We start from the raw sequence: 56,724 nt of genomic DNA, 5'->3' as shown, positions 1-56,724 counted from the left end.
GCATTTCCTTTCCTCCCATATCTTGTTGTCTCGACAACTCCAAGATACAGGATAGAGGTGTTCAGGTGGTCAATTTTTTTATGAGCGTTATACCACTAGGTGGTCAAGAATTAGATTAGCATTCACATATGGACGTTAAATCAGGTACAGGAATGCTCTTATAATTTTTTTTTTTACTTTGAGCAAATGTCATTCCTAGTTTTGCTGTACTCCCTGTCACCTCGTCACATGTGGAGAGTGTAGCGTTGTTGGAAAGAAGTGAGACAGGTATCTAAGTGCGTTATAAATAAGGATGTTTTTCTATGGGACAGTTTGTTTTTAGAAGTTATACAGAAGTTGCTATCAGCAACAGCAAGCCCAGCCCAATTAAAAGAACCCGAGCAATTGTCCTATCAATAACTCGGGTTTATAAGCTTCTTTGCAATTTTTTGCTGGCCCCATTCATTACACTAGAACAAAAGGGAATTGTACAAAAGATCCATACCATTCCCTTTTGCCTTATTTCAATTGGTTGATATCTACCTGTTTTGCTTTCATCAATTCAGCAACAATCTCTTGCTGCTGCGGAATCTCTTCTAAAAACGTTACCTCGTAGCCCATATCGTTCTCTACCCAAAAATAACTGATCTGGTCAGCCTCATCTGCCGAGCTATATCGCCCATCTTGTTTATATTTTTCTGTTTTGAATACTTCTTTCCCCGCTATTTGCAAAGGAGTCGTTTTCACGTTGTTATAATCGGGTCTGAGGATCTCGTAACTATATGTACCCGTCTTCTTCATTTCTTGATAGATGCTGGTGTCTTTCATTTGATCAAAATAGAAGCTTTCTTTCCATTTTCCTGGCTTATTGGTTCTTTCATATGTTACTAAGAACGATTTAGATATACGTTCCGTATCCCTGTAGTAAAACTCGGCTTTGGCCGATTTAAATGTCCCGAGCAGTTCCATGGGAAGCTTTGGAGCAAATCCGAGTGTATCTTGAACGGCGCGCAAGTCTTCTGTGTCATAGACGGATGATTTGCCATGTGCTTTGGCAACATCGTTTTTGTATCGTTTCAACATGTCCTTGTCGGGGAATTTCATAGAGGAAATCACGTCTATCGCTTCTTGAGAATTATCCCAATCCCCGAGCTTATAACGAAGGCCTTGTTCCTCCCAGTAATAGTTAGTCAGCGAGTCTGATACCCGGGTTAGCTTTAAGATGTTCCTTCCCATTAGATTCAGGGTTTCTTTCTGGATTCCTGAAGACTGTTGATTATCCCACAATGCATCGCCAAAATCAGCTTCAGCAGGAGTAATCACTAGATTATATAAACTGTGGCTATTTCCTATATATCTATTGAATTTGATATCCGCCTTGGATAACTTTTTATCTTCTAGATATAGAGTAACAGAATCAAAACGTAACTCTGAAAAATTAGGTACTTTAAACGGAATAGGAGATACCTTTATCGCTTTTTCCAAATCCCCATAAGTACGATAGGAGGAATCGAAGAGAATGTGTTCGTCTCCTGTCTGGACAACGTTTGCGGAACTGCTTGTCGGACCAGGTGTGGCGGCGTTGGTTAACGTCGCGACCCCTAGACTTGCCACACAGACAATCGCCAGTGTCGAAAATCTATATGATCCCTTTCTAAATGCTTTAATCATAGTAATTCTCCTCGTCACTTCATTTTTGTTCGTCGTTCCCCAAAAATACAGCAGCTGGGGCTGATCCGATTTGGTCGAAAACCGCTTCAGGAAATTAATCATTGTCAAGCCATAAGGAGTTGCTTCATGTTCTCCGAGAATCTCCAGGACGTAGGCATCACACGCGATCTCCCTGGACGCTTTCATTCTTTTCATACATATCCACACGATCGGGTTCATCCAGTGTATTATCAAGACAAAACTGCTGAGCGTATTCCACCACATGTCTTTTCTTTTATAATGGGCGAGTTCATGTGACAAAATATGCAGCAGCTGAGAAGCGGGCAATTCTTTCGCGACCGCTTCCGGTATAAAGATCCACGGATGAATCAATCCAGAAATAAACGGGCTCTTTGCATAGTCGCCTGTGTAAAGCGAGATTGGTTTTTTTATACCGAATTTCCTTTGACCCTCATCCATGACAGACAAAATCCGCGGGTCTGTTACCGGAGTAAGCGTTCTGCGTCGCTTTCTCATCCGAAATAGGTAGGAAAACAAGTAGGTAATGAACGCTACCACTCCGGCCAACCAGATCGCCGATACGATTTGTACACCGAGCGCATATCGAGCTTGCGAGGAATGGAGTGTTTGTTTTTCGTCCCACAGCACAGTTGTTTCAGGTTGCGCATGATTTTTTTCAGGCGTCATGCTATGATCATTTTGTGGTATTTTATTCTCTTGGCTGTTTCGAGAGATATCATGTGAGGGGCTGTATCCTTCAACATGAATCATCGAAACAGCATTTTTTATATGTGTGGCAACATTAAATATGCTTGCGGGGCTGCTTGGGAAATCAGGCAAAAGCAGCCTGACTAACACAATCAGCCACAGCGCATGCTGAAGGCGGGCACTCAGATGACGGTGAAACAATCTTTGAATAACCATCACAAGCAGGGCAACTGCACTCGCCGCTAGCGTAGAATAGAAAAATCATAAAAAAACGTTACACAGGATCTCCATGTTTTTCCCTCACCGATGGACTCTGGCAATTTGCAGCCTCTGTCGTTATCGTTTTTCTCCCTTTTTTTCTTCCAGTACCTTCTGTAGTTGCTCAATTTCCTTTTCGGACCAATCGCCATCTTCCAAGAAGTTAGTTACCATTAGCTTTGCCGCGCCGCCAAATACCCTGTTTACAAAGGATTTGCTTTCCGCTTTGACACAATCTTCTTCGGAAACGGCCGGGAAGTACAGATAGCTTCTACCCGCCCTCTCGAATCTGATTGCTTTCTTTTTCACAAGCCTGTTCAGAAAGGTGCGCACCGTCTGATCGCTCCACTCGATTTCAGGCGGTAGCTGAGCTGCGATTTCTTCAGCGGTTTTCGGATATTGCTTCCAAATGACCTTCATTATTTCCCACTCGGATTCGGATATTCTCGGAATAGTGGACATATTCTTCACCTCCTATTGCTATAAAATTTAAATTTACAAATGTAAATTTAATGTGCAACTTGGATTTTACAAATGTAATATTAATTTGTCAAGGATGTCAGCGTCCGTTATTTTCGCCGATCATACTGAAATTGAACACTCCAAACAAAATGTTCAGAATACTAGCGGGTAAAAAGCTCAAATAGATCTGGGGCTATTTTGCACAGTAAAAGCGGGGAGTGAAGTGTATGTTTTGGAAACTGAACAAAAAGGAACTGGAACTTGAGCCTGTACCCGATCTCTCGACGAACATCTATACCGTATCTGAAGAAGACTTATCGCCAGGCTTCGAAGAGGTTTATGTTCCTTTACTTACGATTACGCTTGATGGAGAAGATGTACTTGTCTTTGCCAGGTTTATTGACGGAACAACAATGCTCTCACTTGAGGAGGCATCCGATGAAGTAATCCAGTATGTGGAGAAGAAATATGCTCAGGAGCGATTAGCCTACCGTCGTATATTTTGTGATAGTCTATCATCAGAAGAAGAGCAAGCACTGGATCGCATCGAGCAGCAGCTGCAGCGGTGGATTCTTAAGAAGGATTGACTGGGGCAGGAGGAGCCGAATGAAGAAAAAAAGGAGAAACTGGCAGCCAGAGGCATGGATGGTGGATCAAGTATTTCAGCGTGATCCGTTCTCTAAACGCTTGCTAGAGGCCAGTAAAGCAAGCATGGTGTTTGCGATTTTCCTTTATGCTGTGCTGCTGGTGATTGAACTGCTGGGTTTTATAGGATCGTGGAATTTCAACGCTTTTTTGGAGATTCAGTTTGCTACATTATTGATTTGCCTTGGTGTTTTTAGTTTGAGTGTTATTCTCGGTTTTCGGCGTTGTAAAAAGCGTGCCCTGGAACCAGAACAAATGCGTTTTGAGGGTGGGGTACTGAGATTTCGACTCGGGGGAAAAGACGTAGAGCTGACGAAAAGCAGTATTTTGGGAGTGAACCAGCACTATTTCCGAAACCGCCACGGGAATATCCTTAGGTGGTTAGCAGTATACGATGTTCAAACTTCTGAGGGAGTCTACCGAATTGATTTGACATGCTACGAGAGAGACAACGGTGCAGGAAATTGGCTGGTGCACTGTAATGGGATACGTAATATGGAAAAGGTTCGCGAGTGGGAGGCAGCTAAGCAAGCGTTTCTTGCCTCGGATCGGGTGGCTTTCGGTACGAAGCTGGAGCGCATTATTTTTGAGCAGCAGCCACCCGCGATCATGCTGGGAAAAAAACAGCTCGATTTATCGGCAGTCAGCCGTATTGTTGTTGACCCAACAGTTAGCGGGCAAGGTTCATCCAATATGTATATTTCATTTATGCAGCATAACGATAAAGGAAAGTCAATCGCATCCTTGTCCTGTCGCGTAGTTGCAGACGAATGGGACTCGTTTCTACAGCATTTGTTTGCGATTGCGAAACGCGTCAATATACCGGTGGAGTTGAGGACAGAGGAACGGCGGGATGTGTCTCAAGCTCCATCCTGGTGGTGATTTGGAGAGATCCTCTCTTGGATAAACAGCCCCTATCCTAGATAAAAAGGTGGGGGCTGTTTGACGCTTGCCAACTAACGGTTATTTCCCTACTTTACAAGCCCCTTCAAGTAGTCGAGGAGCAGCGGATAGAAATTCGGCTTGAAGTGAACGCCGTTGTCTGCGTAATGGATATTGTTAGCGGCGAAGAGAGGTGACAAGTCAACGTAATCGGCTTTGACCTCATCGGCCAACTGTTCAAGCGATTGGTTGAAGTCCGTAATGTTCGTATACAGCGGCTCTTGCTTCAGGGCTTTCTCGGCGACTGGCGGGATGGACAGGATGTGGAGCTTGGCCTTCGGGAGCTTGCTCCGGATGCTGCCGATCAGCTGGCGATAGCGCTCGACGAATTCCTGCTTGTCCGACAACCGAATGTCATTGCTGCCCAGCAGAATGAATACATGCTCCGGGGCCTGGCTGGCGAGTTTCTCGACGTTCATGAGGGCGAGAGCCAGCGTCGCGCCGCTCGGGGCGATGACATTCGCCGAATCCAGTTTATTCAGATAGGACAACGCCCCCAGGATGGAGTCCCCCAGGAAAACACTGTGTCTGAAAGCTGCTTTGTAGGCTTCGTTCGGATCGGTGAGCACCGGACCGCGCGGCTGATGGGCCAAATCCGTCGACTCCTTCAAATAGCCGAGCAGGATTGGGTAGAATGAGTTCGTGAAATGAGAGCCGTCTTCATCGTATTGAATCTTGTGCTGCTGGAAAATAGGGGCAAGGTCGATGTAGTCTACTCCCTTCTCCTTCGCCATCTTCTGCAGGGCTGTGTTGAAGGCTTCAATCTGTGGGTTCATGAACGCACCGACCGGCGATGCGGCATCTACCGGCGTAATCGACAGCACGTAGACGCGCACCGACGGCAGCAGTTCCCTTATACGATCGACCAACTGGGTATATTGCTGTACGAACGTCTTTTCTTTGTCCGGCTGTTCACCGAGATCGTTCTGCCCCATTGACAGGAACACATGTGACGGCTTGCGGCTCGCGATCTCTTCGACGTTGTCCAGCGTAGATTGGACCGTTGCGCCCAATCCCCCCATAACATTCGCTTCAGGCAGCAGGTCATCGTTAGTCAGCCCTCCGATAATGGAGTCGCCAACGAACAAGCTGCTGCCGAACAATTCCTGATCGCTGCCTGCAGGCGCCTGCGTCGTAGCGAGCTGAGTCTGACTGTTGTCGTTGGCCGCACCACAGGCTACGAGGGTCGATAGTATCGCCCCTGACAGAAAAATGCTTACCCATCGTTGTACCATTTTCATACCAATTAACCCCTTCTTACAAGATACCCGTAGCATAGAATAGCAAAATCAATTTCGAGTGCAGACGAGATCAATATCGGTTGAAAATGTAACAAGTAGGGTCTCTACGCAGGTTGGGTACTTTTTGGTGCCTATGCTACTAAAAAGTACGTACTTCCTATTTTGGTATGAATTCGACATAATAGCACTCAGATACATCATATAAGCTATCGGATCTACCGCGATCCTAATGCCAAGTAACTTGAGAAAAGCAAAACCTAGTTCTGTTAGCCAAGTGAAAATTATCACAAATGCGTTTGTTGCTTGTATCTGCCATTACTACACTTGGCTATGGTGGTACATTTGTAACCTTTACTTTCCAGGGTGGGGCCAATCCTAAGGAATAGTTATTAACCCTTAATGAGCAACGGCAGACGAAGCGAATTCCAGGCATCGTGTCTGCTGTTAGTTTCTAACTGATATCAAATTTAGGAGAGAGTGCTGATGCGTATTTTTGAGCGTCATTATGGATACCAACGCATGTTTAAAGAAGGAAAGATGACCTTGGGATTACATCTTCCTTTGGAGGCTTTCGAAAGGAATCAACCAACGATGGAGAGGCAGGTTGAATTAGTACAAGCTGCTGAGAACCATGGCTTTACGGGGATCTGGCTGCGGGATGTGCTTCTGCAAGACCCTGCCTTCGGAGATCCAGCAACAGGCCAGATTTATGACATGATGATTTACTTGACCTACTTGGCTACGCAAACGAAAAAAATTGCGTTTGGTACCTCCAGCATCGTCCTTCCGCTGCGGCATCCATTGCGAGTGGCAAAAGAAGCGGCGACGATCGAAAATTTGTTTCCACAGCGCTTGATGATGGGTATTTCCTCAGGTGACAGACGAGCAGATTTTAGTGGGTTGGGTGTCCCGCATGAGAAAAGCGCGGAGCTATTCAAGGAAGGGTATGAATTCCTGCAAAAGGTGATTGAAGAGCATTTTCCGAAAATCCATTTCCCAATCGGGACCATCGACGGTGCAAATCTAGTGCCGAAGCCAACTGCTCCAATTCCGACGTTTATCACGGGATTTAGTAAGCAAACAATGGATTGGTTCGCACAAAACGGAGATGGATGGATTTATTATCCACAAGATCCATACAGTCAGGCACAAGCCATCCAACAATGGCGTGACCTCGTCCAGCAATATCAGCCAGGGGTGTTCAAACCGTTTATTCAACCCCTTCATTTGGATCTAGCAGAAAATCCAAATGAATCAGCCACGCCTATTCGCCTAGGGTATCGAGTAGGTAGAAATATTCTTTTGGAGCTCTTGGCATTGTATCAAGATGTGGGTGTCAATCATTTGTTTTTTGCACTATTCCCAAGTAAGCGTCCCATTGACGATGTAATACAGGAGCTTGGGCAGGAAGTTCTAAGATATTTTCCGGCACACATCGATGGCGAAGAATGATTACGATTATAGCTAATGATGAGGGGTAGCAGAAGAGTATGGGCATGCAAATAGGTAGGGAAGCCTAGAATGGTTAAAACAGGAAGTACCCCTGAATGTGGTGAATGAATAGATAGATTTTCTCTGCAGGTAGAAGGAGGTTGTGCCATGAATGGAATTGGGATTCGTCGATATGGAGGTATAGAGGAATTAACAGAAATTCGCATCCCTACAAAGAAGCTGGGGCCAGATGATTTGCTCGTGTCGATAAAAGCGAGTGGGGTAAACCCGGTGGATTGGAAGGTGAGGGAAGGACTGCTTCAAGCAGATTTCCCCTTTGAATTGCCTCTTGTTCTAGGCTGGGATGCAGCAGGAAAAGTATCAGCTGTCGGAGAGAGTGTAAAACACTTTCAGATCGGGGATGATGTCTTCTTTCGACCAGAACTCGTGAGAGAAGGGACGTATGCGGATGAAATCGTGGTGCACGCAAACCTCGTTGCTCCCATGCCAGATGGATTGACCTATGCAGAAGCAGCGTCACTCCCGTTGGTTGGACTCACGGTGTGGCAGGCGTTGGTTGAAGTGGGACAGGTACAAACAGGGGAAAAGGTTCTGATTTTAGGGGGGAGCGGTGGAATCGGGTCCATGGCCATTCAGGTCGCGAAAGCGTTAGGTGCCCATGTAACCACAACGACAAGCTCCAAAAATATGGATTATGTCAGAGAGTTAGGGGCTGATGAGGTTCTGGCCTACGATAAAGGGACAATTCATACGACAACAAAGTTTTCTTTCATGCTGGACACGCTTGGAGGCGAGTCTTACGGGGAAGCATTGAAATTAATGGAACGGAAAGGAAAAGTGGCAACGATTATCAGCGAGCGTGATGCAAAGAGGCCTGCTTACGTTGACACTTTGGAAAAAGAAATGGGCTTGTCCGTAATGTATGTGTTTACACGTCCAGACGGAAAAAACATGAACCATATTCGAAACCTGGTGGAAGCGAGAAAAGTAAGGCCATTTTTAACAGAAATGTACCCATTAACTGTCGAGGGTGTCCGAAAAGCTCATTCATCCAGTCAAACAGGAAGAGTTCGAGGGAAGATTGTGCTAGTCAATAACTGATTTTTTTAATGACAGTGAAAGTAGATTAACAGATTGCATCATATGGCTTTATTTTCATACTCGAAGGGAGAAAATAACATGACACATAGTGATAGCAACCATGTAAAGGAATTATTGCCGGAACAACGCGAAGCACTACTCCAGACATTAAAAGCTCGTTTTGAGAAAAACATGAATCGCCATCAAGGACTTGAATGGGCAAGCATACAAGAAAGGCTCGAAGCTCATACCGAAAACCTGTGGTCGCTCCATGAAATGGAGAGAACTGGCGGTGAGCCAGATGTTGTTGATTATGACAATCAGACAGACGAATACATTTTTTACGATTGTTCAGCGGAAAGTCCTAAAGGGCGCAGAAGTGTTTGTTACGACCGTGAAGCGCTGGAGTCAAGGAAGGAGCATAAGCCACAAAATAATGCGATTGAAATGGCAGCGGCTATGGGCATTGAGCTTTTAACAGAGGAACAATACCGGGAGCTACAAAAACTTGGACATTTCGATTTGAAGTCTTCGAGCTGGGTGAAAACGCCCGATAGTATTCGAAAACTTGGCGGGGCCATCTTTTGCGATCGTCGATACGACACTGTCTTCATGTACCACAACGGAGCTGAATCCTACTATGCCGCAAGAGGGTTCCGCGGCTCGCTAAGGGTCTAAATTTTATGTGGGGAGTAGTGGGACTGCCATATCGGTAGTTTTCTATTTTTCTCAACCCACATATATAAAGTGATGCTCACAGTCCTCTCTTTAAAAAAGAGAGGCTTTTTTGTGTACCTAGGATCAATGGCGTCGCCTCTCCCTCTTGTGGGTAAAGATTTGCAGGTTAATTCCTTTTGATGAGGAAAGCTTTATTTCTAAGGAGAGCCACATCGCTCCTTTTCTAGTGAGCGTTTTTTGTTCAACAAAATAATTTAAAAAACGAAAAGAGGATGCAGCTAATGGCTTGTAAAAATAAGTGTCAAGAACAATCTCTAAGTTAAAGGGGCTCAGAGCCAATGGAACAAGGAAAATGCATGTTAAACGATGAAGCCATTTCAGAGTTTCTGAAATCGTTTTTTGATAACGAGAATTTATGGGAAAAGCTGAGGGCAGAAGCACGTACTCAAGCCGTTACATGGCGCTGGGCGACCGAATCGATGGCCTTTGAAATGCCCTTCGCCCGTGAGCTGTATGGCGGCTCCAATCCACGATGGATTGCCGATGACCGTGCCAACCCGAAATCGCACGTCCGACATGGCTTGGATGCAGAAGGCCGCATCGTGATTGAGTGCGGTCCCGGCACACAGGAAACGGTCTGGCTGCACGAGGTGGATTGGCGTACAGGTGTGCAGTGGTACATTCACAACGATGACGTGAGCATCGGATCGGTAACACAATATTGCTATCAGGATGGGCGACTGGCAGCCAATCACTTGCACATGGGCTACCGTGGATCGGATACGCTCATGGAGTACGAGGATGGCCGATTGCTACGCAGTTTCAGCCGTCACTGGCAGGAAGAGGATGAGCCGTGGTACAGCCAATACGTCTTCAGCTACAATGCACAGGACCAGTTGGAACGGATTGTTTTGCAACACACCGACGATCAGGGTCAACCGACGGGTCAGGAACGGCTCATCTATTTGCGCCTGCCCAAGGGGGAATCGCTTACAACCGTCGAGGCCAGGGTGAAATCGCTGTTGCTACAGGCCATTGAAACCTCACTAGTTAATATTCCACAGGATGAGAAGCTCTACTGCCTGCTTCTGTGCTATACCCATGAGGATCTGGGCGCCGCGTGGCCGCCGTTCCTGGTCTGGGGCCGGGAATCCTATCGGCAATCGGTTGTCGAGCGGGATGAGGACGTGCCCTACTACTTGTGGGCGCCGGATGAAATCCGAGACGTGCAGGGCGAAGATCACGAATATTGGTTCGATGACCAGGAGCTGCGGGAAGCTTGCCTGCTTCATGTCCAACTGATGGACATGAAGCAAAGCAACACATCGGCGATGCGTGTTCTGAAACAACTGGCGCCAGAGGTTCTCCGAATGGCAAAGAAGGCAGGACTGCCAATGACCGACGATTTCATCGTGACCTTTGTTGACAATACCGGTGAGGTGGACCCGCTGAAGGCGATGAAGTCAGGCCTCGACGCTGAGCACTGGAGGTTGCTGAAGCAGCACGGCTACGTGTGAGCGTCCGGACTGATAGGGATGCGTGGTACAAGCCGAGCATAATGATAGTAAACACGATTACGGAAAGCCGCTTTGACACTTTGACAGTATCTAGTTCTACGTCTACACGGCTTGCCCGCCCTAGTCCCACTTCCACCTATTATGTTTTAATTAAGGAAGAAATTTTAGTTCGAGCATGACGGAAGAGGGATAACATGAAGCGTCTAACGATTGGCTTGTTTGCTCATGTGGATGCGGGCAAGACGACTTTTGCAGAACAGCTCTTATACCATACGAACAGCATCCGGTCGCGGGGCAGGGTGGATCATCAAGATGCCTTTCTGGACAGCCACGACATCGAACGGGCAAGGGGAATTACCGTATTCGCCGATCAGGCGGTTATGAACTATAAAGGCGACGTTTATTATTTGATCGACACGCCAGGTCACGTCGATTTTTCCTCCGAGATGGAGCGGGCGATGGGGGTAATGGACTACGCGATCGTGATTGTCAGTGCGGTAGAAGGCGTTCAAGGTCATACTGAAACAGTCTGGCAGCTGCTGCGCAAGCATCGGATTCCAACGTTCTTTTTTATCAACAAAACGGATCGAACTGGCGCGGATGCAAACAGAACGATGGAGGAGATTCGTCGTCAGTTGACCGGAGATGTCTGTTCCATCACGGAAAGCTTCGCGGGCGGTATCATCGGTGAGGAGTTACGGGAAATGCTGGCGGAGCGAGACGAGTCTTTGCTGGAAGCCTTTCTGGAGGGGATGGATGACCCCATTTTTTGGCTAGGTGCCTTGCAGGAAAATATACGAGAGGGTCGTCTCTTCCCTTGCGCCTATGGCTCGGCACTACAGGATGAGGGCGTAGCTGAATTCCTGGATCAGCTGCACTTGTTGACAACGGCGTCTTATGAGGAAACCGCTCCGTTCGGGGGCCGGATTTATAAAATTCGGTACGCCGCAAACGGTCTGAGACAAACGTTCATCAAAGCGTTGAGCGGTACGCTAAAGGTCCGGGATTTGCTTAGGTATGAGAGCGGCGAGAATCGATACGAGGAGAAAATTACTCAAATCTTATCGGTTAACGGCAGCAAAACGCAGTCGGTTGAACAAGTGGCAGCGGGCGATCTGTTTGCAGTCGTCGGCTTGTCTGAGGCAGAGGCTGGACAAGGCGTGGGGCAATACGCAGATAAGTTTGCTTACGAGACCGAGCCGACGCTACAGTCGAAGGTACAATTCGACAGTTCCCTTCACGTACAGCAGGTGCTCGGTGCATTTCGCATTTTGAACGCAGAAGACCCATCTCTGAACCTGGTTTGGGAAGAGAATCTGCAGGAAATTCACATCCGTGTCATGGGGCTGATCCAGTTAGAAGTGCTGGAGCAGATCGTGCAGGAGCGCTTCGGTTTCGCTGTTTCTTTCGGCCAACCGGAAATCTTGTATAAAGAAACGATACGGTCTGCTGTGACGGGATATGGACACTTCGAACCACTCAGGCATTATGCGGAGGTGCACCTTTTGCTTGAACCGGGGGATCGAGGCAGCGGGATTCACTTCGCTAGCGTATGTCATCCTGATGATCTAAGCTATAACTATCAGAATCTGGTCGGGTCTCATCTCTACGAGCGCGAGCATCACGGGCTGCTGACAGGCATGCCGATTACCGATATGAAGATTACGCTGGTAAAAGGTGCTGCGCATAAGGAACATACTCATGGGGGCGACTTCCGTGAGGCTGCCTTCCGCGCGCTGCGACAAGGGCTGGAAAAAGCGGATAACATCCTGTTGGAGCCGTACTATGACTTTAAAATCAAAGTAGGGATCGAGCAGATCGGGAGGGTGCTGTCTGATATTCAGCGCTTCGCAGGCACGTTTGAGCCGCCGCAGACATCGGATACCCATGCGGTCATTACGGGAAGGGTGCCCGTGTCGACATTCATGAACTACAGCACCGAGTTCGCTTCCTTTACACATGGACGAGGCAGCATCCGCTGTGTGTTTGGCGGCTACGATCTTTGCCATAATGCGGAGGAAGTGATTGAGAGGAAAGGCTACAACAAGGATGCAGATCCGCTCTATACCTCCTCTTCGATCTTCTGTGCCAAAGGAGCCGGCTACTCGGTGCCGTGGGACGAGGCAGAAGCTAAGATGCATCTTTTATAAGTCGAACCGGAGTTCAGCTTTTTAGAGCAGCCTAGTAGTGTCCGATTCGAGTAAAACCGCCAAAAAAGAAGGGAGTATGAAACCATGAACGTAGAAACGGTTTTGCAGGAGCTTGAAGCTCTGGGCAAGGAACGAACAAAGAAAATATACGTATCTAATGGTGCCCATGAGCCGCTTTTTGGGGTAGCGACTGGCCAGATGAAACCGATCGCGAAGAAGATAAAAATTAATCAACCGTTGGCTGAGCAGCTTTACGCCACAGGGAATTACGACGCCATGTACTTTGCCGGCATCATTGCAGACCCAAAAGCAATGACGGAGGCGGATTTTGAGCGTTGGATAGATGCAGCTTATTTTTACATGCTGTCCGATTATGTGGTTGCCGTAACCTTGGCAGAAACAGATATTGCTCAGGAGGTTGCCGATAAATGGATCGCCAGTGGCGAAGAGCTGAGAATGTCAGGGGGCTGGAGCTGTTACTGCTGGCTTTTGGGGAATCGCCAGGATAATGAATTTTCGGAAAGCAAAATTGCTGGTATGCTTGAGACGGTAAAAAATACGATTCACGAAGCTCCTGAGCGAGCGAAATACGCGATGAATCAATTTATGTACACCGTGGCGGTATCCTATACGCCGTTACATGATAAGGCGGTCGAGACCGCAGAGGCCGTAGGTCCGGTAGAGGTCATGCAAGGCAATGGAAAAAGCAAGTTTCTGAGCGCTTCTGAAAATATTCAAAAGGCAGTAGATAAAAACCAGCTTGGCTTCAAACGCAAATATGTAAGGTGTTAAACGATGATTGATAGATACGAAGTCTAAGCGCCATCATAGGCAGCTAAGAATATGGAGTGCTCGAACCCGTCTGGGTCAGCACTCTTTTTTACGGAAAGCAGGTATCACTCGTCAGACAGATGGATTTGTATGGATAAAGCCCAGGCTGTCGAGTGGCATTCTGGCTCTCCATTTACGAGGAGCATTATTTTTACCGTAATGCTATCGTCACTTAACAAATGGTATACTGATTGATATAAACCTAAATACATATGTGAAGTGGTTATGCGGATTAGGCTGCTGATCAGCGGATGGACAAGGTTATCTGTAGTGGTTTGCGGTCTGCTACTTTGCCTTGTGAAAAATTGGTAACCTAATTAGGAGGAAATAAATGGAATGAATGACATACATCAGTTTGCACTCCCGATTGGTGTCATCGGAGAGAGAATTCGTTCAAAAAGAAAAGAGTCGAATTTGACAGTGGATGAGGTGGCAGAAAAAATCGGGTTAAGCCAGAGTATGGTTTCCCAGATGGAAAGAGGAAAAGCCAAGCCTTCCCTGGATACGTTGTGGAAATTAAGCATCATTTTCGATGTATCCCTTTCTTATTTTTTTGAGGGAATCAAAAAAAACTCTGTTTTCTTCTCCAAACGGGAAGAGCAAGAGATTCTGACGATGAGGCATCCGAATGTTAAATATCGAGTGCTGGCTCCACTAACGGGTACAAAGCTTGAGTTTTTTGAAATTACCGTTAGCCCTGATCGCGGGGAAGAAGTCCCGCTGCTGCCCCACCAAGGGGAGGAAGGCGGTATCGTTTTGCAAGGAGAAATAGAGGTTACGATCGGCGATGAAAAATATGTCTTGAAGCAAGGCGACAGTATTTATTTCGACAGCACCAAGCCCCATTCATTTCGGAATCCCGGAAAAGATCCCGCAGTTGCCATCTGGACGGGAACGCCGTGGGGACCAGTAGATGAAAGCTGATGTGCGATATGGCCGAGCATGAACAAAAAATCGGTATGTGCCCCTCGTGGTGATGAGGAAAGTCTGTCTGAATGGATAGGCTTACGTTGTCGGCTACGAGGGTTTTTTGTTGCAGTGAAGCAGACAGATACCTAGGCCGGAATCGTAATTGTACGGCAAGACTCGCTCAAATTGGGAAAAGTATCGATGTAATTAGCTGAATAAAAAGAATATAAATATAGATTATAAAAAATTAATTATATTTATTTTTATCTTGAATTACACAATGAAATTGCTATTATATTAAATGTAATTAATTTTTCGACAACGAAAGGAGCCGCATCTCCGAAAGAGAGAACAACTTTTTCGTAGGAAGATCAAACGATCATAAGGGAGGTTAACTAAATGGAGTACGGTATTCTGTCGCTCATACCACCGCTAGTAGCCATTGTCTTTGCTCTGAAAACGAAGCAGACCTTATTGTCCTTATTTGCAGGTGTTTGGGTGGGCGCTACGATCCTCCATGCGTGGAATCCGATTGAAGGGCTCATCCGAGTCATTTCCGACTTCGTGGTCCCATCTGTCAGTGATAAGGGAAACGCATCGCTGCTCATTCTCGTTTGCCTTGCCGGGGGATTTATCTACAGCTTGAAAGTTTCGGGAGCAGCCGAATCGTTTGCCAGGATCATTACCAAAAAAATTAACACAAAGAAAAAAGCTCAACTGATGACGTGGGCATGCGCGTTTTTGTTTTCCTATACAGAACCCATTCTGATTTTGGGAACAGTGATGCGGCCCATCACAGACAAGGTAAAAGTCGCAAGGGTAAAGCTGGCATACATTCTTCATTCGATGGGCGGACCGCTTGCTTCCTTTTCTCCCATCAGCAGCTATGGACCCTTTATCATAGGGTTGATTGCTCCCCAGCTTGTCGCTCTCCAGTTAAGCGACAATCCATGGTCGGTTTACCTTGATATGCTCGCTTTTAATTTGTACGGATTGTTTGCGATGCTTACGGTTTCCTTTGTTGTGCTCACCGGTTTTGATATTGGCGGAATGTACAAAGCCCAAAAAAGGGCTGATGAGACTGGGGAATTAATTGGAGAAAATGATATCCCGATGGTCTCAGAAAAAGAGGAAAATCCGCTGCCTCCCGACTATCGTCCCAGCTTGTGGAATTTCCTCGTTCCTATGTGTCTTCTTTTTGTCGGCATTTTCTTTGTTATTTTTTGGACGGGCGAGGTTGGTAAGAACGGATTTGTAGGCGCTTTCTTGAATGGAGACATTGTTACTGCTATTTCCATCGGTTTTTTGGCAGGAGCTGTTGGGGCGTCCACGATGGCGATAGTGACTCGTCTGCGAACCTTTCAGCAATCTGTAGATGATTGGGTAAAAGGGGTCAAACAGATGATGAATGTCCCCCTGATCCTGGTCATGGTATGGTCGATCGGCTCTGTCACTAGCAAAATGGGTGTGGGTGTATATATTACCCAGCTTATTGATGGATTTTTACCTGTCAGTATCGTTCCAGCCTGCATTTTTGTGATTGGAGCTCTCATTTCGTTTGCGACCGGAAGCTCGTGGGGAGTTTGGGCCATTCTCATGCCGATTGCCATTCCGATGGCACACAGCCTTGATTTGTCGCTTCCGTTAGTTATCGGTGCGGTGATCAGCAGCGGCCTGTTTGGAAACCACTGCTCGCCAATTGCGGATACCACCGTCATGACCGCAACGGCAGCCGCATGCGACAACATCGAGCACGTCCGTACGCAATTGCCTTATGCGCTCATTATTGCAGCGACAACAGTCTGCGGATTTTTGATCGGAGGAATGACAGGCCAAGCCATTCCGAGTCTGTTCGGACAGGCTGTTTTAATCGTCATTGTATTCTGGATCTTGAACAAAAAAGTGAGAAGGAAGGCAAGTGTAAAGCAAAGCGTTGGAACGATAGTGTAAGACGGAATGGAACGAAATTAAAAGGAGGTTTTTTTACATGCTGGATATTATCATTTACAACGGTACCGTGATTACGATGGAAGGGGAAGGCGTAGGTGCCATTCAAAATGGTGCTGTTGGGATCAAAGGCAATCTCATTGAAGTCGTGGGAGAAACGTCAGAAGTAGTAAAAAACTACAAAGCCCACCGCTATGTAGATGCGTATCACAAAGTCGTCATGCCGGGACTCATCGATGCCCATACCCATTCTGGAATCGCCTTACTGAGAGGTTTGTCTCAAGATACGGACAATTGGATGGAAAAAGGGTTATGGCCCTTCCACAAAGTGCTGACACCAGAAGATCGGGTAGCAGGTTCCTTGGTCAACATCATCGAAGGGCTTAAAGCGGGAACGACCACCTTTTGCGACTATGACGAACCGATGCGCGAGATTGTAAAAAATCATGCCATGATTGGAACAAGAGCAAGGGTCTGCGATATGGTGAACGAGCTTCCAGATGACCTGAGCGATGTGAAAGTGGGAGAGCTGTACACATTCGACCCGGCGATCGGACAACGAAAGCTGAAGGAAAATATTGCACTCATCGAGGAATGGCACGGAAGGGAGAATGGGCGCATCACTTGCTTATTGGGTCCCCAGGGGCCAGATATGATGTCAAAAGAGCTCCTGCTCGAAATAAAAGAGCTGGCTAACAAATATGATACAAACATTCATATGCATGTGGCTCAGGGAGATCGGGAAATCAATCAAATGGTAAAACGGTATGGAAAGAGGAGCATTCCTTTCCTAGAAGAGCTTCAGTATCTGGATGAGCGTCTCATGGCTGTGCACCTCACAGAGGCCACGCGCGAGGAAACTCATGTACTTGGGCGCTCCGGTGCCGCAATGATCCTGTGTTCAGGCAGCATCGGGATTATCGACGGGATCGTTCCACCTGCAGCCGAGTTTTTGGAGGTAAGCAATCGATTGGCACTTGGATCAGATCAGGCGCCAGGCAACAATTGCAACAATATGTTTAATGAAATGAAATTTACAGCAATATTAAACAAATGCAAATCGAAGGACCCGCGTGTTTTCCCATCGTGGAAGGTCTTGCGCATGGCTACAATCGATTCTGCAAAAGCGATCGGTTTGGAGCATGAGATCGGTTCTTTGCGTAAAGGCAAAAAGGCGGACATCATCATTGTTGATTTCGACAGCCCCAACCTTGTTCCGATCATCCAGGAGCCGATTCGCAATATCATTCCGAATCTTATCTATTCTGCAAAAGGAAGCGAAGTAGAGACAGTGATTATTGACGGAAAGTTCGTCATGGAGAATCGCGTGGTTTTAACAGTCAATGAAAAGCAAGCGGTGAGAAAAGCGCATGAAGCGGCAGCAGAGCTGGCGGAAAGAGCGAAAGACTCGTTTCATAAAATGGACACGCCGATCGCCAACATGATGAAGGACGGATATTTATAAGGAACGGATAAAGAGGATGCCATGCTACTATCCGGTGTAATTTTGATTGTTGCCTTTTTGCTGGCGAATTCAGTATTTGCCTTTCAGGTGAAGTACATGGGGGATGGCTTTTCGGATATTGTAAAGTACCAGCTGTATGTACTGCCTGTCTTTTTTATCGTCAACCTTTTACTCGGTGTGGGATTTAAAATCGGATACAAATATTTAAACAATATGACTGTTGTTATGGCTGTCGGAAAAGGAATAGAAATTGCGACCTTGCTCGTCGTTTCCTATTTGTTTTTTGCAGAAGTACCTTCCCTGAAGGCTATGTTGGGATTAGGATTTGTTGTGGTAGGGCTGACGCTGGTGAAAATGTAGAAAAGAAGTACACACGGCTTGCGGAGTGAGCCGAGAAAAATATGAATCAACTGTAAGAAGAGGGGTGGTCACTAAGTTGACTGCCCCTTTTGCTTGTCCGCCGCGCATTACTGTCCAAGGTTGTCATAATCAGAGCAATGGACTAATGTAGTATTTATAATAATGATTATCAATATCAGAGAGTAGTAACTTGGTAGCTACGATCGAAACGTACAGGAGGTGGGGATGTATGACCAAAAAAGAGCAGAGCCAAAACGAAGCGCACGGCACCACTACTCGCATGTCACTGGATGAGGTTCGTACGTACATGGCTGGCCATTTCGCTAAAGCCATGTCAATCCATGATCTGGCGCAGTTGACCGGACTCAGTCCAAACTATTTCGGAGAAGCGTTCAAGAAAGCATATGGGCACAGTGTCATGGATTATTTGACGGAGATGCGCATTGGGCACGCCAAGAAGCTGCTTCGCGATTCGGATCTGTATATGCATGAGGTCGCGCGCAAGGTCGGCTACACCGATGAGTTTTATTTCAGCAGAAAGTTCAAGAAGGCAGTGGGCATCTCTCCTTCTGCATACAGCAGGGCTGCCCGCAAGCGGGTAGCCGTCACATCCTCGGCAGACATCGGAAATCTGCTTGCGCTTGGCGTCGTCCCGGTGGCAGCTCCACTTGATCCCAAATGGAGCCCCTATTATCACTATTACTACCGGGACAGGATCAAGGTGCGCGTAGGCTCTTCCGGACCCGACATGGACAGGGAGGAAGAAAGCTTCAGGCAGCTGATTGCCGCAAAGCCTGACTTTCTGATTGTAAAGCATGATCACGATGACCGTATTCGTGATCGTTTTATGACCTCGGGGATCGAATGCGTCAGAATGGTAGCGACGAAGTGGCCAGAGCAATTGCGACGAATAGCGGAGGTACTAGACAAGCAAGAGTTTTGTGAGCATTGGATTGACGCTTATGAGTCCAGAGTTGTTCAAGCTAGGGAGAGTATAAGCCACGCTGTCGGAGATGATCTGTTTGTCACGCTGCGTATCTCAGGCGAGCAAATCTTTCTCTACAGCAACAGAGGAATTCGCGACGTGCTGTATCGGGATCTGGCACTGCAGACGATTCCCGAGCTCACGAAACGATGCAATGAATCAATCACGCTCGAACAGTTGCTGCACATTAATCCTGACCGGATGCTCATGTTGATTTGCCCGGATGCGGATACACGAAAGTTCTGGCTTTCCTTGCAGTATCACACACAGTGGAGAGGGCTGAATGCCATCAAGAGTGGGCAGATGTATGTCATCCCCTCCAATCCGTGGTTCGAATATTCGGCGATTGCGGTCAATCGGATACTTGAAGAAACGTCACTGATGCTAACAGGGAAAAATCCAGCCCCCTCCCCTGTTCCTGTCCATGGAGTTACACGGGGGATGCCTTTATAATTCCTTTGTGTGAGAATGGTTATCACTAGAGGGGGCATTTTATGATAAACAAGGTTAACCAGCGGCGGCGAAATACTCGCAAGTTGCTCGTCGTGTCTTCGGTCCTGGTGCTGGTATCAGGACTGCTTGCCGCATGCAGCACGAATACAGCCAACGTGCAAGGCGCCAAACAGGAGGCAGCAGCACCGACCAAGTCGACAGATGCGGCCAAGAATACGGAAGAAAAAGCGAGCGTCTACCCACTGACGATAAAGGACGAGCTTGGTCATGACGTGACGCTTCCATCCAAGCCAGCTAAAATCCTTGCCCCGATCATGGAGGATTCCCTGGTTACGCTGGGGATCAAGCCGACGATGCAATGGTCCAACGGCGTAAGCCCGCAAGAATATTTGCAGGATCAGCTCGGCAGTGTGCCGCAGATTAGCTTTGCTGGCGGGCTGCCTTCTTTTGAGGCGGTTCTGGATTCGCAGCCGGAGCTCATTATTTTGCACAATTCGTATGCATCCGAGAGTGGTGCGTATGAAAAATATGCGAAGATCGCTCCGACGTATGTATTCAAGAGCGCAACAACTGATTTGAACAGCTCACTTCGTACTCTAGGAAAACTGCTTGATGAGTCGGACAAGGCAGAGCAGGCGATAAAAAACTATGCCGACAGGGCTGCAAGTGCAAGGGCAATGCTGGAAGGGAAAATAAAGGGGAAAAAAGCAGCGATCATTCGTTTTAATGCAAAAGGCATGTTTTTCATGAATAGCAATTATTTCAGCGGCTATGTGCTGAAGCATGATTTGGGCTTCGAGCAAAGCGACATAGTGAAAGACGGGGCTCTGGAGGTTTCCTTTGAAATTTTGCCTGAGCTGGATGCTGATTATATTTTTCTCGTCAACGATGGCAATCAGGGAGATCGCTATTTCAATGAGCTGCGTGAAAGTGAAGTGTGGAAGAATGTTCCCGCAGTGAAAAACGGTCACGTATTTGAAACGTCAAAGGACTATTGGCTGAGCGGCGGCTTTATTGCACACGGAAAAGTGATTGACGATGTGGTGAGGTTCCTTCAGCCATGAGCAAAATAACAGAAAGACCTCATATCCCGCAGCATTGCTTTGAATATCAGATGACATCGAGCAAGAATCTGGATTATCGGATTTTGATTGCCACGCCAACAGAAGAACCGGCGCCAAACGGATACGCAGTCATTTATGCATTGGACGGTGATGCGCTATTTCAGACTCTTGCCGAGGCAGTCAAGCTGCAGACACGCAAGCCAAAGGGCTATGACCCCATTTTGGTGGTTGGGATTGGTTATCCATCAAAAGAGCCATTTGATATGGAGCGTCGTTGCCGCGACTTTACGATGCAGGTCGACCGAGCAGCGCTTCCCGAGCGACCGGGTGGCAGGCCGTGGCCGCCAACTGGAGAGGCAGATCAGTTTCTTGATTTTCTCGAGTTAGAATTAATGCCCACCATCGCCAAGGAATTGCCAATTGATCCCGCCCGGCAATTAATTGTAGGACATTCCCTTGGGGGATTGCTTACGCTGCATGCCTTGTTCACGAGACCGCATCTGTTCACACATTATGCTTCTGGTAGCCCTTCCGTCTGGTGGGGTAATAACGAGGTGCTAAAGGAGCTGGAACAGTTTAAAGCACACTGGCAAGGTGAGGAGCAGCGTCATCTCTTGCTGACCATTGGCGCAGAGGAACTTGAGGATATGCTGAAAGGTGCCGAAGAGGTCGCCGAGGCTCTGAGTCCGCTCGTAGACAAAGGGCTGCATCTGGAGTGGATAAAATTTACGGGAGAAGATCATGTGAGCGTTCTTCCCGCTACACTCAGCCGTCTGCCCCGATTTTTATGGTCAAATAAAGGTATCACCTAACTGTAGCATAAGGATCGGCGGTCATTTTCTTCTGATAGTCGATCCTTTTTGGTGTTTTTAGAAGTAGATATTGACCAAACTCGGTCTGGAGACCGATTCCAAAATACATCGTCTGCACGATTCAACCGCTCCTGTTTGGTATATAATGGAATTTAGGGACAAGTGCGACAATATCCGCATTTTTACAGACTCGGGTGCCACATCGGAACCATAAAATACGATTCGAGGAGACGTAATCATTGAAAAAGTTAATCGAATTCAAAAATGTAACGAAGGAATACAAAATAGGAGAAGTGCCAATCAAAGCTCTGAACGGTGTAGATTTTTCCATCTCGGAGGGAGAATTCGTCGTTATTTTGGGGGCAAGTGGTGCTGGTAAAAGTACGATTTTGAACATACTTGGCGGGATGGATACGGCTACCTCAGGTCAAGTTTTTGTGGGTGATCAAGAAATTACGCGATTGAGCGAAAAAAAATTAACCCAATATCGCGGTGAGAAGATTGGCTTTGTATTTCAATTCTATAACTTAATTCCGAATTTAAACGCGCTGGAAAATGTGGAATTTGCCACTGAAGTATGCAAAAACCATCTGGATGCGAAAGATATTTTACATAAAGTAGGACTCTCGGATCGGATCAAAAACTTCCCTTCTCAGCTCTCTGGTGGAGAACAGCAAAGAGTTGCGATAGCCAGAGCGGTAGCCAAAAACCCTTTGCTTTTACTTTGCGATGAACCAACCGGAGCTTTGGATTATGTGACGGGTAAGTCCGTCTTAAAGCTTCTTCAAGATTTGAACAAGGAAACGAAAAAATGCGTCGTTTTGGTCACACATAATTCTGCGATTGCACCTATGGCTGATAAAGTGATTAAGGTGAAAAGCGGAAGGATCGATAGCATTACGATAAATACGGAAAAACAAAGCGTTGAAGGGATCGAGTGGTGAGGATGAAATTATTTTTAAAATTAGGCAGAGATATCAAACAATCGATCGGGCAATTTATTGCCTTTGTTTTGGTTATTGCGGTAGGAGCTTTTTTCTATGCGGGGCTGGTCACTTATAGCGATAATCTTAGTGCTTATACGGAGGCTTATTTTAAAGAACATCATGTAAGCGATCTAAATGTGTATTACAGTCAAATCTCCCAAAATGATGTGGCTGCTTTGAGCAAAGTGGAGGGCATCCAAAAAATAGAGGGACGCTATACCTTTGACGCCACGCAAGCCTTTGATGGCTACAAAGCTTCCATCAAAATTCATTCCATCCCGTACGAAAATGAAATCAATACGCCTACAATGATCGAGGGCAGGATTCCATCCAAAAAAGAGGAGATCTTACTCGATTCCCACTATGCAAAAGAACATGGCTATCATGTGGGTGATCAAATCAGTCTAAGAGCAAATGAAAAAGATTTTACGTTTACCATTAGCGGCTTGGGTGAGAATGTTGAACATGCCAAAAAGAACGAAATACAAGACCATCAAACGTACGGAATCGCTTATATTGCGGAAGAGGCAATACCTGAAATCGCAGATGGGTTTACCTACAATGAAATCATGATTGATGCAAAGGAAGGCTACGATATTGACTTAGTAGGCAAATCAATTGAAGAACAATCCAAAGGGCTTTCTTATGTAAACCAAGTAAGCAAAGAACGGTCTTTTAGTTATTCCAAAATAAATGAAACGATACATAATAATAAATTGATGAGCAAGGTTATCCCTTTCATTCTCTTTTTGATTGTAGCCATTATTCTCTTTCTTACGATGTCGAGGATGATCGATTCTCAAAGAAATCAAGTCGGTATTATGAAGGCTTTGGGCGTTAAAAACAGGAGCATCATGCTTCATTACATGGGATACCCAGTGCTTGCCGGCATAGTAGGCACCGTCGTCGGTTGTGTCACTGCTGCTATTGTGTTTATTCCACTCGTAACGGCGTCGAGCGCAAGAGCCTACTCGTTGCCTGGCATTACTTACTCCCTTTCTGTTTTTTCTTTCATTCCTCCGATGATTTTCTCCAGTGCTTTTGGGATTCTGGCGTGTTACTTCAGTGGTAGAAGCATCTTAAAAGAACGTGCCGCTCAGGCTATGCGTCCGAAACCGCCAAAGAAGATGAGAAAGCTTTGGATTGAAAGAATTCCGGGCATTTGGAGCCATATTTCCTACAGCTACAAGCTCATTTTGAGAAATATATTTTTAAATAAGCAAAAGGCTTTAGCGAGCTCAATTGGTGTTGTCGTAAGCACTGTTTTATTGATAACGGCTTTTGGCACACAAACGGCGTTGCTAAAGGTAGCGAACCAAATTGAAGATGTTTATACCTATGATTTACGAGTAGATTATTCGGTGGGAACGGCTTCTAATGCGGTTAAACCACCCTTTGGCATAAAAAGTAGCTATTCTTTAGCGACCTATCCTGTTGAATTCATCAAAAATGATGCAAAAGAAAAGGCCACCTTCGTTGTTACGGAAAAAGAAAACAATCTCATCCATTTCTTTGACGACAATGACAATCGGATATTTTTGGAGGATAATGGCGTGCTCGTACCCAAATCCTATGCCGATAAATATCAGATTGTAGTAGGGGATAGCATCAAAATAAAATTCGTAGCACCAGAGCTAAAAAATAAATCGGTAGACATGAAGGTTTTACATATATCTACCCAGTATTCAAATCCGTCGTTTTATAGCACACCAGCCTATTTAAAGAGCTTCGACATCGATTACAGTCCAACCTCGCTTTTAGTTGAAGCAGACAGCTTTGTAGATCGGATTAATGTGCGCAGCTACTTTGAACAAGATCCGCATGTAGATACCATTACAGACAAGAATGATTTAAAGAAATCAGCTGAATACATTTTGAAGCAAAATAGTTTTGTATTTATCATGTTTATCATTAGTGCTGTCATCCTCTCCTTTGGCGCCATCTATACGATATCCTCAATAAACATTTATGAAAGGAATCGCGAGCTCGCAACACTAAAGGTGTTAGGCTATCAAAAAAATAAAATAAACAGGCTGATCTTTTTTGAAAATATCATCCTGACTACATTTGCGGTCATTGTAGCTCTGCCGATAAGTGGCTATGTTTACTCGATCGTAGTAAAGGCACTGTCTAGCAGCCATCAACAAATACCCGATCAATTAAATATGCTTGTCCTGCTGGTATCTGTTATTCTTGCCTATGTACTTACGATTCTTTCTAACCTGCTGCTGAGGAGAAAAGTAACCAATATCAATATGATTGAGTCATTGAAGAGCGTTGAATAGAAGCTTATACTTCCGATATAGGGGTAGTCACTTAGGTGGCTGCCTTTTTTTGTGCTAAACGAAAGGAAGAGATCCATGCACACTTTGATTTATAACGATTCTTTACCTATTCATTGCTGTGTCATTCTCTAATAATTATTTTTATGGTGATTCCCTCTGATAATCCGCCTTGGAAGACAAGGTGTTCATGAACACACGCAAGAATAGGAGTGTATTTTTATGTCAGTATCCAGTAGTAGAAACGGTTTTATTATCCTCGCCATGGCGTTGGGACTGCTGATGTCGTCCTTGGACAATACGATCACCTCAGCAGCCATTACTCATATCATTCAGGAGATTGGCGGTTTTGAAAGCATGAGCTGGGTCTTTACAGCCTACGTATTAGCGGCAACCAGCACGATGCTCATCTTCGGGAAAATGTCAGATCTTTTTGGACGAAAGCTGTTTTATTTAATCGGTATTACCGTTTTTTTAATCGGCTCTGCGCTATGTGGCGTCGCTCAAAACATTGAACAGCTCATTACATTCCGTGCGATTCAAGGAATTGGTGGCGGGGCGCTTTTTCCTATCACCTTCACGATTCTGTTTACGCTTTCCTCTGATCCCAAATATACTGCACGAATTTCAGGGGTTTTCGCCGGCATCTTCGGGCTTTCTTCGGTTGCTGGACCTCAAATCGGAACCTTGCTTTCTGAGCTTCTGGGATGGCGCTGGTGCTTTTATGTCAATATTCCCATCGGTCTATTGTCTCTAGTGACGCTCCTCGTCTCACTCAAAGAATCTCGCTCACAAGCGAAACCAAAGATTGACTATTTAGGAACCATTTCATTGATCATCTCATCAATAGCGATCATGCTTGCACTCGAATGGGGTGGCAAGATGTATGCCTGGTCTTCTTGGCAAATTATCGGATTATTTGTTGTTTCAATCGTTGTCGGAGTATCCTTTATTTTCATTGAACGTCAGGCACAGGAACCCATTCTCCCTCTGATCTTATTTAAGAATCGCATGGTGGTCGCGACCTGCATCGCCTGTCTATCACAAGGGGCTATTATGTTTGGTGCGATTACTTATTTACCGATCTTTGCGGTGGCTGTACTCGGTCACGCGAACGCTAATAGTGTTTTGACACCATTGATGCTCTCCTTAATGGCAGGTGCCGTAGTATTTGCGATGCTGCAAACCAAATTTTCATTTCGTGCCCTCATGACATTCTCCATGCTGGCTTGCTTGGGCATTAGCATTTTCTTAACGAACCTGTCTCCTGCCATCTCAACCTTGCATCTGACATTACTCATGATCCTGCTCGGTTTTGCAGGGATTGGACCGCTCATGAGCATTGCACAGAACGCGATTGCCTATTCCGTTGACAAAAAATATATCGGTATTTCTTCCTCAATCGTTGGTTTCAGCAGGAATATGGGGGGAGTATTGGGGGCGTCTGTTATGGCTGCTGTTGTTAACCAAAATTATAAAACGATCATCACAGCTGGAGAGCCATTACAAGGGATTTCATCTGATAAAATAGAGAGTCTACTAAACCCTGAAATAGTAATGCAGGCCACCACACAGATTGATCCAGCTATTCATTTGTTCCTTCGCGATTCATTAGGAGCTTCTATTAATCATGGATACTTTGTGGGTATCGCTTTTGCTGTAATCGGATTTCTTTCTGTATTAAATGCGGGGCCAGGCCAAGCGAAGAACCCTAAAAAGGACGAAGATTCATAGGAGTGCTCGCCTTATGACAGTAAAAATTTATGCTTGGAAGGATGACTGAAGTGAAAATAGGTTTAGTAAGGCATTACAAGGTAAAGCAAGAGTATCCAACTGGCACACCAATAAATGCAGATGAACTAAATGAATGGTTCCGAACCTATGATGAAGCAGAGATTGAAGAGGGATATACGGACCTACAAGGAATTGAATGGGATGAGTGCTTCACAAGTAATTTGCCGAGAGCAGTAAAAACAGCGGAGATCATATATAAAGGGCCGATATGCAAAATGGCAGAGCTACAAGAAGTTCCGCCACCTAGATTTACGATGAGAGTAAAGCTTCCCTTTTTTGCATGGGCTATTCTTATTCGATCTTCTATGTTTTTTAACAGCCAAACTCGCGAAGAGATTAGACAAGCTAAATCAAGAATTAATGAGGTTCTTGATCAGGCTATTTCCCAAGAAAAAGAGAATGTGTTAATCGTCAGTCATGCAGCTCTTATGATGTTTATGCGAAAAGAGCTGATTAAAAGGGGATTTAAGGGCCCGACGTTTAAGCATGCGGAAAATGGGAAGCTTTATCTTTTTGAAAAGTAATGTAGAGACATGGGTAGAGAATGGTTTTGACCAAAAGCGGGTTTATCGCGGCACCTCCAATTGTTGGTTTCACTTAACAGTTGGAGGTGTCATTCATTTCCTTGGATATCGACTCAAAATAGCTGACAACTACCTCTCGAAATTCCAGAGCAGCCCGCGAAATGTACCGACTTTTATGCCAAAGCAAAGCGATCTCCCGTACCAATTCCTGATCCTCTACATGAAGATAGCTGATTTTTTCGTGTGCAGAGGCTGCCGTACTTGGGATGAAGGCTATTCCAATCTCGGCCTCTACAAGACTGATCAGCCTGGCAGGTTCATCTCCTTCATACACATAATTGGGTACAAACCCAGCCAATTTGCAAATCGACTCGACCAAATCACGTGTACCGTAGCCTTTCTTTACACCGACAAACGATTCATCTGCCAGCTCTGCCAAGGCTACGCTGCTTTGGTCTGCAAGCCGATGCGACTTCGGAACCGCTACATGAATAGGGTCTAGGAACACGATTTGACACTCGATATCATCCTCGTAAATGGGAGGTGAGGACAAGCAAAAATCGACCTCGCCTCTTTGAAGCACCTTAACCATTTCGTATGTGCTCAGCATTTGCACATGAAATTGGATATGGGGTCGTTTTTTTCGAAATTCTCGAAGGATGTGTGGTAACGTGCTTGCGGTCGTGACCGCCAATTCAAGCGTGCCGTGTTCCGGGCTGGATAAATCACGAATCTCTTGTTTCCCTTGTTCCAATTCAAACAAAGCCCTTTCCGCACGGCGAAGGAATCTACTTCCGTACTCATTCAACCGCAGCTTCCTTCCGATTCGATCGAATAAAGGCATCCCGAGATCTTCTTCTAGACGTTGAATCGTTTTGCTTAGAGACGATTGTGTCACGTGCAAACTTCTTGCGGCTTCGGTCACATGCTCTGATCGAGCGACAGCAAGAAAATATTTTAATTGAAGAAGCTTCATCGAGTTCCCCTCCACTCATTCCTTTCAGTCAATGAAATCATAGCATAAAATGCGTTGGAGTAAATGTGAGATATCATATACGCTATCCTCAACAAGCTTTAGGGGGACCGAAAATGAATGCTCGCAGCAGGTGGTTGTTAATTTCTGTTGGACTGGGGGTACTACTCAACCCTTTAAATTCTTCGATGATTGCAGTGGCGATTGCGAGGCTGCAGCATGTGTACCGCCTTGACTTTACGCAGGTTTCCTGGATTATTTTTACCTTCTACATTGCAAGCAGTATCGCTCAACCTGTGATGGGCAAGGCCAGCGATTTATTTGGCCGCAAAAAGATATTCCTTACGGGGCTAGCTGTCGTCTCTGTAGCATCCTTAACAGCTCCATTCTCACCCAGCTTCGGGTGGCTCATTGTGTTCCGCATTTTGCAAGCTATTGGAACAAGCATGATGGTTGCGGTAGGGATGGCGATTGTTCGTGTTCATATCACGGAAAAACAGGCGACTGCGTTGTCCGTTTTGTCCATGTTCCTATCAGGAGCCGCAGCGATTGGGCCTTTTGTCGGCGGTATCTTGCTTCATTGGTGGGATTGGCAAGCCATCTTTTTCGTCAATATTCCGTTTGTGGTGGCGAGCTTTCTATTTGCGTCGAGGTATATTCCAGATGACGCACCGCCAAAATCTACTACACAAGGCATGTCCTTACGAAAATGGGGAGAGTTCATCGATGGGCCAGGGGTTCTGCTTTTTACGGTGGGGCTAGTTAGCGTCCTCATTGGATTGTTGTCAGCAACATCATCTGGGCATGTCTCATTTGGGGTTGTCATTGCCTTGCTGCTTGGCCTCGTTACATTAGGGTTTTTCGTACGACATGAGTTAAAGGCGGCATCACCCTTTATTCCTGTACGTGCATTTGCGAAATATCCTGCGATGACTTTGGTTAATGTTGAATTCATACTCGTGAATCTGCTTTATTACTCGCTTTTTTTCGGCTTCCCATCCTATCTGCAAATGGTGCGTCATGTCAGCGAGGTAGATACAGGGCTGCTCATGTTGAGCTTGGGCTTGTGCTCACTCGTTGTGTCTCCACTAGCCGGGAGATGGATCGATAAATCAGGTCCAAGGCCAGCATTGCTCGTTTCTGCCATATTGATGACGCTAGGATCATTGTGGATCGTGACATTGAATGAAAATTCACCAGTTGTCAGTGTTTGTTCGGCATTAGCTGCATTTGGCATTAGCAACGGGTTGAACAATGTCGGCATGCAAGCTGCCTTGTTCAAGAGCTCTCCGAAAGAAATGATTGGTGTGGCCTCCGGGTTATTTATGACATCAAGATACTTGGGCACCATTCTTTCTTCACTGCTGCTCGGCATTGTAATGGGAGATAGGCTTAGCGCTGAGGGATTTCGTTTGCTGGGGGTGATCCTCGCCATCGTTGCATTAACCCTGGTATTCACGAGCTGGCAACGGAGAGAGCAAGAGCAAGTAGAACAGTCTTAGAATCGATAATTGGAATTAAAAATTCGTTACGAACAGCAAATCTCATCTCAGAGATATGCTGTTTTTATTTTTTTAAGGTTTAGTTAAGTTTCGGATTAAAACGCTGTAAGGTGCAGGGGGCTATAATCAGCTGAGTACGAAGCAAACACGAAAAAACGGGAGAGAGACATGAAAAATAACATCATCACTTGTGTATGGATCGTAGCCATCTTACTTGGCGGTCTGCTCATTATTCAAAACGTAAACCTAAACCGGATTGGCGCAGACGTATTTTATACGCAGATCCAAGGGTCAGGAAAGGAACTGACAGACAGAGTCGGCAATGGAGAGACATTGGTCAGATATGAATATGAATTGCCGGCTTTTGATAAAGACGGAACGCAAACCACTTTGAAGTTTAATGCGGACAAGCAGCTTCGGGTAAAAGCGTATTTGAGCTTGTACGTGAAAGAGGGCAAGGGTGTGACCTCTTATCAGGAAGTGACAAAAGAAAAGCTGCCAGAGAAAGTCATGGAAAAGCTGCAAGAAAGAAAGGAGTAAAAGCAAATGAGCACATCATCCATCCCGCAAAAAGAGCGGATCGTTGCATTAGATATCATTCGCGGTTTCGCATTGTTCGGAATCCTGTTTATTAATGTGAAAGGCTATATCCTTTTGACAGAAGGCGTAGAAATCCCTGTTTATAATGGGATCAATGCAGTGATCGATACTTTGATCAACATTTTCGTGGAAAAGAAGTTTTTCTCTATTTTCTCGTTCCTGTTTGGCGTTGGATTTTATATTTTCGCTTCACGGGCGGAAAAGCGGGGAGATAAGCCATTGAGAAGATTCTCCCGACGCCTTTTGACACTCTTTGTCATCGGGGTTGTACAAGTATTTATCTTTTGGGGAACGATCCTGCCTTTTTATGCGCTAATTGGGTTTCTCCTACTGCCCTTTTACCGAGCAAAAGTCGCGACAGGTTGTAAATGGCTCGCGGGGATCACAGGCGTGTACCTGCTTGCGTTGATTCTGAAGCTTACAGGGGCAGCTGGCTTATTGTCCAGTGTACTAGACGTAATAGTTGCCGATTCCACGTTGATCTTTCTTATGTTTTTGGCGGGATTTCTTGCAGCAAAATCGGATTTGATCAGACGAGTCGGTGAATGGAAAAATCAAATTAGGCAAGTCGCGATTGGATCATTGCCGATCGTTGCTGGTTTTTCAATCTGGACCTGGTTTGCAGCGGAGAATGGAGTAGATGAGCTGAAGCTGATCGTTTCACTTGGCACTATTCCCGCTGTCTTGTTTTATCTAAGCTCCCTGTTTTTGCTGTTGGAGCGTGAGCAGATTCGTTCTTTTCTTACGCCTGTTTCGAGAGTGGGGCAGATGGCTCTTACCAATTATGTGGCGCAAAGCTTTATCGGGTCGCTGATCATTTCCATCATGGGGCTGGAAACCGTTTCTCCAGTCAATGTAGTCATCATTGCCTGCCTGATTTTTATCGTACAAATCATCTTCAGCAGTCTGTGGTTCAAATTTTTCACCATGGGACCTTTGGAAAAGATGTGGCGCTTTATGACCTATGGCAAGCAAAAAATAAAGTAGTTGAACGCGGAATGCGCAGGAAGGCTTGGAAAATGGCTTTTTTGCGCATTCTTCTATACAAGGGCCATGAACCGAGCTTGATATATGCCCGAGGCTCAGGCATACTCTCACATAAAAAGGTTTGGGCAGTAGAGGAGGCAGCATGGAATGTCTAGCAAAAAGGTTTTAATTATCGATGATGAAGAAGATATTTTGAAGCTCATAAAAACGGTCCTCATCAAGGAAGGGATAGAGAATGTCATAACGGCAACGACAGCAAAAGAAGGATGGCTGCAATTTCAAGCGGGCAAGCCAGACCTGGTTTTATTAGACATCATGCTGCCGGACGGAGAAGGCTATGAGCTTTGCAAGCAAATGAGGAACGTCTCCAAAGTACCGATTTTGTTCGTATCTGCCAAGACGGAAGAAATCGATAAAATTTTGGGCTTTGCCATCGGGGGAGACGATTTTATAACCAAGCCGTTCAGCCCCAAAGAGCTTGCTTATCGCGTGAAGGCACAATTACGAAGAGCCGATTATGCCGTAGCAGAAACGATTGAAGATCCGATTTTAAAAGCGGGTCCTTTTGAGTTGAACCCGCAAAAAGCAGAGCTGTTAAAGGACGGCAGGCCCATCGATGTAAAACCGAAGGAGCTTGGTTTAATGAAGTTTTTCCTCCAGAACGTCAACAAAGTGATCAGTAAGGAAAAGCTGTACGATACGGTCTGGGGAGAGGATTTTACGGGCATTGATAATACCGTCATGGTGCATATTCGGAGATTGCGGGAAAAAATTGAAGAACAGCCTTCCCAGCCAAAGTATTTGATCACGATAAAAGGCTTAGGGTACAAATTAACGGTAGAGGATTCATAAACGATGAAATGGAAATTAACAGGAAGGTATTTGCTGTCGGTTGTTTTGGTTGTAGTACTCGTTATTTTCATGAATGTATTCATTTCGTTCGCTTTGTTAATTGTTCAGCTGGGATTCGATATACCGATCGTTCTGGAAAAGGAAACATCTCCTGAGCAATTTACGAGGGGGTTTCAGAATCGGATACAAATTGTAGATCATGTCGTGACCATTAGCGAAGCAGGGAAAAATGAGCTGCTGGCCAAGAATGCATGGTTGCAGGTTATGGATGAAAATGGAAAGGTAATTGCCGATTATCGAGTTCCAGAAGGTGTCAAGACCAAATATACGCCAACAGATATCATTCAGATGTACAAGTATAAGGAAGTGAATGGGGACACCACTGTTTTTATTGGAGAAAAAGGTAGCGGAGACAGACATTACAGCTATTTCATTGGGATCGAAAACCCAAATTTAAACCGCTATGTCCTTTCTTATGACAACCACGTTCTTTTCCAAATGTTCAAGATTGGAAGCGTCATATTTGTCATCGATATTCTCATTGCCTGTTGGATTGGATACATGTTTAGCAAGCGCCTCACTCAGCCACTGCACGCTCTCATTGATGGGATCAAAAACTTGGCCAATCATCAGTTCTTTATTCCAATGCAATCGCAAGGGATTTATGAGAATGTGTTTGATAACGTGAATCAATTATCCACCCAGTTACAAGCAAACGAGAAGGAAAGAAAGAAATTGGATCAGCTAAAAGAGGAATGGATCGCAAACATTTCCCATGATATAAAAACACCGCTTGCCTCGATCCAGGGGTACTCGGAAATGATCAAAGACCCGGATTACGATTTTACCATGGATGAAATTCGGGAATATGCAGGGATTATTGAGCAAAAGTCACTCTATATAAAAGAGGTCATGGAAGACCTGCATTTGACGACACGCTTGAAAAATAAAGAACTAGCTATTCAGAAGAAAACCATTAACCTGGTGACACTGCTGAGAAGCATCGTGATCGACATAGTGAATGATCCAAAATACGCCCATCGACAAATACAATTTCAGCCAACGGAAGAGCACATATCCGTAGAGGCGGATGAAATTTTGCTGAGGAGGGCGATTACCAACTTAATATACAATGCGATCGTTCACAATGACCCCGATGTAAAAATCGTTGTGAAAATCGAAATGAGAGAACGAGCGTACATGATCATCCAAGATGATGGAAAAGGGATCAAGAAAGAAGAACTGAATAGAATTTTTGACCGTTATTATCGAGGGACCAATACGGGAGAGGCGCATAAAGGCTCCGGACTCGGAATGGCCATAGCGAATGATATTATTCAGGCACATGATGGTGAGATTGCGATTCATAGTGAGGAAGGGCATGGGACTAGGGTTGAGATTCAGTTGTAGTTAGCGAAGGCAGGGGAAAAGCTGGGATTGGTACAGCTAAAATTGTGAAAGAAGAAATACTAGACCATGTATAATTTTGGTAGCGCATTTAAACGGAAGGGGAATCTGATTGGAAGCTCCTTTAAGCAGAGTACATTGGATCGAAAAAAATGAGGTGCTGGACGAGCTGCTAAGCCAAGAAGACATCTTAACTGTACATCCTATGAATCAGGGATTGGAAGCCGAAGTGATAAAGATCAGTTCAGAAAATGAAAGCTATGTATTAAAAGTATGGAATAAAGAGTCCAAACCTGATGTTCGCTTTCAATTCCATCTGGTGCACGCCCTTGTAGAGCGTGGATTTTCAGTCCCTTTGCCAGTGGGGTGGGGAATCAATTCGAACTCCCATCAGATGCTGCTGACTACCTTTAACGGGTCGCCCATACGCAAAGCAAATGAACAGCTCATGGTACATATGGCAAATCTATTAGCCCAGATGCATCAAATGGATGTAAAAGAGCTAGGGCTCCCGAAGTACGATTTTCTGGACTATTTTTTCCCAGGGGCAGGTGAACATCAAGATATTTATCAGGCCCTAGATTCTCTTCTTTCGTTAGTCAAATTCAAGCAAGAACGACTGATTCATGGCGATTTTCATTTCGAAAACATAGTGGAAGAAGACGGACGATGTACTGTAATCGATTGGACGAACGGACAATTAGGTGACCCCCGATACGATTTTGCATGGACGTTTATTTTGCAAAAAATATATATTTCAGAGCGGTCTGCAGAGGCATTTCGCTCCGCGTATTTATCAGAAATTGATATTTGTCCCAAAGACCTTGACGTTTTTGAAGCGTTAGCTTGCCTGAGATGGCTATTGCTCGCTAGACGTGGTGGTACACCAAAAGAACCCGCTGCAAGCGATCGAGCAAAACGATTAATCACAAGCCATCCGTACTTACATGAATGGCAGGTATGGAATAGGGCGTGAAAAAGAACAAGGAGTGGACCATGGGGATGAAAGTACAAGCTATTTTCGAAGAATTTCCAGTCCTTCAGTCAGAAGAATTGACCTTGAAGAAGATCGAAGACCAGCATCTCGATAAAGTTTTTGAAATCTACAGCAATGACAACGTATTTGAATACTGCGGCATCATTCCCAAGCATAATAAAGCTACGGTAAAAAACATGATTGGGCATTTTGAGAGAGACTATAGCAAAAAGACGAGGGTCAAGTGGGGAATATTCGCGAAGGCGACCCCCAATCGACTGCTGGGTATTATCGAAGCCTTTGATTTCAATCAAAAAGTAAACGCAGTGACAATCGGCTACTTTTTAGCTGAATCCACTTGGGGAAAAGGGATAGCTACTCAGGCCGTAAATCTGTTGATCCGTTTTTTGTTTACAGAAGCGGACATCAACCGGATTCAGGCAGAAGTGATGCCTCAAAATGAAGTCTCCAAGAAGGTACTGCTGAAAAATGGCTTCATCAAAGAGGGAACACTCAGACAAGCAACGCTCTGGTCAGGAAAAGGGATTGTTGATTTGGAGATTTACAGTATGTTGAAAGAAGACTATGTGAGATGACGCTGGTCATGCCATGAGTATGGAATCCACCAGAATGCACCGTTACCTATAAAAGCTCTCCTATGGTACTATGTGGGGTATGATTAAGAAAACGTCATCCTATCATAGATATTCAGAATGGGGAAAATATCTTGAAAACATTTAAGAAAGTTTATATAGAAATCACCAGCATCTGCAATCTTGCCTGTTCCTTTTGCCCGCCGACGGAGCGCAAAGCCAATTTTATCAAGGTCGAGGACTTTGCCAAAAGGCTGGACGAGATCAAGCCGCATACCAAGTACATTTATTTGCACGTAAAAGGAGAGCCGCTGCTTCACCCCAAAATCGATGAACTGCTTGATATCAGCCACGAAAAAGGCTTTAAGGTCAATATCACGACAAACGGCACCCTGATCGCAAAAAATCGGCACAAGCTGCTTGGCAAGCCAGCACTGAGACAGATGAATTTTTCACTCCACAGCTTTGACGGACATGAGGGCTCTACCAACCGCGAAGGCTATTTAAGGGAAATTCTTTCCTTCGTCCGAGAAGCGGAGGAGCATAAAGTCATCTTCTCGTTCCGTCTCTGGAATTTAACACAGGACAATGCGACAAACATTCAAAAGAATAGAAACCGCCAGACACTCGAAATTGTAGAAAAGGAATTTGGCCTTGATTACAAAATCGAAGAGAAAGTAGAGCCGGGCAGCGGCGTGAAAATCGCGGACCGCGTTTATTTGAACCAGGACCATGAATTCCAGTGGCCGAGCATGACAGCTCCAGAGGATGACGGTAAAGGCTTTTGCCATGGACTGCGAAGTCAGGCTGCTATATTGGTGGATGGTACGGTCGTGCCCTGCTGTCTGGACGGGGAAGGCGTCATTAATCTGGGAAATATCAATCAGACTTCATTTTCGGATATCGTCGATGGCGAGCGTGCGAATAATCTTATCGAAGGCTTTTCGCGCAGAGAGGCTGTCGAGGAGCTATGCAGGAGATGCGGGTATCGTCAGCGTTTTGGAGCGTAGTTATAGTGCTATAATAGAGTAGACAAGAATAGAAGGAGATTGATCTTTTTGAATCATAATGGAGCAACTAATGAGTTACCCTCAAACTACGAGGAGCTAAAAAAATCGGCTAATCGAACGTCGAATTGGAGAGAACGTTTTGATGCTGTTGAAGAGTTAGGTCAGTGGAAACACAGCCAAACCATCGATATATTAAAGCGAATCATGACTAGTGATCCTGTGTACAAGGTACAAAAGGCTGCGTACACGAAGCTCAAAGAATTTGGCGAAGATGTCCAATTACCGTCACAGAAAAAAGGCGACTTGATTAAAGGCACAACGAAAGCCTTGGTAAGAATAAAGAAGAGTTTGCCAAAAGATCATACGTTTGAACAGTTCAAAGAGAAGCTACAGAAAATGAGAACAGATGTATATGATGCGTACGAGGGTGAAAAAGAGACTGATTTTGATCAGTGGCTTGAAAAAACCTGGGCATCGTTATAGAAAGTTTGAAAAGAGTAGTTGATCTAAGTGAATGATCTACAGAGCTCAAGTGAAGAAACCACTTGGGCTTTTTTTATTCCTTCTGCTATCGACAGTAATCAAATCAATAGGAATGAAGGGGTGCTTTTACAACTCGATAACAACACCGTGCTATGCTAATAGAGAGGTGATCCCCCGTGGCAACCATTTTAATTGTCGAGGATGAAATCCCGATCCATGAATTGATCCGAAGAAATCTGCAAGCTGTGGGACATACATGCCTTTCCGCATTTGATGGAAAAGAGGCCATTCAAATACAGGCACTAAAAGAAGTCGATCTTATATTGCTGGATATCATGCTTCCGGAACTGGATGGGTTTGAGGTTTTTCAGCAGCTTCGAGGCACGCCAACGATTTTTTTGACCGCTCGCAGCAGTTTATCCGATAAGGTGAAGGGCTTGACGCTTGGCGCAGATGATTATTTGGTCAAGCCGTTTGAAATGCTGGAGCTGCTGGCACGGGTAGATGCGGTACTGCGGCGCACGAAAAAGGAAGGCAAAAGCTTTGAACTGGATGCACTGAGGATCGACTTTGAGAGCAGACAAGCTTTTGTGAACGAGAAACCGGTGGACTGTACCCCAAAAGAATTCGATTTGCTAGAGGTGCTAGTAACCAATCGCAATATTGCCTTGTCGCGGGAAAAATTGATCGAGCTTGCCTGGGGCTTCGACTATGTAGGGGATACTCGCACAGTGGATGTTCATATTCAAAAGCTGCGAAAAAAGCTGCAGATGGATTCCAGAATTAAAACGGTTTACAAGCTGGGATACCGTCTGGAGGTGTAACGGAGAAATTTTTATAACTTCCTAATAACTTGATGATGGTTCTATGATTTTGTCCTTCTATACTGCTTTTGTGATCACAAACAAAACAATGAAGGAGAGATTTAGCGTGAAAGTAGATCGAATGGTAAAAAAGGGATGGAAGCAAACGGTAGTAGCGGCAGCATTGATCACGGGAGCCAGCACATTGCTGTTCCAGGGATTCATCCTGGCTGCGACAGCGTCAGAGTATAACAAAACCAATATGGTTTCTACCAGCTATGCAAGCTTCGCAGCCGGATCTTCTCAAGTGGCGCAAAATAGCGTGCCAGCTGGCTACCAAAAAGCAAACTATACGATTCGAAACATCAACCTGGAATATTACCAAAATCAATCTCCAACGAGCAAAGACATGCCGAAAGAAGCTGCAGCAGAAATTGGTGCTCAGACGCTTTGGAACGTTTTTGGGCTTGGGTTAGAGGGACAGGTAATTGAAATGGGCTATCAGCAGCCAACTGAAAATCTCCCTCGTTCGAGCTGGTATGCAGATGTGGTCGTAAACGGTAAGCGCAGCTACTGCTTTTCTGTGGACTCGGTAACAGGTGAAGTATTTAACATCGGGCGTGAAAGAACGCTGAATGAAACAGTTTCCGTCGCTTTTGATGCAGCTCTGGATAAAAATCCGCAGGAGTATGTTGCGCTCGCAAAGCTACAAGCGGAGAAATACAATGTCGTTCATGGCAAGATCAAGTCTGTTGCCTACAACGGCCAAGGGTACAGCAACAATGATCCAACCATTTCACTAGATATCACGGGTGAAAATGGAGAAATTGCATTAATGACCTTCTCTCGCCATGACAAGGCGCTACTCGGTATTGTTTACAGTGGGGAATACAAGCAAGTATTGGAATCACATGAAAAGCTTATCAAGCGTGTGGAGGAAAAAGTGAAGGAGCTGGAAAAGTCAGCGCCCGCTGCCAGCGATAACGGGCAACCTTTTCTAAAGGCTTTGGACTTGGATTAGGGGTGTTATTAGAGAAGCAGTTTCTCGGCCGCCACAAAGTTGGCGGCTTCCTCTTGTATAATCGCATGCATACAGCCATTTGATGATAGATAGAGGTGATTTTTTCGATGAAAAATCGGACCTTTTTAACCACACTGGTGCTTTTTCTCCTTTCCTTCAACCTGGGGATCGTAATTATCTCGATTACGACATTCAAAGATACGGTGAATCGGGCCGAGGAAAAAAGCTTGGACGAGCATTATTTTATAACGTCTGCACTCGTAAAGGATTTTTATGCAGTAGAAAGCCGAGGGATTAAAATCGAGGATTCTTTGGGTTCACTGCTGCAGCCGTACAGTTATTTGTCCAGTGATAAAAAGGTAAAGCTGGCCCTGTATAAAGGGAATCAGCTTCTCTATTCCAATCGTCAGGAAGTGGAGCTGCCGCGCCATTTTTTGGAGCCGCCAGCAGAGGGAGACCGCATAGTGTCGATCCAAGAAACAGACGAGCGTACTCATGTCATCGTCTCGGGGAAGCTTCCGGCGCCCTATGATTTATATACAATGGTTTATTTATACGATACGACTGATGCTATCACCGCATGGAAGCAAATGAAAAACATGCTGTTTCTCGCCGGACTGGTGCTCTCCAGCTTGTTCGCGGCAGGTTTATTGTTACTGCTTAATCGAATATTCAGGCCGCTCACCCAGATTTCTCAAACATCCCGTAATATCGCGGCGGGTGCCTATGAAACCAGACTTCCGGTATCGGGAAATGACGAGCTGGCGGAAATGGCGCAAAGCTTCAATTATATGGCAGAAGAAATTCAGGGGCAGATGCATCAGCTGGAGACAGCTGCTAGGCAGAAGCAGCAATTTGTAGATAATTTGGCTCATGAGCTGAGAACTCCGTTGACCGCCATTTATGGGTATGCCGAGTATATTCAAAAGGTTGTACGTACCGAAGAAGACAAGCTGTTTGCAACGAATTACATCATGTCGGAAAGCCGTAGATTACAAAATATCGCGTATCGTTTGATGGATATGGCAACTCTTCGTGGAAATAACATTGGGCGTAACGAGGTTCACATGAGTGAGTTAGTACGTGGGGTCGAGCAAGCCCTGTTCATGAAGGCAGCAGAAGAAAACATTCAGATTACCTATGAGTATCGCTTTGATACGTTATTTTGTGATGCCGATCTGATGCATATCCTGCTCGTTAATTTGCTCGACAACGCGATGAAGGCATGTGGGCAAGGCGGTGTGATCAGGCTGGTAGCTGATCTGGAGGACAAACATAAGGTGATCTTCGTCCAGGATAACGGTAGAGGTATGGCAGAGGATCATCTCGTTCATATAACGGAGGCTTTTTATCGTGTTGACCCATCCCGCAGTCGCGCGGGTGGCGGAGCGGGATTGGGCTTGACGCTATGTCAGCAGATTGCTGTTAGTCATGAAGCAGAGCTGAGCTTTTCATCAGAGGTGGGAAAAGGTACAACAGCTAAATTAACGTTTACAAGTGACGAGTAACGGTCACTTCGATTTTGCATCTAAAGCCGTCCAGCTCTCATAATTATGGATCGCGTATCCTGCGTAGCTTGGATACGGAGACAGCTGTTCCTCTGCTTTTATTAATTCGGTTTTCATAGCCCCTGTACTTAACGAATAAAACGTCGTGAAGGCACCTTCTGAACTAGGGGCAGTTTCCACCGCAACGATTACGTTCTTTTTAAGCGTGCTTGCTTCCTTTAAGATTGTCTTTGCGTTGGCAACAATTCCATCATTGCCTAAAGCAACATTTCGATAATCCATGATGACAACAGAATCGACCTTCTCTAATAGCCATGCACTGAAGCTATAGTTGGAGCTGGGGACCTTGACGAGATGAAGCCAAAAAGGAATATCCAACGTAATTTTTAAACCACTACCTTTGGCTTCCCTTTCAATAAACCGCATATTGTCCATCCAATTTTCAATAACCAGCTGATTATTTGTTTTCCATTCAGCTAAAATATAAGGCTCAATATCGAAGTGCAGTCCTGCAAACCGTTCTTCTGCTCTAACCGCTGCATTGTATGACGTTACCCATGAAATAAACTCCTTGATTTGGTTCTGATTATAGGTAAATGCCCAATTGGGACGGCCTTCTAGTGCTTCCACCTTGATTTGTTTTTCCCTTGCTCCACGAACAAAATTTTGATATACCGCTGCCGGGATGTCTTTATTAATCTGCAGGTATATCGTAGTCAATTGGTTATCACTAGCAAACTTGAGGATGCTTTCTTGGTCCGTTTTGATGATGGTGGAATTCCAAATCCATGTACCTCGTTCAATCTGCGAAGTACGATCAATGGTGGACGGTGGCATTGCTGGAGGCACTACTTTCGCATGCCCTGGAGTAGTCACGACAGCCAGATTACGTTCGGCAATCCAATCGATTTGCGCGTCAAAGGCTTCACTGATGAAACGAAGCGGAACCATTGTACGGTTGTTTTTGATCACAGCTGGAGAATCAAAGGTTACATTTTTCCCATTCACCTGCGCGCGGTTTTGCCCAATGGTTAATTGGATGGTTTCGTCTTTTTTCTTCAGCGTCACCTGATTTGTTTTCCCGTTCCACTGCACATGAAGACCTAGCCTTTCTGCTACAAATCTTACTGAAACCATCGTGCGCTTGGACTTTATATCTACATATGGTGCACCATCAGGAAAGGACACATATTGCCCATCCACGGCTACATGGACCTGCGATGCGGATCGTGCCGTTGAGAAGTTAGCTGTGCAAAGCAGTATCGTCAACAAAAGCCACATACCCGCTCGGTAGATTTTCTTCATCGTTAAATTCCTCAAATCTCCCTAAGTACTTGCCTATACCCAACATTTGGAGGCTACTCTATTTTACTATGATCGCTTGCTTATTTACCTGATCAAAAGGATGCAGGGAAGCAGGTGAAGAAACTCCTGGATGAGATTGTTACCATATGAGAATCCCCTCTTTTTTTGTATACCTCTATTTGGGCAGATTATTAACCAGCCATGTATTCTCATCTACTTTACTAACTTCAATGGTATAAGGCTCAGGACGTTTCTCTGGTTCCGGTGTTTCGCCAGAATAATACTCGTATAACCAAACATGAAACGTCACCGTATTTTCACCTGCATTTTCATGTCCAATGATCTCGAAGCCTTGATGGTGAGGATTTGATAACCCTGAAAAAAACATGGTTAAATCTTCTGGGCTAACTGATTTTTTAGCGTTATCAGTAAGCAATTCACTACCTTTCGCAGCATCTCTGTTCAACCACGCAATCAAGAAGTTGTTGGCTGTACGAAGTGCAAGTAAATAATTTTTATCCACCTGTACTTGCTTTTGGAGTGGCGTTTCCGAAGAAGAAGAGGTATTACAACCGCTTATGAGCGATGAAAAGACGAAAAGAAGAGAGAGGAGCAAAGTCGTTTTTTTCAAGCGTATTCCCTCGCTATACTTGTATTTTGAACGAAGCAGATGATGCGGGCAGAGTAGGCTCTCGTTGTGTCTGAAGTGGCTGAGTACTTTTTCATGAATGCTATCCTGAATGCTTTTGGACTGACTAGACGTTGCTCTCCTTTGCCATTTTACCTTCCAGCTCTTTTATCCTTCGAACCCGTCCAATGACAATCGCCAAAATCGCCACCATCACACCAGAAACAACGAATAAAAGCCCAATTCCCCTACCCGGTCCAGTCCCGATGATGCTTCCTACTGTCTGCCCCAACAAACGATCCGGGGCTAACAGAGGTGAAAAAAGATGATCAGCCAGAAAACCTGCTGAACCATAAGCCAGAACCATACCGATCTGGGAAATAGCCGAAACGAGAGACCATACCCTGCCTTGCCGTTCATTATCGATATTCGTCCGAATTAGCACCTCTAGGCTTGTGTTCACAAACGGGAGCGTGAGGAAAAAGAGGAAACCAAAGACGACAATCAGGGTGACAGTCGTGAATACACCCATCAAGGCATAAAAGAGACCAGCTAGTGTCAGAAACAGGGAGAGGATGAAAACCTTGTTTTTCCCCGTCCCGAAAATCCCGATAAAAATACTGCTTATGAGCATACCGGATGCAGCGATAGAAAGAGCGATACCGAGAACCTTGGAATCAGTCAATGTCAGCATCATCGGGCCAAATAGTGATTGCATCAGTCCGATATAAAAGCAAACGACGGACATTAACAGAACAAGCCAGAGAACGCCACGCTGGGAAAGAAGGTAGCGAAAGGCTTCTGCCATTTCACTAAAAAAGCTTTGCTGTTCAATCCGTTTTGGGGTGTGAATCTGCTTCATGATGATAAAAACAGCGGCGGCAGCCAGCAGGAAGGACAGGATGTCGATGACTAAAACCGTTTTGATATCAAAGAAGCTGAGAAGAAATCCGGCAATGATCGGGGAGATCAAATATTGGGCAGAACCAGCTAGTTGAATGAGCCCGCTTGCCTGCGCATACTTTTCTTCGGAAACAAGATCGGAGACGGCTGCCTTGTACGCAGGGGAGAGAATCGACGCAGATATCGCACTCAGCACTACACCTATATAGATATGCCACAATTCTATCCTCCCTGTTAGCATGAAAAACAAAATAAACAACAGGCCCGCAATCGAACCAGAATCTCCGATGATCATCATCTTTTTGCGATCAAATCGGTCTGCAAGCACGCCGCTAAACGGCAGCAGCAAAAACGAAGGTAAAAAGGAGCAGAGGATAACCAGGGAAAAGCTCGTGGTCGATTGTGTTTTTTGAAAGACATACACTCCCAAGGCGAATGCTGTCAGTCCACTGCCGATTGCCGAAAGCAGCTGCCCTGACCAAATAATTAGAAAGCTGCGAAAGGCTTTATCATGACCGTTCATCATACTCTCTCCCATCTGTAATGAGAATGGCAATAGCCCGAAGGTTTACAGAAACGAAAATGACCCAGGCTTTGCTCCCAGAGACTTTTCAATAATGACCTGCATCGTTTGCATCCGTTTTTGCTGATCATCCCGATCCCAGTGGAAAAGACCAGATTCCAAAAGAAATTGGGACCCTGCCAGAAGAAACTGGACTGTCTCTAACGCATTTTCCACCTGAAACACGGACTCTTGATTCCCCTGCTCAATGACCTGTGCGAGTACTGGAGCAATTTTTAAAACGATGGCGATGTTTACACGCTCATGCAGCTCTCTGTTATCAGGGCGGTGCAGGCTGTTCAGCCATTCACTTTCCTGTGCTTCAATACGGCTCTGTCCACGCAGCATGTGCCGTACTTTATCCATCACCCCGAGCGCAGGATCATTGGCGATTTTTTGGTATTCTTCGCAGAGCTGATCCACTATCGAGTGGACAAAAGCGTCCAGTATCTCTTCCTTTGATTTGAAGTAGTAATAAAAGGTTCCTTTGGCGACGCCGACCTTTTGGATAATCGATTCTACAGAGGTATGGACGTATCCTTGAGAGCGAAAAAGCTCTCCGGCAGCTTCGAGTATCTCCGCACGTCTTGTATGCGGATCTTTTACGATTCGTTTCATAGGTACCTCCATCCATTGACTAGTGGTCAGTTGTTAGTTAAATATTACCATATGACTGACCGTCAGTCTATAAGTGAAGACCAAATCCTTCAAGAGGTCGCGGAACGCATAGTTTTGGGCCGAGAATTTTGTGGCTTTATTGATGGCAATCAGAGGATTTCCCTTCCCTTTTTCTGCTATAATTGGTTTGCTAAAAAATGGGGATGTGTTCATCGGCCAAACGCATGGCAGAATGCTCAGGCGACAGGAGGCAGGCCACAGTGAAAATAAAAGTGTTGATCGCTGACGACAATTCGTTTATTCGGGAAGGGATGAAGATTATCCTGACTACCTTCGCAGAATTTGAAGTAGTGGGAACGGTTGCGGATGGTGCAGAAGCGATTGCTTTTTGCCAAAAGAATGAAGTAGACATCGCGCTCCTGGACGTACGGATGCCAAATATGAACGGCGTGGAGACGGCACGTATCCTGACCGAGCAGACGACGGTCAAGCCGATGATTCTGACGACGTTCGATGATGATGAGTTTATCCTAGAAGCCGTCAAGGCTGGGGCACGCGGATATTTGCTGAAAAATAATGAGCCAGAGCGTATTCGTGACGCCCTCAAGAGCGTTCACAACAACCATCATGTCTTGCAGGATGTGGTTCTGGATAAAATCAAATTAAATCTCGCTACAGGGCGCCCAGAAGCACAAACGCCTTCAAGTGCTTCAGCAAATCCAACCGCTGAACCATCATCTCCAGCTCCACTTGGCAGCAAAATCGACCGCAGCTTGTTCACAGAACGCGAGCTTGATGTCATGGAGCACATTGCGCAAGGATTATCCAACAAGGAAATCGCCAAAAAGCTGTTCATTTCCGAAGGCACCGTTGCCAATTACATCACAGCAATTTTAAACAAGACCGGACTGGAGCATCGTACCCAGATCGCAATCTACTATTTAACGGGTGAAGCGAGAATGGCGGACAAATGAAATCAGCTGCGATGGAATATTGGACGATTGGAAATAAAGCGACAGTACTCGGCTATATCATCACGGCATCGTTTCTAGCCAATATGGCTTCTGAGCTGAGCCCCTGGCAGATCTTGTGCTATTTGCTTTACATGGCTGTGAACATCACGATTTCAATCTTGAAAAAGCCTAAACTGAAGCTGGTCTTTGCCGGGTTATCAGCCCTGCAGGTTATCGCATGCGCGGTCAGTCTGGAGCCATTGTTTCTTTTATTACTACCCATCAGCATATACGAGCTCATTTTTCTCTCTGGAAAAAGCTCACTGCTCGCGTTGCTCGTGATGCTGCTACCGCTTCTTTTCGCTACACCCGAATTGATTCCGCAATATTTGCTGAGTGCCTTGCTTAGCTTTTTGCTGTATTCGAGCAGCAGTGTGCTGGGTGAAAGGCTTGGAAGGCTGGAGGAGGAGCGGGAGAGGATGCGAGACGATCTGCAGAGGCTGACGCGAACCTTGAGCGAAAACAACGAATATATCCGACAGTCTGAATATACGATCAAGCTAGAGGAGCGGAGCCGACTCTCCCAGCAAATCCATGATGATGTCGGACATGCCGTGGCAGGTGCGCTGATTCAGATGGAAGCGGCGCGGATGCTGCTTTCGATGGATCGGGAAAAGGCGGCTGAGCTATTGGGCAATGCGATCTCCATTTCCAAGCAAGGGATGGAGCGGATCAGGCAGACGCTGAAGGAAGTAAAGCCAAAGTCCGAGGAGATGGGAATCAATCGGCTTCGGCTGTTCGTGGATGAGCTGTCGGCAAGGGAAACCATTTCAGCTACGCTGACTTTTGACGGGGATATTGATGTCATAACGCCGTTTCAGTGGCAAATCATCCAGCAGAATGCGACCGAGGCGGCGACGAACGCCCTCAAGTATAGCAAGGCGACTGCGATCAATCTCGAAGTCCGGGTACTGAATAAATTCATACAAGCCATCGTGTCGGACAATGGCGTAGGCGCAGAAAAAGTGGTAAAAGGGCTTGGTATTCTAGGGATGGAGGAGCGTGCGGCTTCGGCTGGTGGTACAGTCATCGTCGACGGGACAAAGGGCTTTCGTGTGACGACACTCATTCCTTACATGAACGAGTGAAACCATTCATGTAAAACAAAGTGAAGATTCTCATGCACAGAGGATGAACTTATGCACTGACATAAGAGCATCCTCTTTTATTAGAATACAGACATAACGAGTAAGGGAGTGACTCCAGATGAGCTATGTGCTGGAAATCAACAACTTGACCAAGAAATTCGGTGATTTCATCGCCGTTGATCATATGTCGCTGAATGTGCGAGAAGGTGAAATATTTGGTTTTCTCGGTGCCAATGGAGCGGGTAAAAGCACCACGATCAATATGATTGCCTCTCTCTTGCGCAGCACCAAGGGTGAAATCCGTCTGCTAGGAAAAAACATAGCCAAGGAAGCCAGATTCGCCAAAATGAATACGGGCATCGTCCCGCAGGAGCTCGCCATTTACGAGGACATGACCGCGTATGAAAATGTGAGCTTTTTCGCCGGATTGTATGGCTTGCGAGGAGCTTTGCTTCGGGAACGTACCGAGGAAGCGCTGGCATTTGTAGGGCTTGCTGACAAGCACAAAAGCTTTCCCAAAAATTTTTCCGGTGGCATGAAGCGCCGTCTGAACATCGCCTGTGCAATCGCACATCGCCCGAAGCTGATTATCATGGATGAACCGACAGTCGGGATTGACCCGCACTCTCGAAATTATATTTTGAACTCCGTTCGCAAGCTGAACGAGATGGGCTGCACGATCATCTACACGAGCCACTATATGGAGGAAGTCGAAGAAATCTGCACGCGTATCGCCATCATTGACCACGGAAAAATCATTGCAGAAGGAACCAAGGAGCAGCTCAAATCAATTATTACCGACTCCAAAGAAATCTGGATCGGGTTCAAAGCGGACGAGATGCACTCACTGGACTCACTTAAAACAATTCCGGGTGTGAGAGCCGTGCTGCAAGAAGAAAATACGCTCAAAATCATTTCCAAAGCCGAAGTCAACAACTTGAATCGGATCATCCAGCAACTGATCAAGGATCAGGTCGAGATTCGATCGGTCGAGGAGCAAGCGCCTAATCTGGAGTCGGTGTTTCTGACCTTAACCGGCCGTAACCTGCGAGACTGAGGAGGACGTGGCCATGAACATCTGGAACATCGCGGTGAAAGAAATAAAATCAAATTTTCGTGATAGACGAACCTTCGTATTTATGCTGGCTATGCCGATCGTGCTCATGCTCATTCTGGGAGCTGCGCTGTCCAATGCATTTGCCCCCGGTCATAAGATGGAGGACTTGCACCTGTTGTATAAAAGCAATGGGAACGATCCGCAGTTGACAGCATATTGGCATGGATTTATAGAGGAGATTGGAAAAGAAGGGGTCAAAGCTGTTGAAGCCGATTCAAGCCTGAACGGTCAGGAGGAGGTTCGTAACGATCGCTATACGGCGTACGCAGAAATTACGAGTAATGGCATCCGTTTTTATGGAAGCAGCAGGGATACGATCGAGAGCAATATTTTGCAGGGCATGTTAACTGTGTTCGCGGATCGTTATTCACTTGCATCAGCGGCCTATCAGGTAGAGCCTGCTATTGCCCAAGAAATTGTCAAAAGCGCTGGACAAAGCTCTGATTTTATCCGCGAGACCTCGCTTGATCCAACCAAAAGACCGGGCTCGACCGATTATTATGCTATTGCGATGACGACGATGATCGCGCTCTATTCGATCATTTCGGCTAGCAATTTGTTTAGAGGAGAACGTACTCGCAATACCGCCATTCGCCTGATGGCAGCACCGGTGAGCAAAGGCACCATTTTCGCAGGAAAAGTTATTGGCTGTACGGTTATCAATCTGATTTGTGTTCTGCTGGTAGTCTTGTTTAGCAAATACGCGCTTCACGCCGATTGGGGTGACCATTATGGCATGGTTGTGCTTGTTTTGCTGACAGAAGTTCTAGCTGCAGTCAGCTTGGGGCTTGGTGTCAGCTTCATGGCTAAAGGAGAAAGCTCGGGGGTGATTGTCATGATTTTCACGCAAGTGGCTTCTTTTGTTGGCGGTGCTTATTTTCCAGTCGATGGAGCAGATGGAGTGATGGGCTTCCTGACTCATTTGTCGCCGATTCGCTGGGCCAACACTGCCTTGATGCAAATCATCTATGCCGATAATACCACAGCAGCATGGTCTACCATCGGGCTGAATGTAGGGGTTGCAGCGCTTGCCCTTATCGCAGCAGTCATCTCCATCCGTAAACGGGAGGCATTTTAATATGAGTGAAATGATGTGGCTCATTCGAAAAACCTTGAAGGATACCTTTCGTAGGAAAAGAAGCTGGTTCATGTACATCGGATTGCCGATCATCGGTATATTGATTTCCATGCTGATCTACAGCAGCGTGAGAACGAGCACCATTCAGGTAGGTGTCATCAATCAGGACGGGAATCACCCCATCACAGTTGATACGATCCGCTTTATGGAGGGGCTCAGTCATGTCAAGGTTACCGTCACGGATGAAAAAACGCTTCAGTCGGATTTAGCAGAAGGCAGGCTGGACACCGGAATCATTTTTAAACAGGGCTTTGCGGATAGTGTCCGCAGCGGTCAGCCGGGTCAGCTGAACATGGTTTCCGTGAAAGGAATACAGGTGACTGCCTACCTCAAAGCGATGCTGCAAAGCTACATCAGCAATATCGCTGCCATCGGCAAAGAGGCAAAAGGGGATGAAGCAGCATTTTCCAGCATCTACGCAGCATATAGCCAGCGAAATTTTACGCTGCAGGAGAATGCGCTGCCTAACACGTCAACTACAAAGGCAATGACGTATCAATCGATTGGCCTTCTTATCTCGTTTATGATGTTTTCCGCCGTCAATATGTCAGAGATCATTCTCAAGGAAAAAGAGAATCGTACCTTTTTGCGATTGCTGTCCTCGCCGATGTCAGCAAGAATGTATGTGATCTCAAACGTAGTGGTGAACATGCTTCTCATGCTCGTACAAATTGTGGTGACACTCTTTATGATGAAAAACGTCTTTCATATCGATTCAGGAATCCCTTATGGTCAATTGATAACAGCACTCCTTTTGTTCGCGGTGGCGGCTGTGGCCCTCTCACTTTTGATCGTTGCCTTTGCGAAAAGCACGTCAGGCGCAGGTGCCCTGCAAAATTTGATTATTACGCCGAGCTGTCTGCTGGCAGGATGCTATTTTCCGATGGATATCATGCCGGACACGGTCAGGAAAATTTCGAACTTCCTGCCGCAGCACTGGCTGCTTGATATGATCAACAAGCTCCAGCAAGGGCAAACACTTGGCAGTTTAACCATGAACATGACGATATTGGTTGGATTTGCAGTCGTATTTGCACTGATTGCGATCTATCGGTTTGGGCGAAATAATGATAGCAGGCAGTTTGTATAAGAATCAAAGACGTGTACGTAGCCTTTTACGGCTTTTCGTACGCGTCTTTTTCTGCTCCAAACAAATTTAATAATCGCGCGTAAACAGATAAACAAGGGATAAAGAGAATCGTGTCGAAATGAGGCTTACTATGAGAATGTTACGAAACCAAATCACGCGATATGTGACTTCATCTATAGCTAAGCAAGCGGTCATAATTCTTTTGTTCCTAGCCTTTCTGCTTGGCCTACGCTGGCTTTGGTATACGGCAAATATGAATCCGGAGCATCAGGGGGCGAGTCAAGGCATACTCGACCTGCGAGGATGGGACTTTGAAAAATCGCCGGCTATCGCATTGGATGGAAAATGGGAGTTTTTCCCGGAGGCTTTTGTTAGGCATGAAGACTTACAGAAGCCATCACGTCCTGCAAGCAGCTTTGTTCAGGTGCCTGGTGACTGGAGAAGCGGTTTTTCGGAAGACTCTACCTCATCATATGGGTACGGTACGTATCGGCTGCGAATTTTGCTAGATCATCCGATTAATCAGCCGTACATGTTCTGGATTCCGCAAATACAGGCAGCTTCCTCTATAGAAGTGAACGGAGAGGTAATAGGCGGCTCAGGGGTTGTCGGGGCTTCAGCAGAAGAGTATAAACCGGTAGACCAATCATATACTCCTAGCTACAATGCGGGCGACGCCAACGAAATGGAAGTGCTCATCCGAAGTGCTAACTTTGATAGTCCGCGAGATGGAGGGATCGTCAGGTCGATTTATTTCGGGTCACAGGCAGCTATAGATAATACCAGGTGGTACTCTATCGGTTTTCAGCTCGCTACCTTTCTGATTCTCCTGCTTCATGGCCTGTATGCAGCTATCCTGTTTTTATTTAACACCCGTCGAAAAGAGTTTTTGGTATTTTTCCTGTTGCTTTCTTGCGTGGGCATAAAGACCGTGAGCAACTATGACAACCTGCTGCTGCTTTGGTTTCCGATCAATTATTCGTGGGCGATCAAGGTGGAGATGCTTGTCTACATATGGCAGCCCTTGCTGTTAATTTTGATGGTAAGAAACCTTTCCGAGCCGGAAGGGAAACAATCTCTAAGACTGTTTCGAACGTATTTATTTTTACTTGGTCTTTATTCATTCATTCTTATGCTGTCAACAGCCGAGTGGGTCCACTATTTAACGACTCCTCCCTATTTTAATCTGCTCTATTTTGTGCCACTGGTTTGGTTCGTTTTTTTGATTAGCAGAATGGTGACTCAAAATCAGAATGACGCAGTGTTTTTGCTCATTGCGGCGACAGGTATCTTTTCCAATGTAGTCTGGGGCGTATTAATGGATTATCAGCTTGTGAATATCAAGTACTTCTTTTATCCACTTGATCTTCTCGCGGCCCTTATCAGCTTTTCTGCGTATTGGTTCAAGCGGTATTTCCGCAATTCAGAGGAAAAGGCAGAGCTCACTAAGCAACTGAAAAAGTCTGACAAGCTAAAGGACCAGTTCCTCGCCCACACGTCTCACGAGCTGCGAACTCCTTTGCACGGTATCATGAATATCGCCCAGACGATCGTCAACAATGAAAAGCATGCCATGGCGAGTCGGAGCACAGAGGACATGCAACTGCTCATCACGATCAGCCGTAGAATGTCGCATTTGCTCGATGATCTGCTAGATGTCGTTCGCCTGCAGGATAAACACATTGTGCTGCATAAAAAGTCCTTGCATATTCAATCTGTTGTTTCGGGGATTATCAGCATGCTAAAGCATACGGTCACCGGCAAGCCAGTCCAGTTACAGATGGACATTCCAGAAACGATCCCTCGCATTCTGGCAGACGAAAAGCGTTTGGTACAGATTTTGTTCAATCTCATACACAATGCACTGAAATTTACGGAGCAGGGGTCGGTAACGGTTTCCGCTGAGATGGTGGATGGTCAGGTGGCGATCTATGTATCGGATACCGGTATCGGGATGGACGAGGAAACCACAGCGCGCATCTTTTTGCCGTATGAGCAGGGAGCACAAGGGATGAGCGATGGAGGAGGCATCGGACTGGGACTCGCTATCAGTACGCAGCTGGTAGAATTGCATGGCAGCAAGCTGAGTGTCCAGTCTGAACTGGGGAAGGGGTCTGTATTTGGTTTCCGGCTTCCACTCGCAACAGCAGATGATTTGTCAGAAGCAGAGCTCTCCTCAAGCCAAAAGAGTGATATGCGCGAGCTAGGGTTGACGAAACCGAAGAGCGAAAGCCGGGATACATTAAATGAATGGCCCGTTTTGCAAGCAGCAGCGCATTCCTATTCGGTTGTGGAAAAGAAAGCAAACATACTGGCCATCGATGATGATCCGATCAACCTAAAGGTACTGGATCGCATGCTCTCCTCAGCGAACTACAACATCAGGACATGCACGTCAGCCAAGGAAGCGCTGGATTTGCTTTTTACCCAGCAATGGGATTTGCTCATTGTAGATGTCATGATGCCGCATATGTCAGGCTACGAGCTGACGAGAAAGGTGAGGGAGCATTTCTCTATTTCTGAGCTGCCGATCTTGCTGTTGACGGCGCGCAGCCAAGCGGAAGACATCTATACCGGTTATCTTTCTGGGGCTAATGATTATGTGTGCAAGCCGGTAGATGGACTAGAGCTGAAATACCGTGTCTGGTCACTAACTACGCTGAAGCAAACAGTAGATGAGCGACTGCGCATGGAGGCAGCTTATTTGCAGGCACAAATCCATCCGCATTTCTTGTTCAATACGCTCAGCTCCATTATGGCTTTAAGTGAAATTGATACAGAGAAGATGCGCAGGCTTGGAGATGCGTTTACATCCTTTTTGCATATCAGCTTTGACTTTTTGAATACAGGTGAGCAGGTACCGCTTTCCCATGAGCTGGAGCTTGTTCAAGCCTATCTCTACATCGAAAAGGAGCGATTTGGCGACCGGTTAACGGTCGTGTGGGACGTGGAGCCGAACATCGAGCTTCTCATTCCTCCACTCACGATTCAGCCGTTGGTTGAAAATGCAATTAGGCATGGTCTCATGACAAAAAGCGAGGGAGGAACCGTCCACGTACGTATCGTCCGGCAAAATGACCTCACCCTGCTTGAGGTCAAGGATGACGGAAATGGCATGCCTGAAGCGATGGTAAGGCAAAACCTGGACTTGTCCATGAAGGATAAAGGAGGGATCGGGGTGTCTAATACGAATCGCAGACTGACGCAAACGTACGGAAAGGGCCTGTCCATTATGAGTAAGCCTGGAGAAGGGACGACGGTGTCGTTTGAGATACCAGATCGCATCTGGTAGAGCTAAAAACCTATCAGCAATAAGACAAGCCGAGGAAAATCAGGACACCGTTCCGGACTTCCTCGGCTTTTTCTTGTGCTTGTTTGTAGCCTTTTTCCAAGTGTGCAAAAAAGCTTATCAAGGTTGAAAGCGGCACAAACTCAAGTGATGACTGAATATTCCACAAATTATTGTTTTCAATAGTGACAATTTTGTATGGAGTGAAGTTGGAGAAATCGCTATGTAACGGGAAAAATCGAATTGGCACGATGCTTGCTTTATAAGAGCGCGAGCAACTCAGAAGGGAGGACTATGCGCAGGTATGACAGCGATGCAAGTGATTCTCGCGATCGTTTCGGGTGGGCTTGTCGGATTTGTTCTAGGTTTGCTTGGTGGTGGCGGGTCCATTCTTGCAACACCTCTTTTGCTTTATGTTGTTGGGGTGCAGGATCCGCATGTCGTCATTGGGACATCTGCTTTCGCTGTTGCAGTAAATGCTTACGCGAATTTCATTCCACACGCCAGAGCAGGTCACGTCCGCTGGAAAATGGCTGTAGCTTTTGCTATTCCTGGCGCGATTGGAGCGTTTATCGGATCATTTATCGGCAAGCTGGTACCTGGAAAACAACTACTATTCTTATTTGCGATCTTGATGATTGTCATGGCTGTCCGAATGGCGATCCCGAAGAAAAAGAAGGATGAGCAAGATGGCGCGAACAATCAGGTTCATTATTTGCGGGTTGTCGTCATAGCTCTTTTGGTGGGAGTGTTATCCGGCTTTTTTGGTATTGGGGGAGGCTTTCTGATTGTCCCTGGCCTCATCCTGGCTACAAAGATGCCTATGCTTGCGGCAATCGGTTCATCGCTGCTGTCTGTTGGAACCTTTGGGCTGACAACGGCAGTGAATTACAGTTTGTCTGGGCTGGTCGACTGGTTGATCGCACTTGAGTTTGTTGGGGGTGGAATCATTGGCGGGATAGCGGGTGTATTCGTAGCCAAGCGATTAAGCAAACAGCAAAGGACCCTGCAATATGTATTCTCTGGCGTAGTAATGGTTGTTGCTATTTACATGCTGTTCATTAATGCACAAGCCTTGAGCTTGTAAAGGCTATATGTATGGAGGATGAGGTGAATGGAAATGCCAGAGCACAATCAGAGGATTCATTACAAAATAGTGGTTGTAGGTGGAGGAAGCGCAGGCATCTCAGTGGCAGCACGTCTCCTTCGTAAATCACAAGATTTGATTGGAAAGATTGCGATCGTCGATTTCGCAACAAAGCACTACTATCAGCCGTTATGGACACTTGCGGGTGCAGGAGCAGTCAAGAAGGACGTTACAGAACGGGAGGAAGCAGCAGTCATTCCGAGCGGTGCGATCTGGGTGCAGGATGCTGTCGCTGAATTTTCGCCGGGTGAAAATGCCGTTATCACAGCCTCTAGGACAAAACTGTACTATGACTATCTGGTTGTAGCAGCCGGGATTCAAATCGATTGGGATAAGGTAAAAGGGCTAAAGGAGAGTATCGGAAAGCATGGAGTATGCAGCAATTACTCCTACGATTATGTTGACAGCACCTGGGACAATATCCGCCATTTCAAAGGAGGAGCCGCAATTTTTACCAATCCCAATACCCCGGTAAAATGCGGCGGAGCACCTCAAAAAATCATGTACCTGGCTGATGACTATTTCCGCAAATCCGGTGTTCGCTCTCAGTCCTCCATTCGTTTTGTTTCTGGTGGGGCGAGCATTTTCGGGGTGAAAAAGTATGCCGACGCCCTGCAGAAGGTCATCGAACGTAAACAAATTGAGACACAATTTAAGCATAACCTCATTGAAATTGTAGGTGATAAAAAACAGGCGGTTTTTGAGAATTTGAATACGAATGAGCAGGTGATCCTGCCCTACGACATGATTCATGTAGTGCCGCCGATGAGCGCTCCCGATTTTATCAAGCATAGTCCGCTTGCGGCTAGCGATGGCTGGCTCGATGTAGATAAATATACACTGCAGCATAAGCGATTTGCTAACGTGTTTGGCGTGGGAGATTGCACGAATTTGCCAACCTCCAAAACGGGTGCTGCGATACGCAAGCAGGGGCCGGTCGTCGTACAAAACCTGCTATCTTTGATAGGCGGAAAGCAGGTTGGCAGCAAATATGACGGTTATACTTCATGCCCGCTCGTGACGGGTTACGGAAAGCTGATTCTGGCTGAATTTGATTATGATATGAATCCAAAAGAGACGTTTCCATTTGATCAATCCCGTGAAAGACGAAGCATGTATTGGCTGAAAAAGGAGATGCTTCCTTTGATGTATTGGAAGGGCATGCTCAAAGGAACGATGTAAGGCACCCCTCCCCAAAATAATGCTGCTGATCGGGGTTCACGGGGCTAAGTGAAGAAAAAGGGAGGCTGACTTATGCTACTCAAGTATTTCTATGACGAGAAATTGGCTCAGGCATCGTATTTAGTGGGATGCCAGGCTACCGGTGAGGCAATCGTGATTGATCCGGCGCGCGATGTCGAGCAGTATGTGCGTGCAGCGAAAGCTAACGGTGTAAAGATCGTTGGGGTGACGGAAACGCATATCCATGCGGATTTTCTCTCCGGAGCAAGGGAAATTGCGTCGAGGCTCGGAGCCATCTTGTATTTGTCGGATGAAGGTGGACCTGACTGGCGCTACCAATACGCACATGAATATAAGCATCATTTCTTAAAGGATGGGAACACCTTCCACATTGGCAATCTCACATTCGAGGTGCTGCATACGCCGGGACACACGCCAGAGCATATCGCGCTGCTATTGACGGATGGGGGCTCATCCGCGAATGGACCGATTGGCATTTTTACAGGAGACTTTGTATTTGTCGGTGATGTAGGGCGCCCGGACCTTTTGGAAAAAGCAGCAAAGGTAAGTGGTTCATCCGAAGAAATGGCACGCAATATGTTTCACTCATTACAACGCTTTAAAAAGCTTCCTGACTATTTGCAGGTCTGGCCTGGCCATGGGGCAGGTAGCGCGTGCGGCAAGGCGATAGGGGCTGTCCAGTCATCGACAGTAGGCTATGAAAAACGCATGAATTGGGCACTACAGCATGATGATGAGAGTGAGTTTATCCAGAGCTTGCTGGTGGGCCAGCCTGAGCCGCCAACCTATTTTGCGATGATGAAGCAGCTGAATAAAGAAGGTCCGCAGCTCGTACAGGGGATAGCGGCTTCAGAGTATGCAGCGGCTTCTATCGACGTAGTTGACACATGGACGGGGCAAGGGGTTGTCGTGGATACGCGCCCAGCCAAAATGTTCGCCAAAAAGCATGTTCCGGGCACTATCAACATCCCGTATGACCAATCATTCACCACATGGGCTGGATGGCTGCTGGACTATGCACGGCCAATCTACCTGTTGGCCGGAAAAGAGTCCGTTCCTGCTGTTGTGAAGGATCTGCAGTCGATTGGAATGGATCAGGTGGCTGGCGCAATGGACCTGAGTGTCTTCGAGCTGGCTGACGATTCAAAGCTTGTGAGCTATGAAGAGGTAGCGCCTGAGGAGGTCCATGATCACGTACAGACAGGAGAGCTGTATGTTCTTGACGTCCGTTATGAAAAAGAGCTAGCCGAGGGGCATATCCCCGAAGCGAAGCACGTTATGCTTGGCTTACTGCCGATGAGCTTGCAGGAGCTGCCGCATGACAAGCCGATTCTGGTTCAATGCAAATCAGGGAGAAGATCGGCAATTGGCGTGAGCTTTCTGCAAGCAAACGGCTTCAAGGATGTGCGCAACCTGACTGGTGGTTATGACGAGTGGGTGAAGCAAGGCTTGCCGATCACAAAGTAAGGAAGCTGCTGCCTCCAGAGGAGCATCATAGTCTGGAGGCAGCGGGAAATTTTGTTTTGAAAATTCCGTTTATTAGAGTGCCATTTTTCTAAAGAAAAGTAGATAGGATTTGGAGGAGAGAGAGCATGAAGTACGATTTTGGACAAGTCCATACCCGGTTGAACACGGATTCATTAAAGTGGGATAAAACAGAGCGGCTGTTTGGTGATAAAGATATTTTGCCCATGTGGATAGCTGACATGGATT

49 protein-coding genes and 1 pseudogene (1 of these 50 running past the window's edge) are annotated in these 56,724 nt (G+C 46.0%); 41 read left to right on the top strand and 9 right to left on the bottom strand.

Annotated elements, in window-relative coordinates:
* Nucleotides 1–498 precede the first annotated feature (498 nt).
* Together C3B52_RS19145 and C3B52_RS19140 are read right to left on the bottom strand one after the other, a co-directional pair.
* Nucleotides 499–2,598 (bottom strand): annotated as a pseudogene (locus C3B52_RS19145) (M56 family metallopeptidase); the annotation flags it as partial.
* Nucleotides 2,599–2,694: 96 nt separating this feature from the next.
* Complete coding sequence (locus C3B52_RS19140) at nucleotides 2,695–3,078, bottom strand: BlaI/MecI/CopY family transcriptional regulator (RefSeq protein WP_103107989.1); 384 nt, start codon at nucleotides 3,076–3,078, stop codon at nucleotides 2,695–2,697.
* A gap of 227 nt (nucleotides 3,079–3,305) precedes the next feature.
* Between C3B52_RS19140 and C3B52_RS19135 the strand changes: the two genes are divergently transcribed.
* Both C3B52_RS19135 and C3B52_RS19130 read left to right on the top strand, forming a co-directional pair.
* The gene (locus tag C3B52_RS19135) at nucleotides 3,306–3,665 is read left to right on the top strand and encodes a hypothetical protein (RefSeq protein ID WP_103107988.1); all 360 of its coding nucleotides are present in this window, start codon (nucleotides 3,306–3,308) and stop codon (nucleotides 3,663–3,665) included.
* A gap of 19 nt (nucleotides 3,666–3,684) precedes the next feature.
* Nucleotides 3,685–4,605, top strand: a complete 921-nt coding sequence (locus tag C3B52_RS19130) for a hypothetical protein (protein ID WP_103107987.1) — start codon at nucleotides 3,685–3,687, stop codon at nucleotides 4,603–4,605.
* 89 nt (nucleotides 4,606–4,694) lie between these two features.
* Here the strand turns inward: C3B52_RS19130 and C3B52_RS19125 are convergent, their stop codons facing one another.
* The gene (locus tag C3B52_RS19125) at nucleotides 4,695–5,906 is read right to left on the bottom strand and encodes a GDSL-type esterase/lipase family protein (protein ID WP_103107986.1); all 1,212 of its coding nucleotides are present in this window, start codon (nucleotides 5,904–5,906) and stop codon (nucleotides 4,695–4,697) included.
* A 483-nt stretch (nucleotides 5,907–6,389) separates the two neighbouring features.
* Here C3B52_RS19125 and C3B52_RS19115 point away from each other — a divergent pair, with 483 nt between their 5' ends.
* The 13 genes from C3B52_RS19115 to C3B52_RS19055 all read left to right on the top strand — a co-directional run bounded on the left by C3B52_RS19115 (nucleotide 6,390) and on the right by C3B52_RS19055 (nucleotide 21,609).
* Complete coding sequence (locus tag C3B52_RS19115; RefSeq protein WP_103107985.1) at nucleotides 6,390–7,358, top strand: LLM class oxidoreductase; 969 nt, start codon at nucleotides 6,390–6,392, stop codon at nucleotides 7,356–7,358.
* Between the two features lie 147 nt (nucleotides 7,359–7,505).
* On the top strand, nucleotides 7,506–8,459 hold the full coding sequence (locus C3B52_RS19110; RefSeq protein WP_103107984.1) for an NADP-dependent oxidoreductase: 954 nt from the start codon (nucleotides 7,506–7,508) through the stop codon (nucleotides 8,457–8,459).
* A gap of 78 nt (nucleotides 8,460–8,537) precedes the next feature.
* Nucleotides 8,538–9,116 (top strand): DUF4256 domain-containing protein, encoded by a 579-nt coding sequence (locus tag C3B52_RS19105; protein WP_103107983.1) that lies wholly within the window; start codon nucleotides 8,538–8,540, stop codon nucleotides 9,114–9,116.
* A gap of 338 nt (nucleotides 9,117–9,454) precedes the next feature.
* Nucleotides 9,455–10,633, top strand: a complete 1,179-nt coding sequence (locus C3B52_RS19100; protein ID WP_201264913.1) for a hypothetical protein — start codon at nucleotides 9,455–9,457, stop codon at nucleotides 10,631–10,633.
* Nucleotides 10,634–10,827: 194 nt separating this feature from the next.
* A complete protein-coding gene (locus C3B52_RS19095; RefSeq protein WP_103107982.1) occupies nucleotides 10,828–12,783 on the top strand; it encodes an elongation factor G in 1,956 nt (651 codons plus the stop codon).
* 84 nt (nucleotides 12,784–12,867) lie between these two features.
* Nucleotides 12,868–13,575: a DNA alkylation repair protein gene (locus C3B52_RS19090; protein ID WP_103107981.1), complete on the top strand. Its 708-nt coding sequence runs from the start codon at nucleotides 12,868–12,870 to the stop codon at nucleotides 13,573–13,575.
* A gap of 375 nt (nucleotides 13,576–13,950) precedes the next feature.
* On the top strand, nucleotides 13,951–14,538 hold the full coding sequence (locus tag C3B52_RS19085) for a helix-turn-helix domain-containing protein (protein WP_103107980.1): 588 nt from the start codon (nucleotides 13,951–13,953) through the stop codon (nucleotides 14,536–14,538).
* A 384-nt stretch (nucleotides 14,539–14,922) separates the two neighbouring features.
* A complete protein-coding gene (locus C3B52_RS19080) occupies nucleotides 14,923–16,473 on the top strand; it encodes a Na+/H+ antiporter NhaC family protein (protein ID WP_103107979.1) in 1,551 nt (516 codons plus the stop codon).
* A 37-nt stretch (nucleotides 16,474–16,510) separates the two neighbouring features.
* Nucleotides 16,511–17,935: an amidohydrolase family protein gene (locus C3B52_RS19075; protein ID WP_103107978.1), complete on the top strand. Its 1,425-nt coding sequence runs from the start codon at nucleotides 16,511–16,513 to the stop codon at nucleotides 17,933–17,935.
* A 21-nt stretch (nucleotides 17,936–17,956) separates the two neighbouring features.
* Entirely contained in the window at nucleotides 17,957–18,295 is a 339-nt protein-coding gene (locus C3B52_RS19070) for a hypothetical protein (protein ID WP_103107977.1), read from the top strand.
* A gap of 229 nt (nucleotides 18,296–18,524) precedes the next feature.
* The gene (locus C3B52_RS19065) at nucleotides 18,525–19,733 is read left to right on the top strand and encodes a helix-turn-helix domain-containing protein (protein WP_103107976.1); all 1,209 of its coding nucleotides are present in this window, start codon (nucleotides 18,525–18,527) and stop codon (nucleotides 19,731–19,733) included.
* Nucleotides 19,734–19,774: 41 nt separating this feature from the next.
* On the top strand, nucleotides 19,775–20,797 hold the full coding sequence (locus tag C3B52_RS19060; RefSeq protein ID WP_103107975.1) for an ABC transporter substrate-binding protein: 1,023 nt from the start codon (nucleotides 19,775–19,777) through the stop codon (nucleotides 20,795–20,797).
* Nucleotides 20,794–21,609, top strand: coding sequence for an alpha/beta hydrolase (locus C3B52_RS19055; protein WP_103107974.1), 816 nt, complete (start codon nucleotides 20,794–20,796; stop codon nucleotides 21,607–21,609). Before C3B52_RS19060 ends, C3B52_RS19055 begins: the two co-directional genes overlap by 4 nt.
* Here the strand turns inward: C3B52_RS19055 and C3B52_RS37820 are convergent.
* Nucleotides 21,602–21,727 (bottom strand): hypothetical protein, encoded by a 126-nt coding sequence (locus C3B52_RS37820; RefSeq protein WP_268811893.1) that lies wholly within the window; start codon nucleotides 21,725–21,727, stop codon nucleotides 21,602–21,604. The two genes, C3B52_RS19055 and C3B52_RS37820, sit on opposite strands and share 8 nt — an antisense overlap.
* A 121-nt stretch (nucleotides 21,728–21,848) precedes the next feature.
* Between C3B52_RS37820 and C3B52_RS19050 the strand changes: the two genes are divergently transcribed.
* The 4 genes from C3B52_RS19050 (at nucleotide 21,849) to C3B52_RS19035 (ending at nucleotide 27,195) form a co-directional block, all read left to right on the top strand.
* The gene (locus C3B52_RS19050; RefSeq protein ID WP_103107973.1) at nucleotides 21,849–22,553 is read left to right on the top strand and encodes an ABC transporter ATP-binding protein; all 705 of its coding nucleotides are present in this window, start codon (nucleotides 21,849–21,851) and stop codon (nucleotides 22,551–22,553) included.
* A 2-nt stretch (nucleotides 22,554–22,555) separates the two neighbouring features.
* Nucleotides 22,556–24,880, top strand: coding sequence for an ABC transporter permease (locus C3B52_RS19045; protein WP_103107972.1), 2,325 nt, complete (start codon nucleotides 22,556–22,558; stop codon nucleotides 24,878–24,880).
* 219 nt (nucleotides 24,881–25,099) lie between these two features.
* The gene (locus C3B52_RS19040; protein WP_103107971.1) at nucleotides 25,100–26,611 is read left to right on the top strand and encodes an MFS transporter; all 1,512 of its coding nucleotides are present in this window, start codon (nucleotides 25,100–25,102) and stop codon (nucleotides 26,609–26,611) included.
* Nucleotides 26,612–26,652: 41 nt separating this feature from the next.
* Nucleotides 26,653–27,195 carry a histidine phosphatase family protein gene (locus tag C3B52_RS19035; RefSeq protein ID WP_235615780.1) on the top strand — a complete coding sequence of 181 codons (543 nt, stop codon included), beginning with the start codon at nucleotides 26,653–26,655 and terminating at the stop codon, nucleotides 27,193–27,195.
* A 73-nt stretch (nucleotides 27,196–27,268) separates the two neighbouring features.
* Here C3B52_RS19035 and C3B52_RS19030 read toward each other — a convergent pair whose 3' ends face one another.
* Nucleotides 27,269–28,171: a LysR family transcriptional regulator gene (locus C3B52_RS19030; RefSeq protein WP_103107970.1), complete on the bottom strand. Its 903-nt coding sequence runs from the start codon at nucleotides 28,169–28,171 to the stop codon at nucleotides 27,269–27,271.
* Between the two features lie 113 nt (nucleotides 28,172–28,284).
* Between C3B52_RS19030 and C3B52_RS19025 the strand changes: the two genes are divergently transcribed.
* From C3B52_RS19025 to C3B52_RS18970, 12 genes are all read left to right on the top strand, one after another.
* Entirely contained in the window at nucleotides 28,285–29,670 is a 1,386-nt protein-coding gene (locus tag C3B52_RS19025) for an MFS transporter (protein ID WP_103107969.1), read from the top strand.
* Nucleotides 29,671–29,838: 168 nt separating this feature from the next.
* Nucleotides 29,839–30,210, top strand: a complete 372-nt coding sequence (locus tag C3B52_RS19020) for a YxeA family protein (protein ID WP_103107968.1) — start codon at nucleotides 29,839–29,841, stop codon at nucleotides 30,208–30,210.
* A 6-nt stretch (nucleotides 30,211–30,216) separates the two neighbouring features.
* Nucleotides 30,217–31,257, top strand: a complete 1,041-nt coding sequence (locus tag C3B52_RS19015; RefSeq protein WP_103107967.1) for a DUF418 domain-containing protein — start codon at nucleotides 30,217–30,219, stop codon at nucleotides 31,255–31,257.
* 147 nt (nucleotides 31,258–31,404) lie between these two features.
* Nucleotides 31,405–32,109, top strand: coding sequence for a response regulator transcription factor (locus C3B52_RS19010; protein WP_103107966.1), 705 nt, complete (start codon nucleotides 31,405–31,407; stop codon nucleotides 32,107–32,109).
* Nucleotides 32,110–32,112: 3 nt separating this feature from the next.
* Nucleotides 32,113–33,519 (top strand): sensor histidine kinase, encoded by a 1,407-nt coding sequence (locus C3B52_RS19005; protein WP_103107965.1) that lies wholly within the window; start codon nucleotides 32,113–32,115, stop codon nucleotides 33,517–33,519.
* A gap of 109 nt (nucleotides 33,520–33,628) precedes the next feature.
* A complete protein-coding gene (locus C3B52_RS19000) occupies nucleotides 33,629–34,492 on the top strand; it encodes a phosphotransferase (RefSeq protein WP_235615779.1) in 864 nt (287 codons plus the stop codon).
* 26 nt (nucleotides 34,493–34,518) lie between these two features.
* A complete protein-coding gene (locus tag C3B52_RS18995; protein ID WP_103108007.1) occupies nucleotides 34,519–35,088 on the top strand; it encodes a GNAT family N-acetyltransferase in 570 nt (189 codons plus the stop codon).
* A gap of 131 nt (nucleotides 35,089–35,219) precedes the next feature.
* Nucleotides 35,220–36,095, top strand: coding sequence for a radical SAM/SPASM domain-containing protein (locus C3B52_RS18990; RefSeq protein ID WP_103107964.1), 876 nt, complete (start codon nucleotides 35,220–35,222; stop codon nucleotides 36,093–36,095).
* A gap of 48 nt (nucleotides 36,096–36,143) precedes the next feature.
* The gene (locus tag C3B52_RS18985) at nucleotides 36,144–36,578 is read left to right on the top strand and encodes a HEAT repeat domain-containing protein (RefSeq protein WP_103107963.1); all 435 of its coding nucleotides are present in this window, start codon (nucleotides 36,144–36,146) and stop codon (nucleotides 36,576–36,578) included.
* 176 nt (nucleotides 36,579–36,754) lie between these two features.
* Nucleotides 36,755–37,402 (top strand): response regulator transcription factor, encoded by a 648-nt coding sequence (locus tag C3B52_RS18980; protein WP_103107962.1) that lies wholly within the window; start codon nucleotides 36,755–36,757, stop codon nucleotides 37,400–37,402.
* 106 nt (nucleotides 37,403–37,508) lie between these two features.
* Complete coding sequence (locus tag C3B52_RS18975) at nucleotides 37,509–38,402, top strand: hypothetical protein (RefSeq protein ID WP_235615778.1); 894 nt, start codon at nucleotides 37,509–37,511, stop codon at nucleotides 38,400–38,402.
* Nucleotides 38,403–38,509: 107 nt separating this feature from the next.
* A complete protein-coding gene (locus tag C3B52_RS18970) occupies nucleotides 38,510–39,910 on the top strand; it encodes a sensor histidine kinase (protein WP_103107961.1) in 1,401 nt (466 codons plus the stop codon).
* A gap of 3 nt (nucleotides 39,911–39,913) precedes the next feature.
* Here C3B52_RS18970 and C3B52_RS18965 read toward each other — a convergent pair whose 3' ends face one another.
* The 4 genes from C3B52_RS18965 to C3B52_RS18950 all read right to left on the bottom strand — a co-directional run bounded on the left by C3B52_RS18965 (nucleotide 39,914) and on the right by C3B52_RS18950 (nucleotide 43,926).
* Nucleotides 39,914–41,215, bottom strand: a complete 1,302-nt coding sequence (locus C3B52_RS18965) for a copper amine oxidase N-terminal domain-containing protein (protein ID WP_103107960.1) — start codon at nucleotides 41,213–41,215, stop codon at nucleotides 39,914–39,916.
* 175 nt (nucleotides 41,216–41,390) lie between these two features.
* Nucleotides 41,391–41,846, bottom strand: coding sequence for a hypothetical protein (locus tag C3B52_RS18960; protein WP_103107959.1), 456 nt, complete (start codon nucleotides 41,844–41,846; stop codon nucleotides 41,391–41,393).
* A 124-nt stretch (nucleotides 41,847–41,970) separates the two neighbouring features.
* Nucleotides 41,971–43,269 (bottom strand): MFS transporter, encoded by a 1,299-nt coding sequence (locus tag C3B52_RS18955; protein ID WP_103107958.1) that lies wholly within the window; start codon nucleotides 43,267–43,269, stop codon nucleotides 41,971–41,973.
* A gap of 45 nt (nucleotides 43,270–43,314) precedes the next feature.
* On the bottom strand, nucleotides 43,315–43,926 hold the full coding sequence (locus C3B52_RS18950) for a TetR/AcrR family transcriptional regulator (RefSeq protein WP_103107957.1): 612 nt from the start codon (nucleotides 43,924–43,926) through the stop codon (nucleotides 43,315–43,317).
* A gap of 203 nt (nucleotides 43,927–44,129) precedes the next feature.
* Here C3B52_RS18950 and C3B52_RS18945 point away from each other — a divergent pair, with 203 nt between their 5' ends.
* From C3B52_RS18945 to C3B52_RS18900, 10 genes are all read left to right on the top strand, one after another.
* Nucleotides 44,130–44,900 (top strand): response regulator, encoded by a 771-nt coding sequence (locus tag C3B52_RS18945; protein WP_373419736.1) that lies wholly within the window; start codon nucleotides 44,130–44,132, stop codon nucleotides 44,898–44,900.
* An 11-nt stretch (nucleotides 44,901–44,911) separates the two neighbouring features.
* Nucleotides 44,912–46,027: a sensor histidine kinase gene (locus C3B52_RS18940; protein ID WP_103108005.1), complete on the top strand. Its 1,116-nt coding sequence runs from the start codon at nucleotides 44,912–44,914 to the stop codon at nucleotides 46,025–46,027.
* Nucleotides 46,028–46,145: 118 nt separating this feature from the next.
* The gene (locus C3B52_RS18935) at nucleotides 46,146–47,084 is read left to right on the top strand and encodes an ABC transporter ATP-binding protein (RefSeq protein ID WP_103107955.1); all 939 of its coding nucleotides are present in this window, start codon (nucleotides 46,146–46,148) and stop codon (nucleotides 47,082–47,084) included.
* A gap of 13 nt (nucleotides 47,085–47,097) precedes the next feature.
* A complete protein-coding gene (locus tag C3B52_RS18930; protein ID WP_103107954.1) occupies nucleotides 47,098–48,222 on the top strand; it encodes an ABC transporter permease in 1,125 nt (374 codons plus the stop codon).
* A 1-nt stretch (nucleotide 48,223) separates the two neighbouring features.
* The gene (locus tag C3B52_RS18925; RefSeq protein WP_103107953.1) at nucleotides 48,224–49,372 is read left to right on the top strand and encodes an ABC transporter permease; all 1,149 of its coding nucleotides are present in this window, start codon (nucleotides 48,224–48,226) and stop codon (nucleotides 49,370–49,372) included.
* A 130-nt stretch (nucleotides 49,373–49,502) separates the two neighbouring features.
* Nucleotides 49,503–52,664 (top strand): hybrid sensor histidine kinase/response regulator, encoded by a 3,162-nt coding sequence (locus C3B52_RS18920; RefSeq protein WP_103107952.1) that lies wholly within the window; start codon nucleotides 49,503–49,505, stop codon nucleotides 52,662–52,664.
* A gap of 301 nt (nucleotides 52,665–52,965) precedes the next feature.
* Entirely contained in the window at nucleotides 52,966–53,748 is a 783-nt protein-coding gene (locus tag C3B52_RS18915; protein WP_103107951.1) for a sulfite exporter TauE/SafE family protein, read from the top strand.
* Nucleotides 53,749–53,781: 33 nt separating this feature from the next.
* Nucleotides 53,782–54,990 carry an NAD(P)/FAD-dependent oxidoreductase gene (locus C3B52_RS18910; RefSeq protein ID WP_103108004.1) on the top strand — a complete coding sequence of 403 codons (1,209 nt, stop codon included), beginning with the start codon at nucleotides 53,782–53,784 and terminating at the stop codon, nucleotides 54,988–54,990.
* Nucleotides 54,991–55,062: 72 nt separating this feature from the next.
* Entirely contained in the window at nucleotides 55,063–56,478 is a 1,416-nt protein-coding gene (locus C3B52_RS18905; protein WP_103107950.1) for an MBL fold metallo-hydrolase, read from the top strand.
* Between the two features lie 125 nt (nucleotides 56,479–56,603).
* Nucleotides 56,604–56,724 carry the 5' portion of a MalY/PatB family protein gene (locus C3B52_RS18900; protein WP_103107949.1) on the top strand. It continues 1,058 nt past the right edge of the window, so the window shows 121 of its 1,179 coding nt (coding positions 1–121); it begins with the start codon at nucleotides 56,604–56,606; the stop codon falls past the right edge of the window.

Origin of the sequence: Brevibacillus reuszeri (genome assembly GCF_002897295.1) — a bacterium.
Classification (GTDB): domain Bacteria; phylum Bacillota; class Bacilli; order Brevibacillales; family Brevibacillaceae; genus Brevibacillus; species Brevibacillus reuszeri_A.
The sequence above is the reverse complement of the archived record's forward strand: the minus strand, read 5'-3'. Positions and strand labels throughout refer to the sequence as shown.

Coding starts and splice junctions, on each gene's coding strand:
- C3B52_RS19135 (WP_103107988.1), top strand. CDS start 3,306: ATGTTTTGGAAACTGAACAAAAAGGAACTGGAACTTGAGCCTGTACCC.
- C3B52_RS19110 (WP_103107984.1), top strand. CDS start 7,506: ATGAATGGAATTGGGATTCGTCGATATGGAGGTATAGAGGAATTAACA.
- C3B52_RS18965 (WP_103107960.1), bottom strand. CDS start 41,215: ATGAAGAAAATCTACCGAGCGGGTATGTGGCTTTTGTTGACGATACTG.
- C3B52_RS19045 (WP_103107972.1), top strand. CDS start 22,556: ATGAAATTATTTTTAAAATTAGGCAGAGATATCAAACAATCGATCGGG.
- C3B52_RS18910 (WP_103108004.1), top strand. CDS start 53,782: ATGCCAGAGCACAATCAGAGGATTCATTACAAAATAGTGGTTGTAGGT.
- C3B52_RS18915 (WP_103107951.1), top strand. CDS start 52,966: ATGACAGCGATGCAAGTGATTCTCGCGATCGTTTCGGGTGGGCTTGTC.
- C3B52_RS19115 (WP_103107985.1), top strand. CDS start 6,390: ATGCGTATTTTTGAGCGTCATTATGGATACCAACGCATGTTTAAAGAA.
- C3B52_RS19125 (WP_103107986.1), bottom strand. CDS start 5,906: ATGAAAATGGTACAACGATGGGTAAGCATTTTTCTGTCAGGGGCGATA.
- C3B52_RS18970 (WP_103107961.1), top strand. CDS start 38,510: ATGAAAAATCGGACCTTTTTAACCACACTGGTGCTTTTTCTCCTTTCC.
- C3B52_RS19040 (WP_103107971.1), top strand. CDS start 25,100: ATGTCAGTATCCAGTAGTAGAAACGGTTTTATTATCCTCGCCATGGCG.
- C3B52_RS18925 (WP_103107953.1), top strand. CDS start 48,224: ATGAGTGAAATGATGTGGCTCATTCGAAAAACCTTGAAGGATACCTTT.
- C3B52_RS18945 (WP_373419736.1), top strand. CDS start 44,130: ATGTGTTCATCGGCCAAACGCATGGCAGAATGCTCAGGCGACAGGAGG.
- C3B52_RS19085 (WP_103107980.1), top strand. CDS start 13,951: ATGAATGACATACATCAGTTTGCACTCCCGATTGGTGTCATCGGAGAG.
- C3B52_RS19035 (WP_235615780.1), top strand. CDS start 26,653: ATGACTGAAGTGAAAATAGGTTTAGTAAGGCATTACAAGGTAAAGCAA.
- C3B52_RS19065 (WP_103107976.1), top strand. CDS start 18,525: ATGACCAAAAAAGAGCAGAGCCAAAACGAAGCGCACGGCACCACTACT.
- C3B52_RS19030 (WP_103107970.1), bottom strand. CDS start 28,171: ATGAAGCTTCTTCAATTAAAATATTTTCTTGCTGTCGCTCGATCAGAG.
- C3B52_RS19130 (WP_103107987.1), top strand. CDS start 3,685: ATGAAGAAAAAAAGGAGAAACTGGCAGCCAGAGGCATGGATGGTGGAT.
- C3B52_RS18950 (WP_103107957.1), bottom strand. CDS start 43,926: ATGAAACGAATCGTAAAAGATCCGCATACAAGACGTGCGGAGATACTC.
- C3B52_RS19095 (WP_103107982.1), top strand. CDS start 10,828: ATGAAGCGTCTAACGATTGGCTTGTTTGCTCATGTGGATGCGGGCAAG.
- C3B52_RS19140 (WP_103107989.1), bottom strand. CDS start 3,078: ATGTCCACTATTCCGAGAATATCCGAATCCGAGTGGGAAATAATGAAG.
- C3B52_RS19090 (WP_103107981.1), top strand. CDS start 12,868: ATGAACGTAGAAACGGTTTTGCAGGAGCTTGAAGCTCTGGGCAAGGAA.
- C3B52_RS18905 (WP_103107950.1), top strand. CDS start 55,063: ATGCTACTCAAGTATTTCTATGACGAGAAATTGGCTCAGGCATCGTAT.
- C3B52_RS19105 (WP_103107983.1), top strand. CDS start 8,538: ATGACACATAGTGATAGCAACCATGTAAAGGAATTATTGCCGGAACAA.
- C3B52_RS18955 (WP_103107958.1), bottom strand. CDS start 43,269: ATGAACGGTCATGATAAAGCCTTTCGCAGCTTTCTAATTATTTGGTCA.
- C3B52_RS19055 (WP_103107974.1), top strand. CDS start 20,794: ATGAGCAAAATAACAGAAAGACCTCATATCCCGCAGCATTGCTTTGAA.
- C3B52_RS19060 (WP_103107975.1), top strand. CDS start 19,775: ATGATAAACAAGGTTAACCAGCGGCGGCGAAATACTCGCAAGTTGCTC.
- C3B52_RS19080 (WP_103107979.1), top strand. CDS start 14,923: ATGGAGTACGGTATTCTGTCGCTCATACCACCGCTAGTAGCCATTGTC.
- C3B52_RS19070 (WP_103107977.1), top strand. CDS start 17,957: ATGCTACTATCCGGTGTAATTTTGATTGTTGCCTTTTTGCTGGCGAAT.
- C3B52_RS18995 (WP_103108007.1), top strand. CDS start 34,519: ATGAAAGTACAAGCTATTTTCGAAGAATTTCCAGTCCTTCAGTCAGAA.
- C3B52_RS18920 (WP_103107952.1), top strand. CDS start 49,503: ATGAGAATGTTACGAAACCAAATCACGCGATATGTGACTTCATCTATA.
- C3B52_RS19100 (WP_201264913.1), top strand. CDS start 9,455: ATGGAACAAGGAAAATGCATGTTAAACGATGAAGCCATTTCAGAGTTT.
- C3B52_RS19015 (WP_103107967.1), top strand. CDS start 30,217: ATGAGCACATCATCCATCCCGCAAAAAGAGCGGATCGTTGCATTAGAT.
- C3B52_RS19025 (WP_103107969.1), top strand. CDS start 28,285: ATGAATGCTCGCAGCAGGTGGTTGTTAATTTCTGTTGGACTGGGGGTA.
- C3B52_RS18940 (WP_103108005.1), top strand. CDS start 44,912: ATGGAATATTGGACGATTGGAAATAAAGCGACAGTACTCGGCTATATC.
- C3B52_RS18930 (WP_103107954.1), top strand. CDS start 47,098: ATGAACATCTGGAACATCGCGGTGAAAGAAATAAAATCAAATTTTCGT.
- C3B52_RS19010 (WP_103107966.1), top strand. CDS start 31,405: ATGTCTAGCAAAAAGGTTTTAATTATCGATGATGAAGAAGATATTTTG.
- C3B52_RS19075 (WP_103107978.1), top strand. CDS start 16,511: ATGCTGGATATTATCATTTACAACGGTACCGTGATTACGATGGAAGGG.
- C3B52_RS18935 (WP_103107955.1), top strand. CDS start 46,146: ATGAGCTATGTGCTGGAAATCAACAACTTGACCAAGAAATTCGGTGAT.
- C3B52_RS19020 (WP_103107968.1), top strand. CDS start 29,839: ATGAAAAATAACATCATCACTTGTGTATGGATCGTAGCCATCTTACTT.
- C3B52_RS19005 (WP_103107965.1), top strand. CDS start 32,113: ATGAAATGGAAATTAACAGGAAGGTATTTGCTGTCGGTTGTTTTGGTT.